Source organism: Demequina sediminis, assembly GCF_039545075.1.
Lineage (GTDB): Bacteria > Actinomycetota > Actinomycetes > Actinomycetales > Demequinaceae > Demequina > Demequina sediminis.
In genome coordinates this window covers 340,285-396,412 of record NZ_BAABRR010000001.1, presented here as the reverse complement: position 1 = coordinate 396,412, position 56,128 = coordinate 340,285, and the positions used below count along the sequence as shown (strand labels likewise).

General features: G+C 70.9%; 53 protein-coding genes (1 of these 53 cut by a window edge). 30 read left to right on the top strand and 23 right to left on the bottom strand.

Going from position 1 to position 56,128, the window contains the following annotated elements; all coding sequences use genetic code 11:
* Positions 1–10 precede the first annotated feature (10 nt).
* Positions 11–1,165 (top strand): hypothetical protein, encoded by a 1,155-nt coding sequence (locus tag ABEA62_RS01920; protein WP_286216046.1) that lies wholly within the window; start codon positions 11–13, stop codon positions 1,163–1,165.
* A 1,047-nt stretch (positions 1,166–2,212) separates the two neighbouring features.
* Here ABEA62_RS01920 and ABEA62_RS01915 read toward each other — a convergent pair.
* From ABEA62_RS01915 to ABEA62_RS01900, 4 genes are read right to left on the bottom strand one after another with little or no spacing between them, the layout of a single operon-like run.
* Positions 2,213–3,331: a class I SAM-dependent methyltransferase gene (locus tag ABEA62_RS01915; protein ID WP_286216044.1), complete on the bottom strand. Its 1,119-nt coding sequence runs from the start codon at positions 3,329–3,331 to the stop codon at positions 2,213–2,215.
* On the bottom strand, positions 3,328–3,567 hold the full coding sequence (locus ABEA62_RS01910) for a putative acetyltransferase (RefSeq protein ID WP_286216042.1): 240 nt from the start codon (positions 3,565–3,567) through the stop codon (positions 3,328–3,330). Before ABEA62_RS01910 ends, ABEA62_RS01915 begins: the two co-directional genes overlap by 4 nt.
* A gap of 4 nt (positions 3,568–3,571) precedes the next feature.
* A complete protein-coding gene (locus tag ABEA62_RS01905; RefSeq protein ID WP_345378260.1) occupies positions 3,572–5,143 on the bottom strand; it encodes an SDR family NAD(P)-dependent oxidoreductase in 1,572 nt (523 codons plus the stop codon).
* Positions 5,140–6,093, bottom strand: a complete 954-nt coding sequence (locus ABEA62_RS01900) for a coiled-coil domain-containing protein (RefSeq protein WP_286216041.1) — start codon at positions 6,091–6,093, stop codon at positions 5,140–5,142. The genes ABEA62_RS01905 and ABEA62_RS01900 overlap by 4 nt, the downstream gene beginning before the upstream one ends.
* Before the next feature lie 363 nt (positions 6,094–6,456).
* On the opposite strand from ABEA62_RS01900, the gene ABEA62_RS01895 reads away from it, so the two are divergent.
* The 4 genes from ABEA62_RS01895 to ABEA62_RS01880 all read left to right on the top strand — a co-directional run bounded on the left by ABEA62_RS01895 (position 6,457) and on the right by ABEA62_RS01880 (position 9,877).
* On the top strand, positions 6,457–6,747 hold the full coding sequence (locus tag ABEA62_RS01895; RefSeq protein ID WP_286216039.1) for a DUF1905 domain-containing protein: 291 nt from the start codon (positions 6,457–6,459) through the stop codon (positions 6,745–6,747).
* Positions 6,744–7,226 carry a GNAT family N-acetyltransferase gene (locus ABEA62_RS01890; RefSeq protein ID WP_286216037.1) on the top strand — a complete coding sequence of 161 codons (483 nt, stop codon included), beginning with the start codon at positions 6,744–6,746 and terminating at the stop codon, positions 7,224–7,226. Before ABEA62_RS01895 ends, ABEA62_RS01890 begins: the two co-directional genes overlap by 4 nt.
* A 101-nt stretch (positions 7,227–7,327) precedes the next feature.
* Positions 7,328–8,509 carry a GGDEF domain-containing protein gene (locus tag ABEA62_RS01885; protein WP_286216036.1) on the top strand — a complete coding sequence of 394 codons (1,182 nt, stop codon included), beginning with the start codon at positions 7,328–7,330 and terminating at the stop codon, positions 8,507–8,509.
* A 150-nt stretch (positions 8,510–8,659) separates the two neighbouring features.
* The gene (locus tag ABEA62_RS01880) at positions 8,660–9,877 is read left to right on the top strand and encodes a cobalamin-independent methionine synthase II family protein (protein WP_286216034.1); all 1,218 of its coding nucleotides are present in this window, start codon (positions 8,660–8,662) and stop codon (positions 9,875–9,877) included.
* 51 nt (positions 9,878–9,928) lie between these two features.
* On the opposite strand, the gene ABEA62_RS01875 is transcribed toward ABEA62_RS01880, so the two are convergent.
* Positions 9,929–11,800, bottom strand: a complete 1,872-nt coding sequence (locus ABEA62_RS01875) for a DEAD/DEAH box helicase (RefSeq protein WP_286216033.1) — start codon at positions 11,798–11,800, stop codon at positions 9,929–9,931.
* A 97-nt stretch (positions 11,801–11,897) separates the two neighbouring features.
* On the opposite strand from ABEA62_RS01875, the gene ABEA62_RS01870 reads away from it, so the two are divergent.
* On the top strand, positions 11,898–12,980 hold the full coding sequence (locus ABEA62_RS01870; RefSeq protein WP_286216031.1) for a tRNA-dihydrouridine synthase: 1,083 nt from the start codon (positions 11,898–11,900) through the stop codon (positions 12,978–12,980).
* Here the strand turns inward: ABEA62_RS01870 and ABEA62_RS01865 are convergent.
* Together ABEA62_RS01865 and ABEA62_RS01860 are read right to left on the bottom strand one after the other, a co-directional pair.
* Complete coding sequence (locus ABEA62_RS01865; protein WP_345378251.1) at positions 12,977–14,647, bottom strand: M15 family metallopeptidase; 1,671 nt, start codon at positions 14,645–14,647, stop codon at positions 12,977–12,979. The genes ABEA62_RS01870 and ABEA62_RS01865 overlap by 4 nt on opposite strands.
* Before the next feature lie 251 nt (positions 14,648–14,898).
* Positions 14,899–15,129 carry a hypothetical protein gene (locus tag ABEA62_RS01860; protein WP_286216026.1) on the bottom strand — a complete coding sequence of 77 codons (231 nt, stop codon included), beginning with the start codon at positions 15,127–15,129 and terminating at the stop codon, positions 14,899–14,901.
* A gap of 211 nt (positions 15,130–15,340) precedes the next feature.
* Between ABEA62_RS01860 and nrdD the strand changes: the two genes are divergently transcribed.
* Both nrdD and nrdG read left to right on the top strand, forming a co-directional pair.
* Positions 15,341–17,590, top strand: a complete 2,250-nt coding sequence (gene nrdD / locus ABEA62_RS01855) for an anaerobic ribonucleoside-triphosphate reductase (RefSeq protein ID WP_286216025.1) — start codon at positions 15,341–15,343, stop codon at positions 17,588–17,590.
* Positions 17,591–17,592: 2 nt separating this feature from the next.
* Positions 17,593–18,159 carry an anaerobic ribonucleoside-triphosphate reductase activating protein gene (nrdG, locus tag ABEA62_RS01850; RefSeq protein WP_286216024.1) on the top strand — a complete coding sequence of 189 codons (567 nt, stop codon included), beginning with the start codon at positions 17,593–17,595 and terminating at the stop codon, positions 18,157–18,159.
* A 425-nt stretch (positions 18,160–18,584) separates the two neighbouring features.
* On the opposite strand, the gene ABEA62_RS01845 is transcribed toward nrdG, so the two are convergent.
* The 5 genes from ABEA62_RS01845 to ABEA62_RS01825 form a co-directional block, all read right to left on the bottom strand.
* Positions 18,585–19,472, bottom strand: a complete 888-nt coding sequence (locus ABEA62_RS01845; RefSeq protein WP_286216023.1) for a glutaminase — start codon at positions 19,470–19,472, stop codon at positions 18,585–18,587.
* Positions 19,473–19,523: 51 nt separating this feature from the next.
* Positions 19,524–21,254 (bottom strand): AMP-binding protein, encoded by a 1,731-nt coding sequence (locus tag ABEA62_RS01840; RefSeq protein ID WP_286216022.1) that lies wholly within the window; start codon positions 21,252–21,254, stop codon positions 19,524–19,526.
* A gap of 74 nt (positions 21,255–21,328) precedes the next feature.
* On the bottom strand, positions 21,329–22,183 hold the full coding sequence (locus ABEA62_RS01835; RefSeq protein ID WP_286216021.1) for a MaoC family dehydratase: 855 nt from the start codon (positions 22,181–22,183) through the stop codon (positions 21,329–21,331).
* Positions 22,183–23,553: a 3-oxoacyl-ACP reductase gene (locus ABEA62_RS01830; RefSeq protein WP_345378243.1), complete on the bottom strand. Its 1,371-nt coding sequence runs from the start codon at positions 23,551–23,553 to the stop codon at positions 22,183–22,185. Before ABEA62_RS01830 ends, ABEA62_RS01835 begins: the two co-directional genes overlap by 1 nt.
* Complete coding sequence (locus tag ABEA62_RS01825) at positions 23,553–24,821, bottom strand: acetyl-CoA C-acetyltransferase (RefSeq protein ID WP_286216018.1); 1,269 nt, start codon at positions 24,819–24,821, stop codon at positions 23,553–23,555. Before ABEA62_RS01825 ends, ABEA62_RS01830 begins: the two co-directional genes overlap by 1 nt.
* A gap of 74 nt (positions 24,822–24,895) precedes the next feature.
* Here ABEA62_RS01825 and ABEA62_RS01820 point away from each other — a divergent pair, with 74 nt between their 5' ends.
* The 6 genes from ABEA62_RS01820 to ABEA62_RS01795 all read left to right on the top strand — a co-directional run bounded on the left by ABEA62_RS01820 (position 24,896) and on the right by ABEA62_RS01795 (position 31,839).
* A complete protein-coding gene (locus ABEA62_RS01820) occupies positions 24,896–25,528 on the top strand; it encodes a TetR/AcrR family transcriptional regulator (protein WP_286216017.1) in 633 nt (210 codons plus the stop codon).
* Between the two features lie 29 nt (positions 25,529–25,557).
* Positions 25,558–27,537 (top strand): acyl-CoA dehydrogenase family protein, encoded by a 1,980-nt coding sequence (locus tag ABEA62_RS01815; protein ID WP_345378240.1) that lies wholly within the window; start codon positions 25,558–25,560, stop codon positions 27,535–27,537.
* Between the two features lie 164 nt (positions 27,538–27,701).
* Positions 27,702–28,985 (top strand): MFS transporter, encoded by a 1,284-nt coding sequence (locus ABEA62_RS01810; RefSeq protein ID WP_286216015.1) that lies wholly within the window; start codon positions 27,702–27,704, stop codon positions 28,983–28,985.
* A 28-nt stretch (positions 28,986–29,013) separates the two neighbouring features.
* Entirely contained in the window at positions 29,014–29,631 is a 618-nt protein-coding gene (locus ABEA62_RS01805; RefSeq protein ID WP_286216014.1) for a YitT family protein, read from the top strand.
* Positions 29,632–29,710: 79 nt separating this feature from the next.
* Entirely contained in the window at positions 29,711–30,967 is a 1,257-nt protein-coding gene (locus ABEA62_RS01800) for a DUF2254 domain-containing protein (RefSeq protein WP_345378235.1), read from the top strand.
* On the top strand, positions 30,964–31,839 hold the full coding sequence (locus ABEA62_RS01795; RefSeq protein WP_345378233.1) for an NUDIX domain-containing protein: 876 nt from the start codon (positions 30,964–30,966) through the stop codon (positions 31,837–31,839). Before ABEA62_RS01800 ends, ABEA62_RS01795 begins: the two co-directional genes overlap by 4 nt.
* On the opposite strand, the gene ABEA62_RS01790 is transcribed toward ABEA62_RS01795, so the two are convergent.
* A complete protein-coding gene (locus tag ABEA62_RS01790) occupies positions 31,827–32,474 on the bottom strand; it encodes an alpha/beta hydrolase (protein ID WP_286216012.1) in 648 nt (215 codons plus the stop codon). The genes ABEA62_RS01795 and ABEA62_RS01790 overlap by 13 nt on opposite strands.
* Positions 32,475–32,546: 72 nt before the next feature.
* Here ABEA62_RS01790 and ABEA62_RS01785 point away from each other — a divergent pair, with 72 nt between their 5' ends.
* Together ABEA62_RS01785 and deoD are read left to right on the top strand one after the other, a co-directional pair.
* The gene (locus tag ABEA62_RS01785; RefSeq protein ID WP_286216011.1) at positions 32,547–32,768 is read left to right on the top strand and encodes a hypothetical protein; all 222 of its coding nucleotides are present in this window, start codon (positions 32,547–32,549) and stop codon (positions 32,766–32,768) included.
* A 9-nt stretch (positions 32,769–32,777) separates the two neighbouring features.
* The gene (gene deoD, locus ABEA62_RS01780) at positions 32,778–33,494 is read left to right on the top strand and encodes a purine-nucleoside phosphorylase (RefSeq protein ID WP_286216010.1); all 717 of its coding nucleotides are present in this window, start codon (positions 32,778–32,780) and stop codon (positions 33,492–33,494) included.
* Positions 33,495–33,560: 66 nt separating this feature from the next.
* On the opposite strand, the gene ABEA62_RS01775 is transcribed toward deoD, so the two are convergent.
* On the bottom strand, positions 33,561–34,298 hold the full coding sequence (locus tag ABEA62_RS01775; protein ID WP_286216009.1) for a gamma-glutamyl-gamma-aminobutyrate hydrolase family protein: 738 nt from the start codon (positions 34,296–34,298) through the stop codon (positions 33,561–33,563).
* Positions 34,299–34,409: 111 nt separating this feature from the next.
* On the opposite strand from ABEA62_RS01775, the gene ABEA62_RS01770 reads away from it, so the two are divergent.
* From ABEA62_RS01770 to ABEA62_RS01760, 3 genes are all read left to right on the top strand, one after another.
* Positions 34,410–35,258 (top strand): HAD family hydrolase, encoded by an 849-nt coding sequence (locus tag ABEA62_RS01770; RefSeq protein ID WP_286216008.1) that lies wholly within the window; start codon positions 34,410–34,412, stop codon positions 35,256–35,258.
* Between the two features lie 24 nt (positions 35,259–35,282).
* Positions 35,283–35,795: a hypothetical protein gene (locus tag ABEA62_RS01765; protein WP_286216006.1), complete on the top strand. Its 513-nt coding sequence runs from the start codon at positions 35,283–35,285 to the stop codon at positions 35,793–35,795.
* A gap of 94 nt (positions 35,796–35,889) precedes the next feature.
* Positions 35,890–36,318 carry an OsmC family peroxiredoxin gene (locus tag ABEA62_RS01760; protein ID WP_286216005.1) on the top strand — a complete coding sequence of 143 codons (429 nt, stop codon included), beginning with the start codon at positions 35,890–35,892 and terminating at the stop codon, positions 36,316–36,318.
* A gap of 50 nt (positions 36,319–36,368) precedes the next feature.
* On the opposite strand, the gene ABEA62_RS01755 is transcribed toward ABEA62_RS01760, so the two are convergent.
* Positions 36,369–37,781, bottom strand: a complete 1,413-nt coding sequence (locus tag ABEA62_RS01755; protein WP_286216004.1) for an amidohydrolase — start codon at positions 37,779–37,781, stop codon at positions 36,369–36,371.
* Between the two features lie 64 nt (positions 37,782–37,845).
* On the opposite strand from ABEA62_RS01755, the gene ABEA62_RS01750 reads away from it, so the two are divergent.
* A complete protein-coding gene (locus ABEA62_RS01750; RefSeq protein ID WP_286216003.1) occupies positions 37,846–38,682 on the top strand; it encodes an EI24 domain-containing protein in 837 nt (278 codons plus the stop codon).
* Here the strand turns inward: ABEA62_RS01750 and ABEA62_RS01745 are convergent.
* The gene (locus ABEA62_RS01745; RefSeq protein ID WP_286216001.1) at positions 38,602–39,504 is read right to left on the bottom strand and encodes a LysR family transcriptional regulator; all 903 of its coding nucleotides are present in this window, start codon (positions 39,502–39,504) and stop codon (positions 38,602–38,604) included. The two genes, ABEA62_RS01750 and ABEA62_RS01745, sit on opposite strands and share 81 nt — an antisense overlap.
* Before the next feature lie 98 nt (positions 39,505–39,602).
* On the opposite strand from ABEA62_RS01745, the gene ABEA62_RS01740 reads away from it, so the two are divergent.
* Positions 39,603–43,040, top strand: a complete 3,438-nt coding sequence (locus tag ABEA62_RS01740; RefSeq protein ID WP_345378225.1) for a proline dehydrogenase family protein — start codon at positions 39,603–39,605, stop codon at positions 43,038–43,040.
* 11 nt (positions 43,041–43,051) lie between these two features.
* On the opposite strand, the gene ABEA62_RS01735 is transcribed toward ABEA62_RS01740, so the two are convergent.
* Entirely contained in the window at positions 43,052–44,152 is a 1,101-nt protein-coding gene (locus ABEA62_RS01735; protein ID WP_286215996.1) for an FAD-dependent oxidoreductase, read from the bottom strand.
* Positions 44,153–44,188: 36 nt separating this feature from the next.
* Complete coding sequence (locus tag ABEA62_RS01730; RefSeq protein WP_286215993.1) at positions 44,189–44,704, bottom strand: MarR family winged helix-turn-helix transcriptional regulator; 516 nt, start codon at positions 44,702–44,704, stop codon at positions 44,189–44,191.
* A gap of 115 nt (positions 44,705–44,819) precedes the next feature.
* On the opposite strand from ABEA62_RS01730, the gene ABEA62_RS01725 reads away from it, so the two are divergent.
* The 7 genes from ABEA62_RS01725 to ABEA62_RS01695 all read left to right on the top strand — a co-directional run bounded on the left by ABEA62_RS01725 (position 44,820) and on the right by ABEA62_RS01695 (position 51,719).
* Positions 44,820–44,969 carry a hypothetical protein gene (locus tag ABEA62_RS01725; RefSeq protein ID WP_345378222.1) on the top strand — a complete coding sequence of 50 codons (150 nt, stop codon included), beginning with the start codon at positions 44,820–44,822 and terminating at the stop codon, positions 44,967–44,969.
* Between the two features lie 21 nt (positions 44,970–44,990).
* Positions 44,991–45,599: a CDP-alcohol phosphatidyltransferase family protein gene (locus tag ABEA62_RS01720; RefSeq protein ID WP_286215990.1), complete on the top strand. Its 609-nt coding sequence runs from the start codon at positions 44,991–44,993 to the stop codon at positions 45,597–45,599.
* Between the two features lie 84 nt (positions 45,600–45,683).
* Positions 45,684–46,106: an FHA domain-containing protein gene (locus tag ABEA62_RS01715; protein WP_425557941.1), complete on the top strand. Its 423-nt coding sequence runs from the start codon at positions 45,684–45,686 to the stop codon at positions 46,104–46,106.
* A 141-nt stretch (positions 46,107–46,247) separates the two neighbouring features.
* Positions 46,248–46,877 (top strand): transcriptional regulator FtsR, encoded by a 630-nt coding sequence (gene ftsR, locus ABEA62_RS01710; RefSeq protein ID WP_286215989.1) that lies wholly within the window; start codon positions 46,248–46,250, stop codon positions 46,875–46,877.
* A gap of 115 nt (positions 46,878–46,992) precedes the next feature.
* Complete coding sequence (locus tag ABEA62_RS01705; protein ID WP_345378218.1) at positions 46,993–47,565, top strand: MerR family transcriptional regulator; 573 nt, start codon at positions 46,993–46,995, stop codon at positions 47,563–47,565.
* A 161-nt stretch (positions 47,566–47,726) separates the two neighbouring features.
* Positions 47,727–51,134: a pyruvate carboxylase gene (locus tag ABEA62_RS01700; protein WP_286215988.1), complete on the top strand. Its 3,408-nt coding sequence runs from the start codon at positions 47,727–47,729 to the stop codon at positions 51,132–51,134.
* Between the two features lie 87 nt (positions 51,135–51,221).
* The gene (locus ABEA62_RS01695; protein WP_286215987.1) at positions 51,222–51,719 is read left to right on the top strand and encodes a flavodoxin domain-containing protein; all 498 of its coding nucleotides are present in this window, start codon (positions 51,222–51,224) and stop codon (positions 51,717–51,719) included.
* Positions 51,720–51,722: 3 nt separating this feature from the next.
* On the opposite strand, the gene arsB is transcribed toward ABEA62_RS01695, so the two are convergent.
* Positions 51,723–52,820 carry an ACR3 family arsenite efflux transporter gene (arsB, locus tag ABEA62_RS01690; RefSeq protein WP_286215986.1) on the bottom strand — a complete coding sequence of 366 codons (1,098 nt, stop codon included), beginning with the start codon at positions 52,818–52,820 and terminating at the stop codon, positions 51,723–51,725.
* A gap of 197 nt (positions 52,821–53,017) precedes the next feature.
* On the opposite strand from arsB, the gene ABEA62_RS01685 reads away from it, so the two are divergent.
* On the top strand, positions 53,018–53,167 hold the full coding sequence (locus tag ABEA62_RS01685; RefSeq protein ID WP_286215985.1) for a hypothetical protein: 150 nt from the start codon (positions 53,018–53,020) through the stop codon (positions 53,165–53,167).
* Position 53,168: 1 nt separating this feature from the next.
* Here the strand turns inward: ABEA62_RS01685 and ABEA62_RS01680 are convergent, their stop codons facing one another.
* Both ABEA62_RS01680 and ABEA62_RS01675 read right to left on the bottom strand, forming a co-directional pair.
* Positions 53,169–53,825: an IMPACT family protein gene (locus tag ABEA62_RS01680; RefSeq protein ID WP_286215983.1), complete on the bottom strand. Its 657-nt coding sequence runs from the start codon at positions 53,823–53,825 to the stop codon at positions 53,169–53,171.
* Between the two features lie 58 nt (positions 53,826–53,883).
* Entirely contained in the window at positions 53,884–54,192 is a 309-nt protein-coding gene (locus ABEA62_RS01675) for a helix-turn-helix transcriptional regulator (protein ID WP_286215981.1), read from the bottom strand.
* A 96-nt stretch (positions 54,193–54,288) separates the two neighbouring features.
* Between ABEA62_RS01675 and ABEA62_RS01670 the strand changes: the two genes are divergently transcribed.
* Entirely contained in the window at positions 54,289–55,248 is a 960-nt protein-coding gene (locus ABEA62_RS01670; RefSeq protein ID WP_345378213.1) for a sodium-dependent bicarbonate transport family permease, read from the top strand.
* Positions 55,249–55,250: 2 nt separating this feature from the next.
* Here the strand turns inward: ABEA62_RS01670 and ABEA62_RS01665 are convergent, their stop codons facing one another.
* Complete coding sequence (locus ABEA62_RS01665; protein ID WP_286215977.1) at positions 55,251–55,931, bottom strand: N-formylglutamate amidohydrolase; 681 nt, start codon at positions 55,929–55,931, stop codon at positions 55,251–55,253.
* Positions 55,932–56,035: 104 nt separating this feature from the next.
* Positions 56,036–56,128, bottom strand: the 3' portion of a protein-coding gene (locus tag ABEA62_RS01660) for a P-loop nucleotide/nucleoside kinase family protein (RefSeq protein ID WP_286215975.1). 399 nt of this gene lie beyond the right edge of the window; only the last 93 of its 492 coding nucleotides appear in the window; its start codon lies off the right edge, out of view — the gene reads right to left on this strand; its stop codon occupies positions 56,036–56,038.

Below are 56,128 nucleotides of genomic sequence, written 5' to 3'. Positions count from 1 at the left end.
GGGTGAGCCCGTGGTCACGTACTTTGGTTCGCGCGAGGAAGCCGAGGCGAGCATCTCCTCCCAGGCTGCACTGAGCCCGGCTGCCGCGGCGGTCGCTGCGACGCTCGCTGCTGTCTTTGGGCGCGACGCTGCGGCGACGTTGAGCCCCGTCAATCAGCCACTCGCGTCGGTCCAGCCTCGCACCGCGATGCACGCCGTCATCGGCGAGTTGCGTTGCACTCTGTATGCCGACCCGACGGTCGTCAACGTGTTGACCCCCGGCTCGGACGCCGAAGGGCATCTACGCGCGCGTGCACTGGACGGCAACGCCATCGTTCCGCACCCGAAGGGGAACCGCTTCTATGCGGGAGTCCGCTACGCCGCGCGGATACCGACTCGCCCGGATGACGATGCGGAGCTGCTGCTGCGGCGGCTCGTCGGGCTTCGCCTTCACACGGTCTCGGGATCGGTGAACAGCGTGCTCCACGTAGGCAGTCGTGATGTGGTGGTCGCGACTACGCGCTCGCCGGAGGGCCAGCGAGTACCGATCGCGGACGTTGCAGCGGGCCTCGAGCTGTTGCACGACCGCGGCATCGTGGAGGTCACCCCGGATGTTCTCGGCTACCGCAGTGCGTTCATTGGAGCTGTGCTCTTGACGATCCCGGGGGCTCGTATTGTCGAGGGCAGCCCGGTGAGGGTGGAACTCGCCGACGAGGGTGAGGCGCCAGGTCCCGAGAGCCGTGCGCCGGAGCTCGTGCCTGGCCCTTTCCAAGGGGATCTCGATCGCCCGGTGACCGCCAAGCAGAGGCGCGAACAGCAACGACTGCGGCAGTTCCTGCTCGCTGGGCGCGCCGATGCGAACTGTGCGCTCTGCGGCGAGGTGTATCCCGCGAGGTTCTTGTGGGCGTCGCACATCAAGCGGCGATCCGCGGCCACGCCTGACGAGATCCGCGATCTGGGCAGGATCGCCATGCTGGCCTGCGTCTTCGGGTGCGACGCGCTGTTCGAGGACGGTTACGTCGCCGTGCAGGCTGGCGTCATCATCGGCACGCCGGCGGTCGCTGGCTCATCGGCGATCGGGCGCCGCATCGCGGAGATCGCAGGCCGGAAGTTCGAGGCCTACGAGGCAAGCGAGCAGTACTTCGAATGGCACTACGAGCACATCTTCCGACGTCAAGACCCGTGAGCTGCGCCGCCCTACCTGCGGCTGCGCCACCATGACGTGGTCGCGATGCAGTGTCGCCAACCGTCGCTCGAGGGCACGAGCGCCATCGAGTTGCGTCGCCTCGTGAAGGAGGCGCTGCGCATGCACCCGGCGGACGGACAGATCCTGAGTAAGGCACCCCGCCCCATCGTGGGGGCCCGCCAATTCACGAGTCACACCCGGACGGGATCGCCGGAACCCACGCTGCCAGCCGAGTGGAGGTCTGCCAGCGGTTGGGTCTGCCGAAGTGGGTGGCGGCGTCCGGGGCGGTCTCGCGACCTCATCGAATTGCCATCAGATTCAACCGGGACCAACCGGAAATCACGGGGCACAGTCGGAATGCGGGAGCCGCCACGTTCCCGATTAATCCGAGGGAACTCGCGAGATTCCAAGACAACCGCAAAGTTTCCGGAAAGTGCCCGGTCCCTGCAAGGGGTCGCAGGTTCAAATCCTGTCAGCCCGACGTGACGAAGGGCCGTTCTTCCTGGTAGATGCCGGGAAGGGCGGCCCTTTCTCGTCGCCCTCTTCGCGGCGGGCAGGGCCGGTTGTGGCCACCCCGAAACTCATGGCCGTTTCGCTGACACACAGGTGCACGAAAGCGTCAAAGAACGAGCACTCGTGTGTCAGCGAGCGCGGCCGCGCAGGATGATGACGCCGACGGTGTCGACGGTGTCGTAGCGGACTCACCAAGACTTGCCGAGCAGGTCGATGCGGGGTGCGCCCATGGGTAGTGCTTCGGGGGCCTCCGCGGGATTCGGCGGTCGTTGGCGCGGTGCGGCCGTTCGTGGTTGTAGACCTGCTGGAACGCGCGCAGCAGGGCCTGCAGGGCGTCCAAGGTGGCGGCGTCGTTTCGCGCGGAGAGTCATCGTTTGGGGATCTGGTGGAAGGTCCGGGGGGCCTCAGGGATACCAGGACCTTCTTGGATGCGGACGCGTGATACGGCGTTCGCACACTTGGGCCCTTGGGTCCTGCTACATGCGGGGATCAAGACGCAGAGTCCCGCACCCGACCGCACGTGCCGGGCGTCTGTCACCGACGCGTCGACACGGTGACAGTGAACTTGGCGTTGCGCGCGACCTGCTCGGTGGGGCCGATCGTTCGCTCGAGCAGCGGGCGGTACCTGAGCCCAGAGTTCCACACGCACCACAGCTGACCTCCGGGGCGCAGGACCCTGGCCACATCGGTGAACATGCGAGGCGCGATGAGGTCAGTCACGGCCGCCGCCGAGTGGAACGGCGGGTTCAGCGCGATGAACGATGCACTGGCGGAAGGCCTCGCGCCCAGCATGTCGTCACGCGCCACCGCAACCCGGTCCTCGATGCCGTTGGCGAGCATCGTCGCTCGCGCAGAGGCTACGGCGATCGCCGACTGATCGGACGCGTACACGTGCGCGCCGGGATACTGCGTCGCCATCCACGCGCCAACGATCCCGGTGCCGCAGGCCAGGTCGATGAGGGGATCGCTTGGCGTCCCGCCGACGGGGACGTAGGGAAGGTTCTCGAGCAGCAACCGCGTGCCGATGTCGAGCCGCGCGCCCGCGAAGGCGCCGCCGTACGCCCGCACCTCAAGTCCTGCGACCCGCACCGCGGCGGGAGCGGGATCGCGGCCATCCCGAGGCGCGCGGGCGGAGAGCACCCGAGACTTCTGCCGCGCATGGCTGACGTCCAGCTGCCCGAAGTGCTCGCCGAGCACCGTGTTCATCGACACCGACATGTGCTTCAGCCGCCCTCCCGCGACGACGACCACGTCGGCGTCGGCGTGTGCGGCGATCAGGCCGGCGATGTCCCGCAGCGCCTCGAGGGAGCGGGGCAGGCGAAGCACGACAACCCGTGCCCCGCTCACCAGGCTCGCGTCCAGGGGGACGATGCGGAAGTGGTCGGCCAGCCCTAAGCGAGAAGCGTTGGCCTCAAGCGCGCGCTCGCCGGTGATGGCGTCGAGGTGCGCGCGAATCCCGTCGGCGCCGGCATGTGCCGCCCCCAGGGTGAGTGCGCCGTAGGCATCGTTGATCACCGCAACGTCCCCCGGCTGCGCGGAAGCGCGCAGTTCCGCCGACTCGTCGAGGATCAGCCGATCCGCAGCGTCGACGGCGACAAGTCCAGGCGCCTCGACATCGGGCCAGCGCCGTAGCGCGTCGAAGATCTCGCTCACGGCGTCACCTCGCCGTCACTGTGAGGAGCGGCACCGGTACGCGGCTCACGCGCCGGGGGCACCTCCTTGGCGGCGATGATGGTGTCGCCGACGATCCGCACGGTGCCCCGCCTGGTCTCGACCACCACCTCCTCGGCGGTCACGCTCACCAGAGCGCCCAGCGCATCGGTCGCCTGGCCATCGGGCAGCAGGTACCGCACCACCACCCGGTGGCCCGGTGCGGGCAGGCGGATCATGCCGTCACCACTTCGACGGCGCGTAGTCCTTGAGGAACACCCCGAAGAGGTCCTCGCCCGCCTCCCCGCGCACCACAGGGTCGTAGACCCGCGCCGCGCCGTCCACCAGGTCCAGCGGCGCGTGGAAACCCTCCTCGGCAAGGCGCACCTTTGTCGGATGGGGGCGCTCATCGGTGATCCACCCGGTGTCCACCGACGTCATGAGGATCCGGTCCGTCTCGAACATCTCGCGGGCGCTTGTGCGGGTGAGCATGTTGAGCGCCGCCTTCGCCATGTTGGTGTGCGGATGGCCCGGGCCCTTGTAGCCGCGCTCGAAGACGCCCTCCATGGCGGAGACATTCACCACGTAGGAACGCCCGCTGGACGATGCTGCGGCCGCCGCCGCGAGCGACGAGCGCAGGCGGTTGATCAGGATGAAGGGCGCGGTCGAGTTGCAGAGCTGCACCTCGAGCAGTTCCAGCGGGGTCACCTCGCCGACCGCCTGCACCCATGAGTTGGTGTCGTGAGTGTCAGGCACCAGCCCGCCGGCGTCGATCGCCGTGCCATCCGCGAGTCGCTCGAGCGACGAGGACCCGGGCGCGAGGGCCAGCTCGGTGAGGCGCTGGGCCGACTGATCGGCCACCTCGCCATGGTGCGCCGAGGCCAGCAGCGGATGCACGGCGATGCTCGCCTCGATGCCGCGCGGATGCGCATCGTTCGAGGGCCCCAGCGTCAGGAGGTGAGGGCCCTTGCCCTCCTCCCACAGCCCGGGCGAGAGCGGCACGGACTCGGCGTCGACCAGGGGCGCGTACGCGCCGGGGGAGCGGCGCACCGTCTGCGCCGCGTTGTTGATCACGATGTCGAGCGGGCCGTCCGCCGCGACCGCATCGGCAAGCGCCACCACCTGCGACGGGTCGCGCAGGTCGATGCCGACGACGGTGAGGCGGGACAGCCACTCCGCCGCGTCGGGCATCGCCGCGAAGCGTCGCACCGCGTCCCGGGGGAAGCGCGTGGTGAGCGTGAGCGCGGCACCGTCGCGCAGGAGTCGCAGCGCGATGTGCATCCCGATCTTCGCGCGGCCGCCGGTGAGCAGGGCGCGACGGCCGCGCAGGTCGGTGCGCGCGTGACGCTTGGCGTGCCCCGTTTCCGCGCAGGCGGGGCACAGCTGGTGATAGAAGGCGTCGACGGTCGTGTAGTCCTGCTTGCAGATGTAGCAGGGACGGGGCTTGAGGTAGGTGCCTGCCGTCGGTGACGCCACGCGCGCCTCGAGGGTCAGCCCCCTGGTCTCATCGTCGATGCGATCCGCCGCGCCCGTCGCGGTCGCGGCCACGACGGCGGAGTCCGCCGCAGCGATGGCGGCACGACGGTCCTTGCGGCGACGCTGCTTCACGGCCTTGATCATCGCTGCCGTGGCGTTGCGCACCGCGGTGAAGTCGGGGTCATCCTCGTCAACGTCGCCCAGCGACGCCAGGACCCGCAGGGTGACCTCGAGGTCCGCAGGATCGATGACGTGCGGGGAGGAGGTGTGGGCGGAAGTGTCAGGCACTTGGACGATGGTACCGGCGACACCGGATGCGCCACCGTCAGGTCGCGTCATGGCCGGCGGAGGATCTCCTCGCGGCGGCCCAGCAACTCGGTGACTCGCGTCGAGATCGCCACGGCTTCGCCGTCAAGCTCGCCGGCGAGTTGAGAGAGCCGCCGACGAAGGTCCTCGGCACGTGCCTTGGCTTCGGAGATGCGTTCCCTCACCATCCAGTCACTGACGATGTTGTCGAACAGCACGTCGAAGACCGCCAGAGTCTCAGACACCTCGACGCCGTCGATCGCAGCGCCCCCGATGTCGGCGAGCTCCACGGAGAGCCGCTCGAGGGCTCGATTGACCTCCCTGAAGGCTTCGGTCGCGTCGTTGATGCTCGAGTGCTTGACCATGTCGGCGACGAGTCCTCCGCCGAAGAACGTGTCATACGTCGACCATCCGCCCGCACTGTCGAGCTTCGCGAGGGCCGTGTCGAGTGCGGTCCTCGCCGCACGCAAGGCATCGACCGCCTCCGCGACCTCCCGATGGCGTGCCTGGGTGACGCCCAGCTGTTCCGCCAGCGCCGTCAGCTCTTCCGCGTCCCGCCCACCGACCGCGAGGACCGCAGTTTCATAGGCCGCAAGGGCATCGGCGTAGGAGCGATCCGCTCCTTGGAGGGCATCGTGCTCGCGGCGAACTCGCGCATCCTCAGCGATGGCACTGTCGAGCCGCGACTGTGCGGAGGCGACCGCGATCGCGGCAACGTCCGCCTCGGCGCGTTCGATGGCGAGGCGATCGGCCGTGTTTCCGCGTAGCGTCGCCCACAGCTTCGTCAGCGATGCCTCCTCCAGCCGGCGCACCTCGGACAGTTCGACCTGCAACGCGCTGTGCAGTTGGGCCAACTCATCGCGCCGGGTCGCCACGAGCGCCTCGGTGGTCTCAAGTTGGACCGCCAACTGCCTCTGGCGGGCACGGTTCTCCGCGGCGGCACGGACGGCTTCAGCAAGCTCAACCAGGGAAGATTCACTCACCCGGCCACTGTGCCATACCGCGTGAGGAGAGGCCGCGAACCGTCGGGCCGGTCATCCGGCCGGCTACTCAAGCGTCGCCGCAGCAGGCTGCCCGTCAGCCTCCCCAGCATCGTCCATGCCCTCCGCGGTCGCCCGCAGCACTGGTGGAGCGCATCGTCGGCGTGACGCACGACGTGATGGGGTTCGCCGCAGAGCGGCGCTCGGGTGGTGTTCCGCTACGGCGATCGCAGTACGCGATGCGTGGAGCTCGATCCGAGCTCGAGAATCGCAAGATCCTATGCGCGAAGCGGCTGCGCACCAACCGCTCTCGCGGTCACGCCCGTAGGCTGACCGCGCAACGAGAATCCCTGGGGAGGCACTTCTATGAGCGACTTTGCTGCCGCGCTCGACCACACGTTCACCGCGCCCATCGGCGTCGAGGTCAAGGGCGAGACCTGGACCTGCGTCGAAGTGCCCGGATCGGCGGAACTGTTCGGCACCAAGAAATCGCTGCGCGTCGATGCGGTGGTCGACGGCGTGCCGATGCCCAACACGGGCCTCATGGTGACCGGCCGGGGCGGGCACATGCTCTCGCTCAACGCCAAACTGCGAAAGCAGCTGGGCAAGGACCTCGGCGACACCGTCACGGTGACGCTCGAGAGGCGGCTGTCGTGACGGACGCGTGGCTGCCCGCGGGCTTCGACCACCCGCGGCGCGTCGACCTGGTGGACGGCGTGCACCTGCGCCCGATCCGCGCGGAGGACGTCGACATCGACATGGTGACCGTGATGGCGAACCGCGACATGCTGTGGGCGATGTACGGCGAGGCGTGGGAATGGCCTCCTGCCGACATGACTCATGAGCAGGACCGCGAGGACCTCGCGCGCCACGCCCGCGAGATGGAGGCGCACGAGTCGTTCAACTACGCGGTCCTGACGAGCGCGGAGGACCGACTCCTGGGATGCGTGTACATCGACCCGCTTCCCGCGGGGAGTGACGGCCAGCCCGCCGCGGAGGTGTCGTGGTGGATTGCGGCCGACGCCCCGAAGCCGTGGCGCGCGGCGCTCGACGCCTTCGTGCCGCGCTGGATCGCCTCCGCGTGGCCCTTCGGCGAGGTCTCCACGCCGTTCCAGCATCCGCGAAGCGGGGCATAGGCCACGAATCGGCACGCTGCGCGATGCCGATGCGCAACACGCGTGAGACGTGCCTCACAGACATGTGGGGGAACGCCTGGTCCACCCCATAGGCTCAAATCATGCTCGACATCGACACGCTGAGGTTCGTGCAGGCGATCACCGCCGTCTGTGCGTTCCTGCTGGTCTATGCGGGCACCTATCGACGCATCCGGGCTCCGTACGCCGGGTGGTGGAGCCTCGCCGTCATCGCATCGAGCACGTCGACCGTGACGTACCTCGCCGCCGACCTCGTGGGCACCCGCGCGGCGAGCGGGATCGGCAACGGCCTCGCTGTCGTCGGGGCAAGCATGATCTGGGCGTCCGCGCGGTCGCTGCGGAACACGCGCACGCAATGGTGGGTATGGGCCGGGCCGGGAGTGCTCACCGCGGCGGTCTCGGCGCTCGAGGTGCCTCAGGGCGAGGCGTGGCCGGGCGGCCTCACGCTCCTGCTCGGCATGGCCGCCATGACGGGTCTCGCCGCCGTCGAGTTGTGGAGCCTCGTGCGCGAACCGCAGCCGCGACGGTCAGTCGGCGAGCCCACCGAGGCGCGAGTCGCCATGGTGGCCATGGCGGTCACCGCCACCACCATCGCCTCGTTCTACCTGGCGCGCGGCATCGTATTCCTGACGCAGGGTCCGGACTCGGCGCTGTACCAGGACTGGTTCGGGCCCCGCATGACGACTCTGCTCGTCACGCTCATGCTGGTCGTGGTGACCTACACGGTCGCGGAGTTGTCGCGCTACGAGATGTCGCATCACTGGCGCTACCGCGCAGACCATGACTCGCTGACCGGGCTGCACAATCGGGCAGCATTCCAGGACCGCGCGGTTCCCGCCCTCAACCACGCGGCCGGGCACGGCGAGACAGTGGCCTGCGTCGTCGCCGACCTCGACCTCTTCAAGGAGATCAACGACTCCCGCGGACACGCGGCGGGAGACGCGGTGCTGGTGGCCTTCGCCGATGCCTGCCGCGCCGCGGTGCGCACCGACGACGTGGTCGCGAGGCTGGGCGGCGACGAGTTCGTGGCGATCCTGCCGCACGCCGATGCGCAGGTGGCCACGCGCGCGATCGAGCGCATCTCGACCGAGTTCGCGCTTGCAGGGGCCGCCGAGCCGCTATGGCCCACCGTGAGCTTCGGAGTCGCCGTGGGCGGGGGTGGATCCCTCGACGAGCTCATGGCACGCGCGGATCAGGCGCTGTACGGCGCCAAGCGGGCCGGACGCGCGCGGACCGTGGTCGCGGCGCCTCCCGAGGCGCGGTAGCGCCGCGTAACGCGAGCCAATAGCCGTGCGTCACCCACCCGCGCAGGGCTAGCGCGAGTCGCGCTTGGCCTGCCGCCGCGCGCGGCGCGAGCGCCCGACGCCACCGGGCAGAATGGGCGCATCCCCGTCACGCGACCGTCAGGAGCGCTCATGTCCGCCGTCACGATCCACACCACCACCGCCGGCTCCCTGCCGCGCTCTCCCGAGTTGGTCGCGGCGACGCGCGCCCTCGAGACGGCAGAGGACGGCTTCACCCTGATTCACACCCCGGAGTACACCGAGCTCGCCGCGACGGCGGTGCGCGAACTTGTCGGCCGGCAGGTCGAGGCGGGCATCACGATCGTCGGCGACGGCGAGTACGGCAAGGCGATGACCACCGCGCACGACTTCGGTGCCTGGTGGTCGTACTCATTCCAGCGAACCGCAGGGCTCGAGCTTCCCGGCCCCGACGCCGCTCCTCCCGCCCCGGTCCGCTCCGAGCCGGGTGCGCCCCGCCTCACCTCGATGACGGACCGCCGCGACTGGGTGGCCTTCGCTGAGGCGTACGGCGACCCCACCTCGGGGGTCCTGCTTGGCGAGCCGCCCTTCTGGCCGCTCACCACCGGGGACCTGGCGTACCGCGGCCACGACCACGTGGCCGCGGACACCGCCAACCTGCGCGCGGCGCTCGACGCTCACGGCCTCGAGCGCGGCTTCATCACGTCGCTTGCGCCCGGCTCCGCGGCGAGAATCGGCAACACGCGCTACGCGAGCGACGAGGAGCACATCTGGGCCTGGGCGGACGTCATGCGCGAGGAGTACCGGGCGATCGTCGACGCGGGTCTCACGCTGCAGATCGACGATCCCTCGCTCGCCGAGAGCTGGGACCAAATCAATCCCGAGCCGTCCGTGGCCGACTACCGCGCCTTCCTGCGCACGCGCATCGACGCACTCAACCATGCGATCGAGGGCCTTCCGCGCGAGCAGGTGCGTCTGCACCTGTGCTGGGGATCGTGGCATGGGCCGCACACCACGGACCTCGAGCTGCGACACATCGTCGACCTGATCCTCGAGGTCAACGCAGGCGAGTTCTCCTTCGAGGCGGGCAACGTGCGCCACGAGCACGAGTGGAAGGTGTGGCGCGACGTCGACCTGCCCGCTGGCACGGTTCTGCAGCCGGGCGTGGTCAGCCACGCAACCAACGTGGTCGAGCACCCCGAGCTGGTCGCGGACCGGATCCTGCGCTTCGCCGAGATCGTGGGCCCCGAGGGCGTCGTGGCGTCGACCGACTGCGGCCTGGGCGGTCGCGTGCACCCTCAGATCGCGTGGGCCAAGCTCCGCGCTCTGGGCGAGGGCGCACGCCTCGCGGCGCAGCGGATCGGCGGATAGTCAGGGGAGCGTGAGGACGATGCGGGCGCCCCGTCGGGCGCCCGCATCGCCTTAGCGCGTGCGCGGCTTGCGGTACGGCTTCGCGTCGTCGTAGCGATCGGAACCCCGGTCGCCGCCGCGGTCAGAACCGCGGTCGCTGCCGTAACGGGAGCCGCCACCGCGCTGGTCGGACGAACGCGGACCGGACGAGCGCGGACCGCCCGATCGCGAGCCGCCGGGCCCGCGATCCACCTGCAGCTCGATGAGCTGGCCGCTGATGCGCGTGCGGCGCAGGCGGTCGAGGACATCGGCGGGCAGATTCGCGGGAAGCTCGACCAGTGAGAAGTCCGGGCGGATGGTGATCTGGCCGAAGTCGGAGCGGTCCAGGCCGCCCTCGTTGGCGATCGCGCCCACGATCTGGCGCGGCTCGACCTTCTGACGCCGCCCCACCGCGATGCGGTAGGTGACGCGGTCACCCGAGCCGCGGTCGCGGCGTGCCGGGCGGTCGTCACGGTCGTCGCGGAAGTCTCCCCGCGCCTTGCGGGGCGCGGCAAACTCGGTGGGCGGGGCATCGTTCTCCGGGTCGAGCAGCAGGGGAGTGTCACCCTGCGCGACCACGGCGAGCGCGGCGGCCACGTCCCCCTCGGGGACGTCGTGGTGCTCGACGTAGTGGGCGACGATGTCCCTGAAGCGATCGATCCTGTCGCGCTGTGCCAGCGCCGCCGTGATCGAGTCATCGAAGCGCGCGAGGCGGGTCGCGTTGACGTCGCCCGCGGTGGGCAACTGCATGAGCGTCAGCGGCTGCCGCGTCGCCTTCTCGATCGCGCCCAGCATGCGGCGCTCGCGCGGGGTGACAAAGCTGATCGCGTCTCCCGTGCGTCCCGCGCGTCCCGTGCGCCCCACGCGGTGCACGTAGGACTCGGTGTCGACGGGAAGGTCGTAGTTCACGACGTGGCTGATGCGCTCGACATCGAGGCCGCGGGCCGCGACGTCGGTGGCGACCAACACGTCCAGCTTGCCGTCCTTGAGCTGGGCGATCGTGCGCTCGCGCTGGGCCTGCACTACGTCGCCGTTAATGGCGGCGGCGGCGTATCCGCGCGCGCGCAGCTTCTCGGCGACCGTCTCGGTCTCGTTCTTGGTGCGCGTGAACACGATCATCGCCTCGAAGTTCTCGACCTCGAGGATGCGCGTGAGGGCATCGAGCTTCTGCTGATACGCCACGACCAGGTAGCGCTGCGTGATGGTCGAGGAGGTCGTCGTCTGGCGCTTGACCGTGATCTCCTGCGGGTCGCGCAGGTAGCGCTGGGACAGGCGACGGATCTGGGCGGGCATGGTCGCGGAGAACAGCGCAACCTGCTTGTCCTCGGGGGTCGAGGCGAGGATGGTCTCGACGTCCTCGGCGAAGCCCATCTTGAGCATCTCGTCGGCCTCGTCGAGCACCAGGTACGTGAGTTCGGACAGGTCGAGCGTGCCCTTGTCGAGGTGGTCCATGATGCGACCGGGGGTGCCCACCACGACGTCGACGCCGCGGCGCAGTGCCGACAGCTGGACGCCATAGCCCTGACCGCCGTAGACCGGCAGGATGTGGACTCCGGTGCTGTGGCCGGCGTACTGCTCGAAGGCCTCACAGACCTGGAGCGCGAGCTCGCGAGTGGGCGCGAGGACCAGCGCCTGGGGCTTCTTGCGGCCGCGCTCGAGGCGGTCGAGGATCGGCAGCGCGAACGCCGCCGTCTTTCCGGTACCGGTCTGCGCGAGCCCGACCACGTCGCGGCCCGCGAGCAGCGGGGGAATGGTGGCGGCCTGGATCGCGGACGGCGTCTCGTAGCCGACCGCGCGAATCGCCTTGAGCACGTGCTCGCCGAGCCCCAGCTCCGCGAAGGTCGGGCCGGACGCTGCCGCGTCGGGGTCCGAGGGGGTGGAAGAGGGCGTGCTGGGAGAAGACATGGTCCAACAGTAGGCCCCCCGGCACGGGCGCGTCTCGCAGGCGTGGGGCCCAAAGGTCCCCATGCACGTCGGATTTCGCGGTCTAGCCTCACTCATCATGCCCTGGTTCTACGACCCGCGCCGCACGTACGAGGACAACTATGCCCTCGGGCCTTTCGGCGGCTTCGGCGATGTCGCCGCGGCGCGGCCTGACGGTCCACCCCGCGAGTCCTTTGCCGGTGAGGCCGTCTACTCGGCGTTTGGGATCCCGGCGGGGCCGCTCGTCAACGCGGCCTTCTGCGCCGCCGCCTTCCGCGCGGGCTTCGACGTCAACGTCTACAAGACGGTCCGCACGCGGACGCACCCCGTGCATCCCTTTCCCCACACGCTCGCGGTGCACGTCGACGGCGACCTCACGCCGGAGCGCGCCGCGCGGCCCCTACTCGCCGACGACGCCCTCGACGAGGCGACGAGCATCTCCAACTCGTTCGGCGTGCCATCACGCGATCCCGACGCCTGGCAGGCGGACATGGCCGCCGCGGTCGCCGCGGCCGGGCCAGGCCAGCTGCTCGTCGGTTCGTTTCAAGGCACCCGCCCCGATGCGGACGCGGGCGATCGCGACGGCGCCTACCTCGCCGATCACGTGGCGGCCGCGCGGCTCGTGCGCGAGACCGGTGCGCGTGCGCTCGAGCTCAACCTCAGTTGCCCCAACGAGGGCACCGGGGCGCTGCTGTGCTTCGACACGCCCGCCGTGACGCGCATCGTCGCGGCGGTCAAGGAGGAGATCGGGGACCTGCCGCTGTACGTCAAGCTCGCGCATTTCAGGGACGATGCCGCGCTCGCCGGGCTCGTGCGGGCGACGGCTCCGTACGTGGCCGGCTATGCGGCGATCAACACGATTCCCGCCCGGCTGGTCGACGCCGACGGCCGCCAGGCCCTGCCGGGCGAGGGCCGCGCCGTCGCGGGAGTGTGCGGCGACGCGATCCGGTGGGCGGGACTCGACATGGTCGAGCGGCTGGCGCGACTGCGGGAGGACGTGTCCTCTGCCTTCGAGATCGTGGGGGTCGGCGGGGTGCTGACGGCCGACCACGCTCGCGCGTATCGCGCGGTGGGTGCCGATGCAGTGATGAGCGCGACCGGAGCCATGCTGGATCCCGGATTGGGTGCCGCGGTGCGCGGCTCGACCGCCCCGGTGGCCTAGCCGGCGAGCATGCTCGCGACGTGGTCGAGCAGGTCCGGCTTGCGGGGAGCGTCCAGCTCGACGCCCGGCGCGACGTACTCGAGGTGCCACGATTCGGGCTTGGCGCCGCCCACACGGGCCCAGCGGGGGTGCACCCACCCGTAGGCCTCGCCATGCGTGCGTAGCCACGCGGCCGATGCGGGCTCGAAGTCCGCCGCGAGGCCCCAGCCATGGTTCGAGGTGCCCGGGCGGGCAGCCAGTCCGCCCTTCGTGTAGCGCGTCGCAACCTGGGCGCCATACGAGCGGTACGAGCTCGACACCTCAAGGTGGGTGCCGGTCTGCGCGAAGTAGGCGGAGTCGGCCCGCTCGAGCGCGGCCGCGGCATCGCAGTGCAGCACCTCGCCCGGCGCGAAGGAGAGGTCGCACAGCGCGCTCGAGGGGAGGAGGCCGTTGGCGTAGGACATGCCGGCGGGCCGCCCCTCCCAGCCGTCCTGGTGACGGGCCGATGCCGCGAGGTAGTCGGCGCGCAGGCTCGCCTCCGCGGCGGCGAGAGTGTCGCGGTACGACGCTATCCGCGACGCATTGACCGCGTCGCGCCGTGAGTTCTCGCGCTCGTTCCAGGCCTCGTGGGAGGCAGCGAAGCGCACCTGTGCGGCCGAGAGGGACTGCTCCGCCACGTCGAGCGCCTCCGTCGCCGTCGCGACCGCGTCGGGGTCGGCACGGTCGATCTCGCTCTGCGGCACGAGGGCGAGGTCGTCACGCGCCTGGGCGAGCTCGTGGGCGGCCGAGTTGTCGACAAGCCGCCCGCCTACTGCTGCGATCATCGCGTCGGTGGCGTCGACCGCGACCGCGACCGCCGCGAGCCGCGCGTCGAGACTGAGATTGGCCTCCTCGAGCGCGGCCGCCGCCGTGGTGGCCTCGAGCACCGCGGTGGTGCCGTCCACGCGCCGTGCGGAGGCCGCGAGCTCCACGCTCGCCTCCTCGAGCCGTGCGACGGCGCGCTCGACCGACTCGAGGTCCTCGACCTCGCCCTCGAGCACACGGATCACGGACGGGTCCTCGACGACGGTGGTGACGTCCACGGCGCCCGGGTCGAGGGTGGACGCCGCGTCCTCCGAGGGCGCCGCGGTGGGGGAGGGCGGGGGAGTCCCAGGTCGTGTGGAGGCCGCGGTCGGGGCCACGGTGGGCACCATGACGAGCTCCTGAGCGGAGACGGGGCGCTGAGAGGACACCGCTATTGCGCCTGCCGCCGCGTCGCCCGCGGCCGGCCCGACGGGTGCGAACGGACCGGGGGGCGGCTCGCTTTCCAGCGGGGCCATCGCCCAGGTCGGCGGGAGGATGCTCGCACCCGTCACGGCAACGTCGTTCGCGAGTGCCGTGTGTGCGGCCGAGGCCGCGGCGCGAGAGACGCCCGCGGCGGCGCTGGAAACCTCGGGGTCCCTCAGCGACAGCGCGACATCGGCGGCGTCGCTCGCGCGCTCGAGGGACGCCTCAAGTGCCGCCTTGCTCTCCGCGAGGGCGAGCGCCTGCACGCGCGCCTCCTCCACAGCGGAGTCGACGCGGTGCTCGTGCGCGCCCATCGCGACGGCGAGGCCGCCCATGAAACACGTGACGGCGACGGCCGTGGCCGTTTGCCACCGCGCGGGGCCCCGCGTGGGACGGCGGGTGGGCGTGGCGGCAGGGGGCATGGGGGTACTCATGTGGAACGCAGACCTCCGACGGGGACAAGGGGCGCACGATGCGCGGCGGCACCGCCCAGGGGCGGAGCCTGCGACACGCGGCGGCGCAAGACGTCCACCATAACTGTGCTATGCCGGCGCGGTCCCGTACGGGGGCGCTCGCCGCGGTGGGGTCCGAGCGGCCCTCGGGGGCCGCCGCGGATACCACCAGGGGTTTCCTTGTCAACGCGCAATAGGCCCCGCGCGTCGTGTGACATGCGTCACACTCCGGGCTCAGAGGCCGTGCGCGTCGGCTCGAGAGGCGCGCGGTTGAGCAGCAGGGCCGCGAGGACCGTCGGGTGACGCTCGCTCGCGATCGCCTCGACGGGCGCGTCCATGTTCGCCGCCTGGAGCAGCCTGCTCACGCCCTGCGCGCCCTTGGCGATTCCGGTTGCCACGTTGTCGAGCGCGGTAGCGACCTCGGACTGAGAGTCGCGGTACTGCGCAGACACGCCGCAAGAGTCGAGAATCGCCGCGGGAATCCGGCGCAACGAGGGTGCTGCTTCGTGCGGGGTGAGGCCCGGAGTGTGGTGCGTTGGGCCCGCGCGGCCGTCCGCCTGGGACCAAAGGCCCATCCCGAGTCAAACACGAGATCTAGTGTGCTCGTACGACTTCGGCCACCACATCTAGTGGTTGGAGGCCTAGGCGAGGAAGGGACCGACCATGAGCATCACGGACATCGAGCCGGCACAGATCAACGACGACCACGCGCCGCGACCCCGCCTCGAGGTGGTCAAGCGCGACGGACGCCGCCTTCACTTTGACGACCGACGCATCGGCGTGGCCATCGCCAAGGCGTACGCGGCGGTCCACGGTGACGTGACGGCCGCGCATCAGCGTGCGATCGACGCCGTGGTGGCCCGCGTGGACGCGGAGCTTGCCGAGCGCTTCGCGGGCCAGGTGAAGATCTACGAGATTCAGAGCGTGGTCGAGCACGAGCTTCTCGAGGCGGGGGAGTACGAGGTCGCCCGCGCTTACATCGACTACCGCGTCGAGCGCGACGTCGCCCGTGCACGTTCCACCGACCTCAACCACTCGATCACGCGACTCCTCGACAAGGACTCGGCCGTGGTCAACGAGAACGCCAACAAGGACGCCGACGTCTACAACACCCAGCGTGACCTCACCGCGGGCATGGTCGGCAAGGCGATCGGGCTGCGCATGCTGCCCCCGCACGTGGCGAATGCCCACCAAAAGGGCGACATTCACTACCACGACCTCGACTACCACCCGTATGCGCCGATGACCAACTGCTGCCTCATCGACTTCAAGACGATGCTGTCGGCCGGCTTCCGTATCGGCAACGCGCAGGTCGAGCCGCCCCGGTCGATCCAGACCGCGACGGCGCAGATCTCGCAGATCATCGCCAACGTGTCGTCGAGCCAGTACGGCGGATGCACCGTCAACCGGATCGACGAGCTCCTCGCGCCCTACGCCGAGCGCAACCACGCGAAGCACCTCGCGGACGCTGCGGAGTGGATCGAGGACGCCGACAAGCAGGCCGAGTACGCGAAGTCGAAGACCCGCAAGGACATCTACGACGCGATGCAGAGCCTCGAGTACGAGATCAACACGCTGTTCACGTCCAACGGTCAGACGCCCTTCACGTCGGTGGGCTTCGGCCTCGGCACCGGGTGGTACGAGCGCGAGATTCAGCGCGCGATCCTCGAGATCCGGGTGCGAGGTCTTGGCCGCGAGGGTCGCACGGCGATCTTCCCGAAGCTGCTGTTCACGCTCAAGCGCGGGCTCAACCTCTCTCCGGGGGACCCGAACTACGACATCAAGCAGCTTGCCGTCGAGTGCTCGACCAAGCGCATGTACCCCGACATGCTCAGCTACGACAAGATCGTCGAGATCACCGGGTCGTTCAAGGCGCCGATGGGCTGCCGTTCCTTCCTCCAGGGCTGGGAGGACGAGGACGGGGTCGACTCCGTCGAGGGGCGCATGAACCTGGGTGTGGTGACGCTCAATCTGCCGCGCATCGCGCTCGAGGCGGCCGGCGACCAGGAGGTGTTCTGGCGGCTGCTCGACGAGCGGCTCGAGACCATGCACGACGCACTGCTCTACCGTGTCGAGCGCTGCAAGGAGGCCAAGCCAGGCAACGCGCCGATCCTCTACGTGCACGGCGCATTCGGCAAGCGCTTGGACCCGACGGACGACGTCGACACCCTGTTCCGGGGCGGCCGCGCGACGGTGTCGCTCGGGTACATCGGGCTCTACGAGGTCGCGACCGCGTTCTACGGCGGCGCGTGGGAGTCCAACCCCGAGGCCAAGGACCTGACGCTACGGGTGCTCGCGACGCTGCGCGACCGCGCCGCCGCGTGGAAGGCCGAGTCGGGGTACCACGTCAGCGTCTACTCGACGCCGTCGGAGAGCCTCACGGATCGCTTCTGCCGCATGGACAAGGAGCGCTTCGGGTCCGTGCCGGACATCACGGACAAGGACTACTACACCAACAGCTTCCACTACGACGTGCGCAAGAACCCCACGCCGTTCGAGAAGCTCGACTTCGAGGCCGAGTACGCGCCCTACACGTCGGGCGGCTTCATCCACTACTGCGAGTACCCCGTGCTGCAGCAGAACCCCAAGGCGCTCGAGGCGGTGTGGGACTACGCCTACGACCGCATCGGCTACTTGGGCACTAACACGCCGATCGACCGCTGCTACGAGTGCGGCTTCGCCGGGGACTTCGATCCGACAGCGCGCGGCTTCGCATGCCCCGCGTGTGGCAATGCGGATCCCCGCACGTGCGACGTGGTCAAGCGGACGTGCGGCTACCTGGGCAACCCGCAGCAGCGCCCCATGGTGCACGGCCGCCACATGGAGATCTCCGCTCGGGTCAAGCACCTGTCGGACGATGTCCGGATTCCGTTGAGCGCGCTCGACCCGGTGGCGCCCGCGTCCCAGGAGTGACGATGCCCCGCACGCCCGCGCCCGAGTGGCTTGCCGACCGCGTGAGCCAGGGCTTTGTCGCGGACTACAAGCCGTTTGTCATGGTCGATGGCGAGGGCGTGCGGTGCAGTGTCTACGTGGCCGGATGCCTCTTCGCCTGCGAGGGCTGCTTCAACGAGGACACGTGGAGCTTTCGCATGGGGGAGCGGTTCACGCCAGCGCTGGAGGACAGGATCCTCGCGGACCTCGCCCATCCGGCGGTGCAGGGCTTGTCGTTGCTCGGAGGAGAGCCCTTTCTCAACACGGGGACGTGCCTCGCGCTCGTGCGCCGCCTGCGGGAGGAGCTCCCGACCAAGGACGTGTGGTGCTGGACCGGCTACACCCTCGAGGAGTTGCTCGAGGGCTCTCCCGACAAGCTCGAGCTGCTGGAGAACGTGGACGTGCTGGTCGACGGGCGGTTCGAGCTGAGCCAGCGGGACCTGAGGCTCGCCTTCCGCGGCAGCACGAACCAGCGCGTGCTCGACGTCGAAGCTTCTCTGGAAGCCGGAGTCGCAGTCGAGTGGGCAGGGCTGGTGCGCGAGAGGACGTAGCGCGAGCGCTGGCCCCGGCCCCGGCGCCAGTCGCAGCCCCAATCCCAGTCCCAGCCCCAGCCGAGTGGGTCCCCGTCGCTTGCGCATTTCACGCACGAAGCAACACTGCACTGCCTCGCCGAGGTCATGCACGAGGCGACGTTCTGCCTGCTCGCCGCCATCACGCACGATGCGACGTCGTGCTGCTTCGTGCATGAAATGCGCAAGGGCGCGGGAGAGAGGTGTCGCATGCCGCGTCCGGCTCGAGGAGCGACACGCGCGGGCCCCTCATCGAGCCCCTCATCGAACGACTCAGCGCACCGGCGCCCATGAGTCGCCCGGCCACAATTGGGACCCGTGCGAATGCTCGGCAGTGAGCGCCCATACGACCTCCAGCACCGTGCGCCGCCCGCGTGGTCCCGCGAGGAGGGCGCCCGGAACCGCACTCATGCGGCGGCCCCCGCGAAGGCCCGTGCCGCCGCCAAGGCCCGCAATGGGTTGCCGGACTCGTCGAGCGGAGGAGAGTAGGCGGCGAAGCTACCGCGCCCCGGAAGCACCATCACGATCCCACCCGCGATCCCGCTCTTCGCGGGCGGCCCGCCGGCTTCGTGCCACGCTCCCGAGGCCTCGTACAGACCCGCGAGCGCCATCGCGTCGAGCGCCACCCGCGCGGCGGCCTCCGACACCACCAGACCCCCCGAGATGGGGTCGCGCCCCTCGCCGGCGAGCACCGCACCCATGCGCGCCAGCGTCGCCGCGTCGACCTCGAGACACGACTGGTACGTGTAGAGGTGCAGCGCGGTCTGGACGTCCGTCGCGAGCAATCCCCGCTCGGCCAGCAGCTCCGCGAGCATCCGATTGCGCTGGTTGCTCGACCGAATCGCCTCCACCATGACGGGGTCCGCGGCCAGGTTCCGACCCGCGAAGCGTGACAACCCGTCGCGGATCGCCGCCTCGTCGCCCACCAGACTCGCGACCGTGAGTGCCCCGGGGTTGACCATGGGATTGGTGCGGCCGTGAGAGGTCCGCGTGATCGCGGCGGGGTCGTTGAACGCGAGCCCGGTCGCCTCCATCCCGGTGAGCGCGAGCACGCGATCCTCGCCGGCCATGTCCACGGCAAGCGCGAGCGTGAACGCCTTCGCGACGCTCATGAGGATGAACGATGCGCCGCTGCCCTGGGCCAGCGTCTCACCGGAGAGTCGGTGGCAGGCGACGTCGAACACGTCAGGGGAGACCGCGGCGAGCGCGGGGTAGACCTGCGTCACCGCGCCGCCGGCGGCGGCGCGTCCCGCCTCGTATGCCGCGTCGAGCGGCGACTCCCACGAAGAACTCACCCCGGCATCGTCCCGTATCGGGACGGGTCCGGAGTGAAGGCTCGCGGCCTCCTACGCCTGGGCGTTGCCGGCAGCCGCCTCGCGCTCGCGCAGGGCACGGCGCAGAACCTTGCCCACGTTGGTCTTGGGCAGCTCGTCGATGAACTCGATCTGCCGGGGACGCTTGTATCCCGTGAGCCGCTCCTTGAGGAAGGCGGCGAGCTCGGCCTCGGTGAGCGACGCGTCGCGACGCACCACGAAGAGCTTGGGAACCTCTCCCGCACGCTCGTCGGGGATCGGGATCGCGCCGGCCTCCGCGACCTTGGGGTGGAGCATCGCGGCGTCCTCGATCTCCCCCGGGTACACGTTGAAGCCCGACGCGACGATGATCTCCTTCTTGCGGTCGACAATCGTGAGGAAGCCGTCCGTGTCGAACACCGCGATGTCGCCGGTGAGGAGCCAGCCGTCCTTGATGACGCGCGCGGACTCCTCGGGCTGGTTCCAGTACCCCTTCATCACCTGCGGCCCACGCACCGCGAGCTCGCCGCGCTCGCCCACGGGAAGGTCGTTGCCTTCATCGTCGAGGATACGCACGTCGGTCGAGGGCAGCGGGATGCCGATGGTACCGATCCGCGGCGCCATGTGTGTGGGGTTGACACTGACCACGGGAGACGCCTCCGTGAGGCCATAGCCCTCGATGATGTCTTGGCCCGTCGTGGACCGCCAGCGATCCGCAACGGCAGTGCGGACGGCCATGCCCCCCGCGACGGTGAGACGCAGGCTGCCGAAGTCAAGCTTCGCGAAGCCTGGATTGTCGAGCAGGGCTCCCGCGAGCGTGCTCACGAGCACGAGGCCATCGGGCTTTGACGCGCCGATCTCCTTAACGAACGCGGGGATGTCCCGGGGGTTGGTGATGAGCACGTTGTGTGAGCCGAACCGGAAGAAGCCGATGCAATTCACGGTGAGGGCGAACACGTGATAGAGCGGCAGTGCGGCCACGATCACCGACTGCTTGTCCTCGCCCAGCGTGTTGCGGATCTGCGCCATGAACTGCTCTTGGTTGGCCAGCAGGTTGCCGTGCGTGAGAATCGCGGCCTTCGCGCCGCCGGTGGTGCCACCCGTGTACTGCAGGAAGGCGATGTCGTCCTGAGTGAGACCGGGATCCGTGACCGCGCGTCCCGCTCCCTGCGCGAGAGCGTCGCGGAAGGCGATCGCCTGGGGAAGGTGGAAGTCGGGGACCATCTTCTTGACCTTGGCGGCCACGAAGTTGACGATGCTGCGCTTGGGTTGCGGCAGCAGGTCACCCACCTGGGTGATGATGACGTGCTCGATCGTGGTCGCGGGCAGGACCTGCTCGACGCGGTCCGCGAAGTTCGCGAGCACCACGATCGCCTTGGGGGCCGCGTCCCTGAACACGCCCTCCATTTCGCGCGCTGTGTAGAGAGGGTTCGCGTTGACCACGATGAGCCCCGCGCGCAGCGCGCCGAACAGCGCCACTGGGTACTGCATGAGGTTGGGCATCTGGATGACGATCCTGTCGCCCTTGTGGAGGCCCAGTCCGTGCTGAAGGAACGCGGCGAACTGCGTCGCTAGGCGGTCGACCTCGGTGAAGGTGAGCGTGCCGCCCAGGTTCGAGAACGCGACCTTGTCGCCGTGACGCGCGGCGGCGTGCTCGACCATCTCACCCAGCGAGGACTCCGCGAGCGGCGCGATGGCGCGCGGCACCTGAGGCGGATAGAACGCGAACCACGGACGGTCTGCGCCGCCGACGGGATCGATGGCGGAGGGGGACTCGGGGGACATGTCGGCTCTCATCCTCGTTGATGGGTCGGAACGGGTTGGGGACGATTGTGGCGCGTGGGGCGGCCGTGCCGCCACTACGACGCGCGTTGCACCCCCATGAGCAGGAAGGGCTTGGCACCGTCGCTGCTGGTCACGGCCGCCTCGTGGCCGTCTGCAGTGGGCGTCGCGCGGAACCCCACGGTCGCGGGCAGCAGGATGGGCTTCACGAACGATGCCGTGGCGGTGTACGCGGGCGGCAGGCGGCCCTCGAGGGCCGCGAGCGCGCGGGCATGGGTCCACATGCCATGGATGATCGGGCGCGCGAAGCCGAAGGCCTTCGCCGCGAGGCGGCTCGTGTGGATGAGGTTGGGGTCCTGCGACACCCGCCGGTACTGACGACCGAGGTCCTGGGGGAGTCGCCACAGCGCGTGCGGGTCCGCGGGGGCGAACGACGCCCGGGGAACGGGAACCGGCTCGCCCGGAGCGTGCGCGCCGGGGGACAGGTAGGTGCTCACCCCGTCCCACACGCGCTCGTCGCCCACGCGCGCCTCGCCCACCAGGTCGATCAGCGCGCCCTTCGCGTGGGGGCGCAGGTTCTCGACCCTCACCGCGAGCGTCAGCGGCTCGGCGGCATCGACCGGGCGGTGAAGGGTCATCGTGTTGCTCACATGAACCGCGCCCACGAGCCGAATCGACGAGCGCGGATCGCCCAGCAGGTGCACGTGCAGGGGAAACGTGAGCACGTGGATCCACGTCGCCGGCACGCGGTCGCGCAGGGTGAAGTGACACACGCGCGAGTAGTCCGCGAGCCGGGCGGGGTCGAGTCGCTGGGGCGCCAGCTCGACGGTGTGGTCGGGAATGCGACCCTCGCCGCGCGTGCCGGGCAGCAACGCGCGGGCGAAGGCCTTGCCCATGCCGGGGGCCGTCGCGAGCCGTTCGACGCCGCTCATCACGCACCCACGAGGTTCTGCCCGCACACGCGGATGACCTGACCGGTGACGCCCTGCGACGACGGGTCGAGCAGGTAGCCGATGGTCTCGGCCACGTCGACCGGGCTGCCGCCCTGGTTGAGGCTGTTGCTGCGGCGAAACACCTCGCGCTGCACGAAGGGGATGCGCGCCGTCATGTCCGTCTCGATGAAGCCGGGAGCGACCGCGTTGACCGTGATGGCGCGCGCGGCGAGGTCGGGCGCCATCGCGATCACGAGGCCAGCGACGCCGGCCTTCGAGGCCGCGTAGTTGCTCTGCCCCTTGTTGCCCGCGAGCCCCGACGTGGACGCGACGCCGACGATCCTGCCGCCATCGGCGAGTCCGCCCTCGGTGGTGGGATCGAGCAGCACGGCGTTGATGCGCATCTGGGCACGCAGGTTGACCTCGAGCACGGAGGCCCACCGCTCGGCATCGGTGTTGACCAGCATCTTGTCCCGCGTGATGCCCGCGTTGTGCACGATCCCGTGGATACTCTCGCCCCGGGCGGCGACGTGGGCCGCGATCCGCGCCCCCGCATCGTCCGCCGTGATGTCGAGCTGCAGCGCGGTGCCGCCTATCTCGTTCGCGACGTCCGCGAGCGCCTCGCCCGCGGCGGGAATGTCCACGGCAACGATGCTCGCGCCGTCTCGCGCGAGCGTGCGCGCGATCGCCGCTCCGATTCCCCTCGCGGCGCCGGTCACCACCACGATCCTGCCGTCGTGCGGAGCGGCGGCCAACGGCGCCGCGGCCACCTGAGCCGGAGCCACGCGCCAGGACTGGCCGTCGATAAAGGCCGATCGCCCCTCGAGCAGGAAGCCCAGGGTCGAGGCGAGGTCGCCCGGCGTCACGCCAGGCTCGACGTAGACGAGGTTCGCCGTCGCGCCCCCGCGCAGTTCCTTGCCCACCGTGCGCACCACGCCGTCGAGGGCACGCGCGACGGCATCGGCCTCCCAGCCGGCACCCACGCCGCCGGGACGGGCCACCACGACGATCCTGCCCGAGGGCTCGATTCCCCTCACCGCCGGCCGCAGCGCGGCACGCACCTGTTCGAGATCGGGAATCGTGCTCAGTCGCGTCGCGTCCACGATGAGGGCGCCGATCCGGGAGCCGTAGCCCGGCGCGCCCGTGGCGCCCCCCGCCGCGCTCTCGACATCGACGACCGGCTGCTCGTAGGCGCGGCCGATCAGCCGCAGGGTCTCCTCGACCAGGGTCGCCCCGGACGGCGCGGCGAGCACGACGGCACCCTGCGGATAGGTGCGCCCTCGGCGCAGTCGTGGGGGCTCGGCGAGCCCCGCCTTGGCGGCCACCTTGCGGCCCAGCGGCGACGTGTAGGCCTTCTCGACGATGCTCATCACACCGCCTCCAGCAGGGCGACCACGCCCTGCCCGCCTGCCGCGCACACCGAGATGAGCCCGCGGGTCCCCGGCCCGCGCTCGTGGAGCAGCTTCGCGAGCGTGGGGACGATGCGCGCGCCGGTGGCGGCGAACGGATGGCCCGCGGCCAGCGACGAGCCCGCGACATTGATGCGAGAGCGGTCGGCACGACCGATCGCGCCGTCGAGACCGAGGCCGCGGCAGTAGTCCTCGTCCTCCCACGCCTTGAGGGTCGCGAGCACGGTCGCCGCGAAGGCCTCGTGGATTTCGAGCAGGTCGATGTCGTCGAGCGTGAGTCCCTGGCGCGCAAGCAGCCTGCCGGTCGCACCCACGGGGGCGAGCAGCAGGTCCGCGCCGCCCGGGTGGTCGACGGCCGCGACCTGGGCGTCCACAACGCGGGCCCACGGCGTGAGGTGATGCTCGCGCGCCCACTCCTCGGTGCCCAACAGCACGGCGGCCGCGCCGTCGGACAGCGCGGTCGAGTTGCCGGCCGTCATCGTGCCCTCGGGGCCGCCGAAGACGGGCTTGAGGGTCGCGAGGCGCTCGAGGCTCGTGTCGGGGCGCAGGATCGCGTCGCGCGTCACGCCTCGGTACGGCGTCACGAGGTCGTCGAAGAAGCCGCGTTCCCATGCGGCGGCAAGGGCGTGATGGCTCGCGACGGCGAGGCGATCCTGGTCCTCGCGAGCGATCTCCCACCGGGCGGTGGTGCGGGCCTGGTGCTCGCCCATCGACAGTCCGGTGCGTGGCTCGACCACGCGCGGCGCGTCCGGCGCCAGGTGGGCGGGGCGGATGCGGCTGAGAGCGGCGACGCGGCCCTTGAGGTCGCGCGCCGCGTTCGCGCGCAGCAGGATGCGCCGGAGGGGGTCGCTCACGGTGATGGGCGCATCAGACGCCGAGTCAACGCCGCCCGCGATCCCGCTGTCGAGTTGACCGAGCGCGATCTTGTTGGCGATGTACATCGTGGTCTCGAGGCCTGTCGCGCAGGCCTGTTGCAGGTCACATGCGGGAGTCTCGGGGGCGAGTGCCGAGCTCAGCACGGCCTCTCGCGTGAGGTTGAAGTCGTTGGGGTGCTTGAGGACGGCTCCGGCCGCCACCTCGCCGACGCGCGTCCCGCTCAGGCCGGTGCGCGCGATGAGACCATCGAGGGCCGCGGTGAGCATGTCATGGGCGGATGCCTGGGTGTAGGGACCGCCGGCCTTGGCGAAGGGAATGCGGTTCCCTCCGACGACCACGACGTTGTGGTGCATGGTTCCTCCGGGGATTGAGTAACTAACCGATACCGACGGTAGCAGATACCGACGGTACTCGTTACTATGGCGACATGACCACCGATGGCAGGGACACCCGCTGGGCGCAGCACCGGGCGGACAGGAGGCGCGAGCTCGTCTCCGAGGCGCTCCGCGCCATCCGGGTCCACGGGCCCGGCGTGGGGATGGACGAGATCGCGGCGCGCGCCGGTACGTCGAAGACCGTCATCTACCGCCACTTTGGCGATCGCGCCGGGCTGTACGCCGCCGTGGTCGAGTCCGTCCACGACTACATTCACGAGGGGCTCAGGGTCGCGCTCGAGCTCTCGGATCCGGCCGACCTCGGCCGCATGGCGGGGGACCTGGCCGATGCCTACCTCGGCCTGGTCGAGAAGGACCCCCACATCTACCGCTTCGTGATGGCGGCTCCCGTGGTCGGGCCGACCGGGGTTCCCGACCCCGCGGGACACCTGCCGGCGGTCGTGGGTCGCCACGTGTCCGAGGCGATCGCCGGTCATCTCGAGCGAGCTGGGCTCGACCCGGCATCGGCCCCCATCTGGGGCCACGGGCTCGTGGGCTTCGTGCGCGCGGCGGCCGACCAGTGGATGGCCGCCGATCCTCGCCCGCCGCGCGCCGACGTGGTCGCCCACATCACCGCCCTGTTCACCCCGGGCTTCGCCGGCGCCTTCACGCCCCACGACACCTAGTTCCCGCCCACCCCATACGAGGAGCAACAATGACGTTGACCCACGACACCCCTACGACACCAGCCGCCGGCCGCGGCCTCGACGCCGATGTCGACGGCGAGTCGCTGACGACGCTCGGAGCGTCCCTGCGAGCGGCGCTGGACGGACCCTTCGCCGTCGAGCGCGCCGCCGCGCGCAGGGCGTTTCCCGCAGAAGGCATGCTGCGCCCGGTGCACTACGGCGTCGACGAGTCCCGCGAATGGACGCTCGCGCGGCTGCGCGAGCTCTCCGCGCGCGGCTTCGGCTCATCTGGAGTGCCCGAACGCGCCGGGGCGCACGCCGACCCCCTGGCGGCCGTGGTGACGTTCGAGACCCTCGCGCACGGCGACCTGTCGGTGACGATCAAGTCTGGAGTCCAATTCGGACTGTTCGGGGGCGCGGTGACCAACCTCGGGACCGCATGGCACCACGACACGTTCCTGCCCAGCATCACCAGCATGGAACTCCTCGGGGGCTTCGCGATGACCGAACTCGGGCACGGGTCCGACGTCGCGAGCCTCGAGACCACGCTCACCTACCTCCCGGAGACCGACGAGATCGAGGTGCACACCCCGAACAGCGCGGCGACCAAGGCGTACATCGGCAACGCGGCGCGCGACGGGCACATGGCGGCCGTGTTCGGCCAGCTCATCGTGGACGGCAAGAGTCACGGCGTGCACACGGTCCTGGTGCCCCTGCGCGACGAGCATGGCAAGGACCTCCCCGGCATCACGACGGGCGACCACGGACACAAGGGCGGCCTGCTGGGTGTCGACAACGGGACGATCGCCTTCGATCACGTCCGCGTCCCGCGGCGCATGCTGCTCGATCGCTACGGCGGCATCGACGACACGGGTGCGTACCGCTCCGAGATCGCGGATCCCAACCGGCGCTTCTTCACGATGCTCGGCACGCTCGTGCGCGGCCGCGTGTGTGTGGGAGGGGCGGGCGCCGTGGCGGCGCGGCGCGCGCTGTCGATCGCGACGCGTCACGCGCTGCGGCGGCGACAGTTCCCCGCTCCGGGGCGACCCGAGGGCGTCCTGCTTCTCGACTATGTGGTGCACCAGCGGCGGCTGCTGCCCCTGCTGGCTCGCTCCTATGCGCTGGGCTACGCGCAGAACGAGCTGGTCGCCGCGCTGGTCGCGGTGCAGGGCGATGCGCCCAGCACCGAGCGCGATCAGCGCGAGCTCGAGACGCTCGCTGCAGGCATGAAGGCCATGCAGACGTGGTTTGCCAACCATGCCGTGGAGGAGGCGCGCGAGGCTTGCGGTGGCGCGGGATACATGAGCGACAACGTCCTCACCGGGCTGCGCGGCGACGTCGACATCTTCGCCACGTTCGAGGGCGACAACACGGTGCTCATGCAGCTGGTCACGAAGGGACTGCTCACGGACTACCGTCAGGCGTGGAGCGCGCTCGACCGCGGAGGCGTGGTCGCGGCCACCACGCGCGCGGTGGGCGAGATGGTCATGGAGCGGACCGCGGCCGGTCTCATGCTCGACCGCCTCGCGGCGACCGCGCGCCGCCGCCCCGAGGAGACCACCCTCGTCGACCGCGGATGGCACGCCCTCATGTTCGAGGAGAGGGAGCGCCACTCGCTCGAGTCGCTCGCGCGGCGGATGCGGGCGGCGGGCAAGGCGGAGGGCGATGCCTTCGAGTCCTTCAACCGCCTGGGGCCGCACGTGCAGTTCGTCGCGCGTGCGCACCTCGAGCGCGTCATGCTGGCGGCGACCGTTGACGCGATCTCTCGCGTCGAGGACGCCGAGACCCGGGACGTCCTTGAGCGCGTCTGCAGCCTCTACGCGCTCACCTCGATCGCGGCCGACCGCGCGTGGTACCTCGAGCACCACCGCATCAGCGGGGGCCGCTCGAAGGCGATCGGCGATCAGATCGACGCGCTGTGTCGCGAGCTACGCCCGCACGCGCTCGCGCTCGTCGAGGGACTTGGCGTCCCCGCGCAGTGGTTGGGGGCCGCGATCCTCGAGGACTGAGCCGGCCGCGGGAGGGGTGGCGCCGGGGCGGCAAGGAGAGGGCGGCCAGGGCCGGGACGGGAATCCGCGCCGCCCCGCCGTGGTTCACTGGTGCGGGCACGATGCCTGCTCGATGCCTGCTCGATGGCGAGCGACCACCCACCCTCGTCCTCGAAGGCCGCACCATGTCTGCCACCGCTACGTCTCTTGGCCCCGCGCGCACGCGACTCGCACTCCTCGCCCTCGCGTTGGGCGGATTCGGAATCGGCGCCACCGAGTTCGTCGCCATGGGGCTGCTGCCCGACATCGCCCGCGACCTGCTGCCGTCCCTGTACGCCGAGGACCCCGAGGCGGCCATCGGCCGGGCGGGGGCCATCATCTCCGCGTACGCGATCGGCGTCGTGGTGGGCGCACCCACGATCGCGGCCGTGGCCGCCCGTTTTCCCCGCAAGGCGCTGCTCACGGTGCTCGCGGTCGCCTTCACGCTCGGCACCGTCGCCTCGGCTCTTGCACCCACCTTCGAGCTCGTGGTGGCGGCGCGCGTCGCGGCCGGCCTCCCGCACGGCGCGTACTTCGGCGTCGCCGCGCTCGCCGCCGCGGATCTCATGGGACCGGGCAGGCGCGGCCGCGCGGTCGCGTTCGTGCTCTCGGGACTGACGATCGCCAACGTCGTAGGCGTCCCCCTCATCACCGCGCTTGGCCAGCAGTCCGGCTGGCGCGTCGCGTACCTGGCCGTGGCGGCGATCTTCGCGCTCACCGCGGTGTCCATCGCGGTGCTGGTCCCCGCGACGCCCGGGGATCCCCACGCGACCGTGCGGCGCGAGCTCGCCGCGTTCCGCGTTCCCGCCGTGTGGCTCGCCCTGGCCACCGGCGCGCTGGGCTTCGGCGGCTTCTTCGCCGTCTACTCGTATGTCGCGCCGCTGGCGACCGAGGTGACCGGCGTCTCGGCGGGGTTCGTCCCCGTCGCCTTGGTGGTGCTCGGGCTGGGCATGACCGCCGGGAACCTCGTGGGCGGGCGGCTCGCGGACAGGGGAGCCATGCGCGCCGTCTTCCGTCTCTTCGCGGTATTCGCCGCGTCGCTGATCGTGCTCGCGCTGACCGCGACCAGCGTTGTCGGCCTGCTGGCGGGGCTGTTCCTCGTGGGTGCCGCGGCCGCCGCGCTGTCGCCCGCGATCCAGACCCGCCTCATGGACGTCGCGGGGGAGAGCCAGACCATCGCCGCCGCCGTCAACCATTCCTCGCTCAACATCGGCAACAGCCTGGGCGCCATCCTGGGCGGAGCCGTGATCGCGGCGGGGTGGGGCTACCTCGCGCCCACGTGGGTGGGGCTCGCGCTCTGCGTGCCCGGCGTGCTCGCCGCCGTGGCCGGCTGGCGCCTGACGCGACCGCGCGGGGACGATGCGGGGGACGATGCGATAGCCTCCTTCGCGGCCGACGACGACCGGGTGGCGGTGTCGCCCGGCGCGTGAGCGCCCCCACCGCCCGCGAGGAGCACCCGTGACCGTCATCGAGCCGCCCGTCGAGATCAGGCCCCACTCGCTTCTCGAGGATGCGCTCGCGATCCCCACCGGCGCGTTTCTGTTGTCGTGGGGCATGTACCTCCTGCACGCGATCGACGGCGTCACGGGAGGCATCGCGGGCGTCGCGTTCCTCGCGAGCTACCTCGGCCACTGGTCGGTCGGCGCGGTGTTCTTCGTGCTCAACGTGCCGTTCTACTTCCTCGCGCTGCGCCGCATGGGCTGGCGATTCACTCTCAAGACCCTCGTGTCGGTCGCGCTGATCTCGGTCGGGGTGAGCCTGCACCCGCTCTACATCGACGTGTCCTCGCTGTCGCCCCTGTACGCCGCGATCTTCGCCGGCCTCGCCGTCGGGACCGGCATGCTCGTGCTGTTCCGCCACGGGGCCAGCGCGGGCGGCTTCGGCATCCTCGCGCAGTACCTGCAGTCGTCCCGCGGGTGGCGCGCCGGCTACGTCCAGGGCGCGATCGACCTCGTGATCGTCGTGGGTTCGGTCGCGCTCGTCGACCCGTGGATCCTGGTGTGCTCGATCATCGGCGCGGTGGTCCTCAACCTCGTGGTCGCGATCAACCACCGCCCGGGACGCTACTTCGGCTGAGCCATGTCGTGTCCGCGCGGCGAGTCGCGGAGGCCGCGGTCGCGCGGGCAGGATGGTCGGCAGACACCGGGGGTGAGGCATGAGGGCATGGTGGACGATGCTCATCGCGAGGAGCACACGCAGGATTGGCCTGCGCCTGGTCGCGTTCGCGCTGGGGGCCGTCGCGCTCGCGTTGCTTGCGGGAGCCGCGAGCTCGTGGGTGCCGTCCTCGGTCGAGGTCGACCTCGGCCAAGACTCGGTGCAGACGCTGCTCGAGATCCTCGCGACGTCGATGCTCGCGGTGACCACGTTCTCTCTCACGGCCATGATCTCGGCATACGCCTCGGCCGCGGCCGCCTCGACCCCGCGCGCGACGCAGCTGCTTGTCGAGGACCAGACCTCACAGCGCGCGCTGTCGACCTTCCTCGGCGCCTTCGTGTTCTCGGTCGTGGGCATCGCGGCGCTGTCGACCGAGTACTACGGCGAGCAGGGGCGCGTGCTGATGTACGCGGGCACCCTGCTCGTCATCGGCATCGTCGTGGTCACGCTGCTGCGGTGGATTCATCACCTCGTCACCTTCGGCCGCATGGCGGACGTGCTCGACCGGGTGGAGGACGCCGCGCGCGACGCGGCCTGCGCGGCGATGCGCGACCCTCACCTCGGGGCGGCGGCACCCGTGACCGTGCCGCACTCTGCCTGGACCGTGCACGCGGCCGCCACCGGAATCGTGACGGCACTCGATGTGGCCGCGCTCGAGCGCGCCGCCGCGTCTCATGACGCCGTGATCCACCTCCTGCTCAGGCCCGGCGCGGCCGTCGGTCGGGGCGAACCGCTCGCGCGCGTCGAGGGCGCCGACCAGGACGCACTCGCGGACGCGATCAGGAGCGCGGTGCTGATCGAGCGCCACCGGACCTACGAGCAGGACCCCCGACTCGGACTCGTCGCCCTCGCCGAGATCGGAAGTCGCGCACTGTCGCCCGCGGTCAACGATCCCGGCACGGCGATCGAGGCGCTTAATGCGATCCACCGGACGGTGGCGGCCATTCTCGAGACCGCCCCCGACGCGGCCCCGCCCACGGAGTGCCGCGTACACGTGCCCGCCGTCCTGTTCGCGGACCTCCTCGAGGACGCGCTGCGCCCCCTGGCGCGCGACGGCGCGGGGACCATCGAGGTAGGACTGCGCCTGCAGAAGGTCGTCGGCGCACTGGCGGCGAATGCGGACGAGCCGGAGGCCTCCGACCTCAGGGAGGCCTCGCGGCGTGCGGAGCGCCGTGCGCTCGACGCTCTCACCGACCCGCGCGATCGGGCCGTGATCGAGTCCGCCGCACGCGCGGCGCGCGGGGAGGCACCGGCGTGAGCGTGCCGCCGCCCCTTCCTGCGGACCGCAACCCCGGCGACGCCTGGGTGGTCGCTTCCGACGGGGCGCGCTACTGGGGCGCCTTCGGCGCCGCGGGGCTGCTCGCGATCGACGACCGCCGCGGCGTGCTGCTCCAGCACCGCGCGCAGTGGAGCCACCACGGAGGGACGTGGGGGATTCCGGGTGGCGCGCTCCACGCCGACGAAGGCCCCTTGGCCGGCGCGCTGCGGGAGTCGAGCGAGGAGGCCGGTGTTCCCCCCGGGGCGATCGCCCCCCGGGCGCTGCATGTCTCCGATCGCGAGGTGTGGACGTACACGACCGTGATGGCCGACGTCATCGCCGAGTTCGATCCCGTCGCGGCCGATGCCGAGAGCATCGCGCTCGCGTGGGTGCCGACGGACGAGGTCTCCGGGCTCGCGCTGCACCCCGGCTTCGCCGCGGCCTGGCCCGCGCTGCGCGAGGCGCTCGGGGTGCGCCCCGTGATCGTGGTCGACGTCGCGAACGTCGTGGGAGCCGTTCCCGATGGGTGGTGGCAGGATCGCGCCGGGGCGGCGCTGCGTCACCTCGAGCGGCTCGCGAACCTCGCGGCGTCGCCGGTCCCTGCGGGGGCGCTGTCGCTACCCCTTCACGGGTGGTTCCCGCGCATCGTCGCGGTGATCGAGGGGGACGCCCGCGACATCGCCGCCCCGACCGCGCTCGACGTGCGCCGCGCGCAGGGCAGTGGCGACGACACCCTGGCCGCGGTGGCGAGCGAGCTCGCCGGCTCGGGACACCAGGTCACGGTGGTGACGAGCGACCGCGGGCTGCGCGCGCGCGTCGAGGCGGACGCCAGCGTGGTCGGCGCGCGCTGGCTCCTCGATCAGTTCGGCTGAGTGCCCGCGACCGTCCGGGGGAGGTGCGCGTCGAGGAAGTCGCGGACGTCGGCGATCTCCTCCTCGGTGATCGTGTGCCCCATCCCGGGATAGATACGAGCTGTCACTGTCGCGTGGCCGTCGAGGAACGCGCGCGTGCGCGCGATGGCCTCCGGCCAGATGACCGGGTCGGCGTCACCCCTGCCCCAGAAGACCGGCGGGCGCAACCGAGCAAGGTCCTCGTCGGCGGGCTGCGCATGGTCGGGAACGAACCCCGCGAGCACGACGGGAGCGAGCACGCGCTCGGGCCGCGTGCGCAGCAGCTGAAGAGCCATCATGCCGCCCTGCGAGAAGCCCACCGGCACGATTGGCGCGTCGGTGCCCACAGCATCGTCCACCCACGCCCATACTGCCCGCGTCGCCGCGGTGATCGACGCGGCATCCATGCCACCGTCGGGGGACAGGGGAAACCATGCCGCCCCGCCATAGCCGGTCTCGAGCGGAGCGCGCAGCGACGCCCACGGAAGCGTGGGCGGGAGCCAGCGGGCGAGACCGGGGAGGTCACGCTCGTGCGAGCCGTAGCCGTGGAGGAGGACCGCGACGGGGGAGTCGCCCGAGGGAGACCAGCCGGGGCCGTAGAGTGCGCGCAGGGTCATGCGCCCAGTATCGCGGGCGCTCGAGCCACAACCGCGCGGCTCGCATACGATTCACCCTCGAAGGAGGCTCCCATGACCGACACCCCGGCACCCGACGCCGCAGCCACCGAGCAGAGGCGCGTCGAGCGCGAGCGGATCGTCGCCTACCTCGCGCATCACGAGAGTGGCGCACGCGCGAAGGCGGAGGTCGCGACCACCGAGGAATCTCGCACGTACCAGACCACGATCGCCAACGCGATGAAGGCCATGGGCGAGGCGATCGGCGGCGAGTTCCACTGGAAGGCGCGGCTCTAGGCTGGGGTGATGCCCACTCCTCACATCCGTGCCGCTCGCGGAGAGATCGCACCCATCGTCGTCATGCCGGGAGACCCTCGCCGGGCTGCCCGCATCGCCTCCGACTACCTCGAGGATGCCGTGCTCGTCACGGATGTGCGGGGCATCCTGGGCTTCACCGGCACCTGGCAGGGGCGCCGCGTCACCGCGATGGCCTCCGGCATGGGCGGGCCGTCGATGACCATCTACGCGACGGAACTGGCGCGCGAGTACGGCGTCGAGCAGATCGTGCGCGTGGGCACCGCGGGCGCGATGAGCGCGGGCGTGGCGGTGAGCGACGTCATCATCGCGACCGGCGCGCACACCGACTCGGGCATGACCGCGAGCCGGATCCCCGGGGTGCACTTCAGCCACCTGGCCGACTTTGGGCTCGCGCGCGCCGCCGTCGACGCCGCGGCCACGCTCGGTGAAGACCTCGAGACTCCCGTGCGGGTGCATGCGGGTGCGGTGTTCACGAGCGATCACTTCTATCTCGAACGCCCCGCGCTCACGGCCGCGCTCACCGCTCACGGCACCCTCGCGGTGGAGATGGAGGCGGCCGCGCTCTACGCCGTCGGCGCCGCGGAGGGCGTGCGCACGCTCGCGATCGTGACGGTCTCGGACCACCTCGTCACGGGGGAGAGCATGACGGCCGAGGAACGCGAGACGCGCTTCGACACCGCCGTGAGGATCGCGCTCTCCGTGTAGGTAGGCGGTCGCGTCGTCGGGCTCACGGTGGAGCCGCATCGTCGCGCGGCGCCACCAGCCGTGTCGCTACCGGCCGACCCTCATGCGTGCGGCGGCCACGAAGCCCTCCCACAGGGACGTGAGGTCGTCGTGCTCGGGATGCCACTGCACCGCGAGGCAGAAGACCTGCTCAGGATCCTCGATCGCCTCGATGAGTCCGTGCACGCTGCGCGCCGACACCACCAGTCCCTCCCCGAGACGGTCGATCGCCTGATGGTGGTACATCGGCACGTCGCGTTCGAGAGGGTGGACGGTCGCGAGCAGCGTGTCGGGCAGGACGCTCACACCCAGGTGTCGGAACACCGCGTCTCCGCGCTGGTAGTCGTCGTGTCCCACGACATCGGGCACGTGCTGGTGGAGCGTGCCTCCGCGGGCGACGTTGAGGAGTTGCGCACCCCTGCACACGCCGAGGACGGGGATACCGAGGGCGGAGGCCTCCTTGACGAGCGCGATCTCCCACGCGTCACGTGCGGGTCGCGGCTCGTCGCAGCGCTCGTGGGGCGCGGCCCCGTATGCGGCCGGATCGACGTCGTAGCCGCCCGTCAGGTAGAGCCCATCGACACGCGACAGCGCCGCGGCCGCGAGGCTCGGGTCCTGCTCGGGCAGCACCACGGTCACGGCACCCGCCGCGCGCACGGGCGCGACGTAGGCGTCGGGAAGCCACACTGCCTCCTGATCCCAGATGCCCGTGCGCGACCGCTCGACGTAGGACGTCACGCCGATCACCGGAGTGTCGACGCTCGCCGTCTCGGAAAATGCCACCATTGGCCGTCACCCCCATCCCAGGGGCGCCGAGCCCCTGCGGCGAATCTAGCGTGTCGGCCGGGCGGGTTCCGCCACGGCTAGGCTGGTGCGAGCCACGACCCTGGAGGGCAGATGCTCCACCCCGACTCGTTCCACGTGCCCGAGGGCCCCCACGACATCCGCCTCGTGGTGTGCGACATGGACGGCACGCTGCTCGATGCGGCGAAGCGGATCCCGGATGCCCTGTGGCCGCTGGTCGATCACATGCGCGAGCGCGGAATCGTGTTCGCCCCGGCCTCGGGGCGCCAGCATGCGACGCTCGCGCGACAGTTCGACAGGCTCGGCGAGGACCTCGTGGTGATCGCGGAGAACGGTTCCTACGTGACCCGCGGGGGAGTCGAGGTGTCGTCGTCGACGCTGCCGGCCGATGCCGTGCGCGAGGTGGTCGCGGCGGTGCGCCGCCACGCCGGCGCGGGATACGACGTGGGCGCGGTCGTGTGCGGCAAGCGCGCGGCCTACGTCGAGCGCACCGATGAGGCCTTCGTGTCCCGCTGCACGCCCTACTACGCGGCGCTCGAGATCGTCGAGGACCTCACGGCGGTCGACGACGACTTCCTCAAGGTCGCGGTGTACGACTTCGGGGATGCCGCGCACGACACGGCGCCCGTGCTGGCGCGCTTCGACGGCGACCTCAAGATGGTCGTGTCCGACCGCCACTGGATCGACATCATGGGCGCGGGCGTCGACAAGGGGGTCGCGGTGAGGCGGCTGCAGGAGGCGCTCGGCGTGACGCCGGCGCAGACGGTCGTCTTTGGTGACTACCTCAACGACCTCGAGATGCTGGACGCCTCGGAGCTGTCCTTCGCGATGGCCAACGCCCATCCGGAAGTGGCCGACCGCGCGCGCTATCTCGCGCCGTCGAACGACCAGTCGGGCGTGATCGTGACGCTGCGCAGACTGCTCGACCACCCACTCTTGTAATACCCCTCCGGGTATAGTGGCGCGATGGACGCTCCCTCCTCTGTCGCCGCCTCCCTCCGCGCGTGGCCGGTGCGCCGATGGATCGTGGCCGCCGCCACCGCCGTAGCCACCTACCTCGCGATCGCGATCCCGACGGCGCTGATCCCCACGCCGGTCTTCGGTCGTGAGATCCCGCCGACCGCGTGGTCCTACTGGGCCCTTGCGCTCTCCGCCGTGCTCTCGGGGCTGCTCACGGCCACGTACGTCGCGACCCCCGAGGAGGCGCGCGTGCGCAGGGACGGGCGACTGGGCATGGCCGGCGCATTCGTCACGTTCTTCGCGGTGGGATGCCCCGTGTGCAACAAGCTCGTGCTGCTCGCCCTGGGCTACACCGGTGCGATCCAGTTCTTCGAGCCCCTCCAGCCCTATCTCGCGGGCGGCGCCGTCGTGCTGCTCGCGTGGGCATTCGTGGCCCGCGTGCGCCGCGAGAACTCCTGCGTGATGCCCGCGCGGACGCGCGTGGACGCCACGGCGAGTTCCGGCGTGACACAAGGCTGAGCCATGGTTGAGCATGCCTGAAACGCGGCGGTCGGGTGGTGCGACGCGGTCGGGGATGCTAGAGAGGAGGGACCAACGAGTGCGGGGAGGCACCATGGCAGTCACGAGCGAGGCACAGGCCACGTGGAACGGCGGGCTTTCGGACGGATCGGGTCGCGTGGCGCTTGCCTCGGGCACCGGCGAGTTCGCGGTCAACTGGAAGGCGCGCTCCGAGGGCTCGGAGTCCACGACCACGCCGGAGGAGTTGCTCGCTGCCGCTCACTCGGCGTGCTTCTCGATGGCGCTCTCGCACGCGCTCGAGGGCAACGGCACGCCGCCGGCGGAGCTGTTCGTCGACGCGCGCGTCTCGTTCGTGCCGGGGACCGGCGTCACGGAGAGCGAGCTCCACGTGCGGGGCAAGGTCCCTGGCCTCGACCAGGATGCCTTCGCGCGGTTCGCGCACGAGGCCAAGGAGGGCTGCCCCGTGTCGCAGGCGTTGGCGGGAATCACGATCACGCTGGCCGGGGCGACCCTGGTCGAGTAGGGCCCTCCCGCCGCGGGTGCGGCGCGCGAGGGGCCGCGCGTTCGCGCGGCCTATCGCGCGTCGTGAGTCACACGCCCGCCCACCATGGTCAACGCGACCGCCTGCGTGCGCAGCGCCAGCGGATCCGTGTCCCCAAGGGACGCGTCCAGCGCGACGATGTCGGCGGGCTGGCCGGGAACGAGAGACGTTCGCGTGCTCATCCCGAGGGCCTCGTCGACGCCGATGCGCTGCTCGGGATGCCACGCGGCGCGACCGTCCCGTGCGCGCGACACGGCCGCCGAGATCGCGATCCACGGATCGAGCGGCGCGACGGGGGCGTCCGACCCGAGCACGATGCGGGCCCCGGCGTCACGTAGCGACCGCAACGCGAAGGCCCGATGGGTGCGGTCGGGCCACAGGTCATCGGCGACGTCGCGGTCGTCGAGGGCGTGTTCAGGCTGCACGCTCGCCGTGACGCCCAGCCGTGCAAATCGCGCGACGTCCGCGTCCTCGAGCAGCTGAGCGTGCTCGATGCTGCCGCGTGCCCCCGTGAACTCGAAGGCGTCCAGCGCGATGGAGTTGGCGCGGTCGCCAATGGCGTGGATCGCCGACTCGATGCCGGCCGCGTGGGCGCGCGCCATGAGCGCGCGGAGGCGGGTGGCGTCGACGTTCTGCACCCCGACCCCGCCGCCGCCGTAGGGCCGCACGCAGTGCGCGGTGCGGGTATTGAGCGAGCCGTCCGTGATGACCTTGAGGGGGCCGTGGCGGAGCAGGCCGCGACAGCCCTCGACCGCATCGCCCGTGCGAGCGGCCGCCTCGACGCGGGCGTCGAGCAGGTCCTCGTAGAAGCCGGCGATGACCCGCAGACCGTCGACGCCGGACGCGATGCGAGCCGCCCACGACTCGACGTTGTCGGCGAGCTCGAGGTCGACGATTCCCACGACGCCTCGCGCGGAGGCCGCGCGGACGGCATCGGCGATCACGGGAGGCGGCACCGGCGAGGTGTCGAGCGCACGCTGCGCCGCGAAGGCCTCGTCCTCGCGCAGGAGTCCCGGACGGCTCCCCAACTCGCGCGCCGCTGCGGTGTTGACCCACGTCGTGTGAAGGTCGCCGCTCACCAGCACCGTGGGGGCGGCCCGCGCCGCATCCAGCGCCTTGGCCGTGGGCGGCTCCGGCCACGTCGCCCACCGAAAGCCGAAACCGACCACGAGGCCGTCGTGCGGCACGGCGCGCACGAGCGCCGCCGCATGCGCCACGGACTCCGCCGCGGACACGTCGAGGCGCGTGCGCGTGCGCGCCCATTGCGAGAAGTGCACGTGGGCGTCCCACAGCCCGGGGATGACCGCGCGCCCGTCGAGATCGATCTGTTCACGGCCGGGTCCCACGTTCTCGCCGACCGCAACGATCACCCCGTCGGCGATCGCAATCTCGACCGGCCCCGCGTCCGCGTGCACGCGCGCGTGGCGCAGGATCAGATCATGCATGAGGGCTCCCGTCGGTGAGGGCAACGCGCGCCACTGTAGTGCCGCGAGAGCTAGAGTCTGCGCCATGGCCGCACGTGTCCTGACCGAGACCCGCGCGGGCATCACTCTCGCCTTTTCCGGCGCCAGGGCGTGGGTGCGCACGCCGCGCCTGCTCGTGATGGGTGCGGTGCCGTCGATCGTCACGGCCGTGATCGTCGGGGTGCTGTTGGGCGTGCTGCTCATCAACGTGGGGGAGATCGGCCGCGCGATCGCGTCGGGCGTGGGCGTGGACGGCGGCACGCTTGCGGACGTCGTCGCGGCGACGGCGGCGATCGCGGTCCTCGCGGCCTCCACGCTCGTGTCAGTCGCACTCTTCGCGACGGTCACGCTCGCGATCGGTCAGCCGTTCTTCGAGGCGATCTCCCGCCGCGTCGACGACAGCCTGGGAGGTCTCGAGCACCCCGCGCCCGAGGAGCCGTGGCACCGCGCGCTCGTGAGGGGAGCGGGGGAGTCGGTGGTGACGGTCGCGATCTCGATCGGCGTGTCTCTCGGACTTCTCGCGGTGGGGCTGGTGCCCGTCGTCGGCTCGCCGACCGCGTTCGTGCTCGGAGCGCTCGTAGGAGGGCGCCTGCTCGCGATCGAGCTCACCGCGTATCCCTTGGCGCGGCGCGGGATCGTGTCGCGGCACGAGCGCATCGCGGCGCTGCGTCCCCTCAGGACCCGGACCGTGGTGTTCGGAGCCTGCGTTTTCCTGACCTTCCTGCTGCCGTTGGGCGCCGTGGTGGCGATGCCCGCGGCGATGGTGGGGGCGACGATGCTCGCGCGGCAGGTCACCTCACCCTCAGCCTCGGCCGGGTCCGGACTCCCTGGCCTCCGCCTCGAGGGCGGCACGCACGGCGTCGACCGCGGGGTCGACGAGTGACGACGCGCGCATCGCGCTGAACACCGTGCGGCGGGGGCGGCCCTGAAGCGGGACCAACCGCACTGCGGGTGACGCGCGACCCGCCATGAGTCCGGGCAGGATCGCGACCGCCAGTCCACGTTCGACGAGCATGAGGTGAGCCTGCAGGTCCGACGTCGAGAACCGCACCTCGGGCTCGAAGCCCGCGAGCCGACACGTCTGCTCGGCGAAGTGACGCGTGGCGGTCCCCGGCGGCTCCATGACCCACGGCGCGGCGGCGAGCTGCGCGATCGCGTCAATGTCGACCCACTCGCCGCCCACCGCGAGGCGGAGCTCGTCGCTCACGAGCGGCCGCCTCACCACCCCCGGGTAGTGCGGCGCCGCGTGGTGGGGATACTCCTCCGCGACCACCAGGTCGAACTCGCGGGCCCACACGTCCGCGAGGGCCGCGCCGGGCTCCGTTTGGGTGACCGTCACCCGCAGGGCGGGGTGCGAGGCCCTCAGCCGGAGCATCGTCCCTGCGACCAGCGTGAGCGCCGCCGACTGGAAGACCGCGAGCCGCACGGTGCCCGTCGGTTCGGGTCCTGCGTCGCGCAGCTCGGACTCGGCCGCCTCGATGGCGTCGAGGAGCGCGTGGGTTCGCGTGACGAGCCGCTGTCCCGCCGGTGTCAGCACCAGCCGCCGCCCCGACCGAGACGTGAGCGCCACGCCCGCGTCGCGTTCGAGAGCCGCGATCTGCTGGGACACCGCGGACGGCGTATAGCCCATGGCCTCGGCGGCGGCCGCGATCGTGCCGCGCAGCGCAAGCTCCCGCAGCGCCACGAGCCTCGCGAGATCCAGCATCGTCCCATCGTAAGCACCACTAATGGTTGAGCGTGAGAACTGCTTGCTGGTGCTTCATCAAACGCCGACTCAGACTGGGCCCAGGGGAGAGGAGCACCATGACGACCGCACGCCGTACGCCCCCGTCCACGCATACCGCGGAGGACGTCTCCGCGCTGGTGAGGACGTGGCTCGAGGCCGCGTCCTCCGCGCGCGTGAGTGGTCCTTCGCGCCTCCTCGAGAGAATGCTGCGCGACCCGAGCGGGTTGCCCTTCCTCACCGCCTTCGTCGACACCGTGGTGCGCCCCGAGGACGCCGTCGCCGCCGCGCGGTCCCTGCGCGCGCTCGCGACGCGCACGCCGGGCGCGGTGCCGTGGCCGCTGCGATGGGGGATGCGGGTCGGAGCCCCCGTGTCGAGGCTCGCACCGCGCACGGTGATCCGCGCGTGCAGGCGCGTGGTGCGCGCCCTGGTCGGTCACCTCGTGATCGACGCGACGGATGCCCGACTGGGACGCGCGATCGGGCGGCTGCGCGCGGACGGCACGCGGCTCAACCTCAACCTGCTCGGCGAGGCGGTCATGGGCGCTCGTGAGGCGGACAGGCGCCTCGAGCGCACGAGGGCACTGCTCGCGCGCGAGGACGTCGACTACGTCTCGATCAAGGTGTCCGCCGCGGTCGCGCCGCACTCGCCGTGGGCGTTCGACGCGACCGTCGATGCGGTCACGGAGCGGCTCGCGCCCCTCTTCGAGGACGCCGCACTCAAGGGCGACGCTTTCGTCAATCTCGATATGGAGGAGTACCGCGACCTCGACGTGACGCTCGCGGTCTTCATGCGCCTCCTCGACCGGCCGGGCCTGGAGCGACTCACCGCGGGCGTCGTGGTGCAGGCGTATCTGCCGGACGCGCTCGGGGCCATGGTTCGACTGCAGGAGTGGGCCGCGCGACGCGTCTCACGGGGAGGCGCCCCGATCAAGGTCCGCGTGGTCAAGGGCGCCAACCTGTCCATGGAGCGGGTCGACGCCGAGCTCCACGGCTGGCCGCTCGCGACGTGGCACTCCAAGGAGGAGACGGACGCGCACTACCTGCGCGTGCTCGACTATGCCCTCACACCCGAACGCACCGCCGCGGTGCGGATCGGGATTGCGGGGCACAACCTGTTCGACCTCGCGCACGCCGTGCTCACCGCGCGCGAGCGGGGCGTGAGCGACCTGTGCGACGTCGAGATGCTGCTCGGTATGGGCGATGCCGTGGCGCCCGCGGTGGCCAGGGACGCCGGTCCGGTGCGCCTCTACACGCCTGTGGTGCATCCCGCCGAGTTCGACGTGGCCCTCGCCTACCTGGTGCGTCGGCTCGAGGAGGTCGCGAGTCCGCAGAACTTCGTCGCCTCCCTCGCGCGCCTCAACCCGGACGAGGCATTCCGCCTTGAAGAGGAGCGATTCACGCGCTCGCTCGCCGCGGCGGCCGTGCCCACTGTCGCGTCTCACCGCGCTCGTGGGAACGATGCCGGGGCCGGGGCACCGCCCGCGTCGCCCGGAGGGACGGGCGGCTTTCGCAACGCCGCCGACACCGACCCCTCGGTGCCCGCGGGGCGCGAGTGGGCCGGGCGCGTCGTCGCGCTCGCGCGCGACTCCCATGCGGGAGAGGCCACGCTGGCCACCGCACGCGTCACCACCGCCGCCGAGGCACGAGCGGCCGTCGCCGCCACGCGGCGAGGCGCAGCGTGGTGGTGGTCGAGGGATCCCGGCGAGCGTGCAGCGGTGCTGCACGCCGTGGGACGTGCACTCGAGACCCGCAGGGCCGACCTGTGCGCCGTCATGATGGCCGAGTCCGGCAAGACGCTCGACCAGGCGGATCCGGAGGTGTCGGAGGCGGTCGACTTCGCGCACTACTACGCGATCAGGGGAGAGGCACTTTCGCGCATGCGCGGCGCGCGACCGGTACCGCGCGAGGTGACCGTGGTGACCCCGCCATGGAACTTCCCCGTCGCGATTCCCGCGGGGTCGACGCTCGCCGCGCTCGCGGCCGGATCGGCCGTCGTCCTCAAGCCCGCGGAGCAATCCGCCCGCTGCGCCGCAGTGTTGGCGGAGACCCTATGGGACGCGGGCGTGCCCTCGGACGCGTTGCGGCTCGCCCACGTCGACGCCTCGGGTCTCGAGCGGGGCGTGGGTGCGGCGCTACTGACCGCCCCGGGCGTCGATCAGGTGATTCTCACGGGTGCGCACGAGACCGCCGCGCTCTTCCACCGGCTCCGTCCGGGAGTGCGCCTCTTCGCCGAGACCTCCGGCAAGAACGCGATCGTCATCACGCCGAGCGCCGACCTCGACCTGGCCGTGCGGGACGTCGTGCAGTCGGCCTTCGGACACGCGGGACAGAAGTGCTCCGCGGCCTCGCTCGCCATTGTGGTGGGCTCCGTGGCCCGTTCGCGGCGCTTCCTGGCCCAGCTCGAGGACGCGGTGAGGTCGCTCACGGTGGGCACCGCACACGACCCGTCGACCCAGGTGGGTCCCCTCATCGAGCGGGCGCACGGCAAGCTCGCACGCGCGCTGACCTCTCTCGAGCCGGGCGAGCGCTGGCTCGTCGAGCCGCGGCGGCTCGATGCGGACGGCCTGCAGTGGACCCCCGGCGTGCGCGTGGGGGTCGCGCCGGGGTCGTGGTTCCATCGGACCGAGTGCTTTGGTCCGGTGCTGGGCCTGATGACCGCGGACACCCTCGACGACGCTATCGCGTTGCAGAACGGCGTCGACTATGGGCTCACCGCCGGCCTGCACAGCCTCGACGCGCACGAGATCGCGCGGTGGCTGTCGCGCGTCGAGGCGGGCAACCTCTACGTCAATCGCGGGATCACCGGGGCGATCGTGCAGCGCCAGCCCTTCGGAGGATGGAAGGCCTCGGTCGTCGGTCCCTCCGCCAAGGCGGGCGGGCCGTCCTACGTCGCGGCACTCACGGGTTGGGAGCGCGACGAGTCCCCGCTGGCGGGGTTCTCACACATGGACCGGCCATCACTCGAGCCCACCGTCGAGCGACTCCTCGAGGGCGCCGCGCCCTGGGTCGTGTCCGCGGCGGCCGCTGACGCCCACGCTTGGGGCGATCGCTTCGGTTGCGCCACCGATCTCTCCGGGCTGGCCGCGGAGCGCAACCTGCTGCGCTACGTGCCCGCCGCGACGGAGATTCGCTGGGACTGCGGTGACACGGATGACCTCCTCCGCGTGTGTGCCGCGCGCCTGCGCGCGGGCGGCGCGGGCGGGGTGTCGTGCGTGGCGGAGCCTCCCGCCGGGCTCTCCACGCGGCTCGCGACGGCGGGACTCACGGTGACCGTCGAGAGCGACGATGCCCTGGTCGCCCGCCTTCGTGCCGGGGGGCTTGAGTCCAGGGTGAGGACGGTGGGCGCCGCGTGCGCCCAGCGCGTCGACCTCGCCGTGTACGACGCGCCGGTGACGGGTGCACCGGAACTCGAACTGCTGCCGTTCCTCAAGGAGCAGGCCGTGGCGGTCACGGCGCACCGCTTCGGCACGCCGTGGGCGGGTGCCGATTCCGCGCTCGCCGGCGCCGACCGCTAGGCGATTGCCTGCTAGGAGATCGTCGCGAGGTGGTCGACCACCTTGCGGGCCGTCACGCGTGCCGCGCGATTGGAGGACAGGGTGCTCGCCTGCGGCCCGTAGCCGGCGAGGAACAGCCCCGGCTCGCCGACCACGCCGCCGTCCTCGACAGCGATCCCACCCGTCTCGCCAACCACCCCGAGCGGGCGAAGGTGAGAGATCTCCGGCCGGAACCCCGTGGCCCAGATCACGGCGTCGACCGCGAGCTCCGTCCCGTTGCGCATCACGAGGCCGGTCTCGGTCATCGCGGTGAACATGGGGTGGCGCACGAGCCGGCCGGCGGACTCGAGCCGACGCACCAGGGCGGAGCGGGGGAGACCCGTGACGGACACGATCGAGGGGAGGGGACGGCCCGCACGCGCGGCCTCGTCCTGGATCGCGACCGCGACGCGGCCGCGCTCGGGGGACAGCTCGACCTCCTCGTCGTGGAAAGTCGGGACCCGGCGGGTAAACCACAGGGTTGATGCCCCCACGGCGGCGAGCTCGTCGAGGAACGTGAGCGCGGACGTCCCGCCGCCCACCACCGCGACCCGGCGACCCTCAAACTCCCTGGCGCTCGCGTAGTCCGCGGTGGTGACCTGGCGTCCACGGAAGCGCTCCCGGCCCCACACGAGCGGGATGCGAGGGCTGGTCCAGGTGCCCGTGGCCGAGACGACGGTGCGGGCGCGCACGGCGGCGACCGCGCTGCCCGGAGCGCACGTGACGAGGTAGCCCTCGGGATCCCTGTCGAGGTGCGCCACCGTCACCGGACGCACCACGTCGATGCCGTGAGTGCGCTCGTAGGCGGCGTAATACTCCGCGACCACCTCTCGCGCTGGTCGATCAGCTGGCGCGTTCGCAAAGGTCAGGCCGGTGTCGGCCATGCCGGGCAGGTCGTGGAGGCGGTGCGTGCCACCCAGCGTGAGCGAGGGCCACCGGTGCTGCCACGCGCCGCCGGGACCGGGCCCGCGATCGAGCACCATGAGCCGGTCGGGTTGCACCCCGCGCCTCAGCAGGTGATAGGCGACGGCGAGGCCGGCCTGTCCGGCCCCGATCACGACCACGTCGACGAGTCGGGCAGAGGTGTCGGGCATGCTCTCCAGCCTAGGCGTGGACGCGAGGGCCGCGGTTCACGACGCGGCGGGCTCCCGCACGCCCAACTCGACGCCGAGACGGTCGATCTCGGCCTGGCAACTCGTGGCGGGGGACGCGTCGAGCACGCGCAGCGCGACGCGCGCGACGACATCCGCCTCGTCCTGCGGGACCACGTCCACGAGTCCCTCGCGCAGGTGGGCCGCGAAGATCGGCAGGGCCGCGTCGAGGGCGAGCCGACCGGCGTCTCCGATCTCGACCCAGGTCCCGCGGTGGTCCTCATCGCACGACACGCGCTGGACCAGGCCGCGCGCCTCCATGCGCGACACGTGATGAGAGATCCGCGACTTCTCCCAGCCCAGCATCTCGCCCAGGGATCCCGCGCGCAGGCGGCCCGGTGACGCGTCGAGCGCCATGAGGATGTCGAGGTCGGGCACCGAGATTCCGACTCCCGCCTGGAGGCGCTGCTCGAGACCGGCGACCAGACGCCTGCCCATGAGCGCCAACGCGCGCCACAACGCGAGGTCGCGCGCATCGGGACCGAGAGTTTCCACGCGCCCATCGTAGAGGCGCGCACCGTGCGTGTCACGGAACGGGCCCGCCCACTCGCGCGGGGCATCGTCCCGTCCTAGGGTGGAAGGGCCAGGTATCCAGCTCTGGAGGTGCACGATGAACGATGACTCCGTGACGAGCACGCGTCACTACCGCTTCGAGCAGATCAAGGCGAGGGAGTTGGCACGGGGCGCGAGCGAGGACGAGGCCACTCGCATTGCCGCCGAGACCGTGGACAAGGTCATGGAGCAGGACCAACCTTCCTGAGCCACCCCTAGACTGGCGGGCGTGACCGCCGCCGAGGAGCCCCGCCAAGACGTGTCGCCGTCGGCGATGCGGTCGCCCGACTCGGTGTGGACCGTGCCCAACATCATCTCGATGGTGCGCATCGTGCTCATCGTGGTGTTCGGCGCGCTCCTCGCCGCCGAGTCCGATGGATGGGCAATCGCCGCGCTCGCCGCGGCGGGAGTGAGCGACTTCCTGGACGGCTTCCTGGCGCGGCGATGGGGCCAGGTGACGCGGTTGGGCAGGCTCCTCGATCCCGCCGCCGACCGCCTCCTGACGATCGTCGTGGTCGTGGGCCTCGCCATCAGGGACATCGTGCCGTGGTGGCTCGTGGCGGTGCTGCTTGCGCGGGACGTCGTGGTCGCGGGCGCACTCGTGATCGCGCGGCGCCACCGGCTCGATCCCCCTCAAGTCACGTTCGCGGGCAAGTGTGCGACCGCCGGCCTCTATGTCGCACTCCCTCTCGCGTACCTCGCTCGCGTGGCGTGGCCCGAGACTCCGGTGCTGCACGGCATCGCGATCGCGCTCGCCATCGCCGCCGCGGGCCTGTACTGGTACTCCGGACTCGGCTACGTGCGCGACATTCGCGCTCGCATCGAGGCCCGGGCCTGACCCCGGCTTTTCGCGCGCCGACGTTCCCCGGCGGGGCGGCGCGGGCCTAGGATGAAGAGGACCCATCGAGCCGAAGGAGGCGCCATGACGTACGACGAGAGCCCCGTCGAGCGCACGATGTCGCTCGACTCCGCGACCCACGTGGACGAGGGCGCGCCTCACCGCCTCGGCCCGCAGGATCAGGCCGCCGTCGAGTCGCTCGGACCCGACCATGCCCTGTTGATCGTCCACCACGGACCCAATATGGGTGCGCGCTTCCTGCTCGACGTCGATGTCACCACGGTGGGCAGGTCCGTGAAGTCGGACATCTTCCTCGACGACGTCACCGTGAGCCGCGAGCACGCGCAGTTCCTGCGTCGCGGCCACGAGTTCGCGGTGCGCGACCAGGGCTCGCTCAACGGGACGTACGTGAACAGGGAGAACATCACGGAGCGCGTGCTCGCCGCGGGCGACGAGGTTCAGATCGGCAAGTACCGGCTGACGTTCCACCCCGGCTCCCAGGCCTGACGCATGGCTCAGGCCGCCCCTCGCGCCCGAGACGACGTCACCCCTGCAGAGGACGAGGCCCACTCTCGCTCCGGTGCACCCGCATCACGCGAGGTGACGTCACCGACAGGCACCTGGCCGCACTCGCTGTCCCACGAGCCGATGCTGCGCGTAAGCGACGTGTTGGGACTCGTCCAGCGACAATTCCCGACACTCACGCCGTCCAAGCTGCGATTCCTCGACTCGAGCGGCCTCGTGACCCCCGAACGCACGCCGTCGGGATACCGCCAGTACTCGCCGGCCGATGTCGAGCGGCTGCGGTTCGTGTTGCGCCAGCAGCGCGACCATTACCGCCCGCTCACCGTGATCAGGGAGCAGCTCGACGCGCTCGATGCGGGACGTCTCCACGAGCCCGTGACCCTCACCGAGATCTCCGAGGCTCCGGACGACTACCTCACCGCAGCCGCCGTCGCCGAGCGGGGCGGCATCACGCGCGACACGCTCGCCGAGCTCGAGGCACTGGGGATCGTCGCGCCCACCGTGCCCGACGGCTATGAGCCCGCTGTGCTCGACGTGGTCGTCGCCTCGGCGGCGTACCTGCGCGCGGGTGGCGATGCGCGCGCGCTGCGCACGCTCGTGCTCGCGGCGCGTCGCGAGGCCGACCGCGCGGAGGCTCATGCCGCGCCGCTTCGGCGCCGCGACCGGGGACAGGCCGAGGCCGCCGCGGCCGAATTCGGCGAGGCGGCGATCGCCGCATTTTCCGCCGTCGTGCGTCAACGAGTGGGAGGATAGGTGCCGTGCGCGCGACACGGCGTCGCGGTCGTTGACCCGGCACCGCGCCACCCCTAACGTTGAAGTCAAGGTTGAAGTTGCGGGTGAATCCGCGAGACAGCGATCCGGAGGACAGATGAGCGACGAGCCCGGCCACCGGCTCCCCCCGCGGATCGACCAGGGCATCCTGTTCGATGATGGCCTGCGCACGCTCGACGAAAACACCGGCTATCGCGGCCCGACCGCGTGCAAGGCGGCGGGCATCACCTACCGTCAGCTCGACTACTGGGCACGGACTGGGCTGGTCGAGCCCACGGTGCGCGGCGCGACGGGCTCGGGAACCCAGCGGCTGTACGGCTTCCGCGACATCCTGGTGCTGCGCGTGGTGAAGCGACTGCTCGATTCCGGCGTCTCCCTCCAGCAGATTCGCACCGCAGTCCTGCACCTGCGGGAGCGCGGCGTCGAGGACCTGTCACGGATCACGCTCATGTCCGACGGCGCCTCCGTGTACGAGTGCACGTCGGACGATGAGGTCATCGACCTCGTCCAGGGCGGCCAGGGCGTCTTCGGCATCGCGCTGGGCAAGGTGTGGCGCGAGCTCGAGGGGTCGCTGTCGGCCCTTCCCGCTGACCGCGCCGACGACTCGGCGCGAACGGTCGGGACCGACGAGCTCGCCGCGCGCAGGGCGCGCCGCACCCAGGCGGGCTGACCACACCACCCGCACGGGGCATCGTCCCCTCCCACCCACCTCCTCGGCATCGTCCTCGCCACGCGCCTGCGCGTGCGTGGACCGCGCCGCAACCCCAGCATGGGCGGCTGACTGGTCCATCGAAACCTGGCAGGATGTCCCCCAACGTCGAAGGGAAGCCAATGTTCGCCAAAGTCCTCGTGGCAAACCGTGCAGAGATTGCCGTCAGGGCCTTCAGGGCCTCGGTCGAGAACGGAGCAAAGACGGTCGCCGTCTTCCCGTATGAAGACCGCATGTCCGAGCACCGGGTGAAGGCCGATGAGGCCTATCAGATCGGCGAGGAGGGCCACCCCGTCAAGGCCTACCTCGACATCGAGGCGATCCTCGACGTCGCGAAGCAGGCGGGGGCGGACGCGGTCTATCCGGGATACGGCTTCCTGTCGGAGAACGTCGAGTTCGCTCGCCGCTGCGCCGAGGAAGGCGTGACCTTCGTGGGACCGCCGCCGGAGGTGCTCGCCAAGGCGGGCGACAAGGTCGCCGCGCTCAAGGCAGCGCGCGAGGCCGGCGTGCCCGTGCTCGAGTCCTCGGAGCCCTCGCAGGACCCAGACTTCATCATCGCGGAGGCCGATCGGATCGGCTTCCCCGTGTTCGTCAAGGCCGTCGCGGGCGGAGGCGGGCGCGGCATGCGCCGCGTTGAGCGCCGCGAGGACCTCCCCGAGCTGCTGGCCGCCGCGATGCGCGAGGCAGAGAACGCGTTCGGCGACCCGACCGTGTTTCTCGAGCAGGCCGTGTTGGGGCCGCGCCACATCGAGGTGCAGATCCTCGCCGACGCCGAGGGCAACGTCGTGCACCTGTTCGAGCGTGACTGCTCGGTGCAGCGCCGCCACCAGAAGGTCATCGAGATCGCTCCGGCGCCCGCGCTCGACCCCGCGATCCGCGACGCGCTGTGCGCCGATGCGGTGAAGTTTGCGACCAGCCTGGGCTACGTCAACGCCGGCACCGTGGAGTTCCTGGTCGCGACCGAGGGCGAGCGGGCCGGACAGCACGTGTTCATCGAGATGAACCCGCGCATCCAGGTCGAGCACACCGTGACTGAGGAGGTCACCGGGATCGACCTCGTGAGCTCGCAGCTGCGCATCGCGGCGGGCGAGACGCTCGAGGACATGGGCATCCGCCAGGAGGACATCCAGGTCACCGGCTTTGCGATCCAGACCCGCATCACGACCGAGGACCCCGCGAACGGCTTCCTGCCCGACACCGGGCGCATCGTCGCCTACCGTTCACCCGGCGGCGCCGGCGTGCGCCTCGACGGCGCGACCGGCATGGCGGGCAACGTCATCACGGGTCACTTCGACTCGATGCTCGTCAAGCTCACGTGCCGCGGTCGCGACTTCACGACCGCCGTCCGCCGCGCCCAGCGCGCGCTCGCCGAGTTCCGCATCCGCGGCGTGACCTCCAACATCCAGTTCCTGCGCGCGGTGCTGTCCGACGAGGCCTTCCTCGCGGGCGGCGTCACCACCGCGTTCATCGACCAGCGCCCCGAGCTTCTCGAGGTGGGGGAGAGCCAGGACCGCTCGACCAAGCTGCTCGCGTTCCTGGGACACACGACCGTGAACCGTCCGCTGGGCGAGCACGTCGAGGACGTGGTGCGTCCCGTCGACAAGCTGCCCACGATCGACCTCGCCGCCGAGCCGCGTCCCGGTTCGCGCCAGCGGCTGCTCGAGTTGGGTCCCGAGGGCTTCGCGAAGGCGTTGCGCGATCAGCAGGCGCTCGGTGTCACCGAGACCACGATGCGCGACGCGCATCAGTCGCTCCTCGCGACGCGCGTGCGCACGTACGATCTCCTCGCCGTCGCTGGCCACACCGCGCGGATGACCCCCGAGCTGCTTTCGGTCGAGTGCTGGGGCGGCGCGACCTACGACGTTGCGATGCGCTTCCTGTCCGAGGACCCGTGGCTGCGCCTCGCGGACCTGCGCGAGAAGATGCCGAACATCGCGCTGCAAATGCTGCTGCGCGGACGCAACACCGTGGGCTACACGCCGTACCCCGATGAGGTCGCGGTGGCCTTCGTCGAGGAGGCCGCGGCCACCGGAATCGACATCTTCCGCATCTTCGACGCCCTCAACGACGTCGAGCAGATGCGCCCCGCGATCGAGGCCGTCCGGCGCACCGGCACCGCGGTCGCCGAGGCGACGCTGTGCTACACGGGCAACATGATCTCCCCCGAGGAGAAGCTCTACACGCTTGACTACTACCTGCGCCTCGCGGACCAGCTGGTCGACGCAGGCGCACACATGCTCGCGATCAAAGACATGGCCGGGCTGCTGCGTCCCGCGGCGGCCTACATGCTCGTGTCGGCCCTGCGTGCGCGCTTCGACCTGCCGGTGCACCTGCACACGCACGACACGGCGGGCGGGCAGATCGGCACGCTGCTGGCCGCCGCGGAGGCCGGCGTCGACGCGGTCGACGTCGCGAACGCCGCGATGGCGGGCACCACGTCGCAGCCGTCGATGTCGGCACTTCTCGCGGCGCTCGAGCACACCACGCGCGACACCGGCATCTCTCTGGCCGCCGCGCAGGACCTCGAGCCCTATTGGGAGTCCGTGCGCAAGCTCTACTCGCCGTTCGAGTCGGGTCTTCCGGGACCCACGGGTCGCGTCTACCACCACGAGATCCCCGGTGGTCAGCTGTCGAACCTGCGCCAGCAGGCGATCTCGCTGGGGCTCGCAGACAAGTTCGAGGCCATCGAGGACATGTACGCGGCCGCGAACCGCATCCTCGGCAACCTGGTCAAGGTGACGCCGTCGTCGAAGGTCGTGGGCGATCTCGCGCTGCACCTCGTGGCGAACAACGCGGATCCGGTCGACTTCGAGGAGAACCCCGACAAGTACGACCTTCCCGACTCCGTCATCGGCTTCCTTGCCGGCGAGCTGGGCGACCCGCCGGGCGGCTGGCCCGAGCCGTTCCGCACTAAGGCGCTTCAGGGTCGCGACGTGTCCCGCACGCTGCCGGAGCTCACGGCGGACGACCACGCGGTGCTCGCACAGCCTGGTCCCGAGCGCCAGCGCAGGCTCAACCACCTGCTGTTCCCCGGTCCGGCCAAGGAGTTCGACCAGGCGATCGAGAAGTACGGCGACATCTCGGTGATCGACACGTTCCACTACCTGTACGGCCTCACGGTCGGCTCGGGCGAGGAGGCGGTGATCGAGCTTCACCGCGGCGTGCGCATCATTGCGACCATCGAGGCCGTGGGCGAGCCCGACTCGCACGGCGAGCGCACGGTGATGTTCAACTTCAACGGCTCGATCCGCCCCATTCAGGTGAGGGATCTGTCCGCGAAGGTCGACGTCGTGCAGCGGGAGAAGGCCGACACCGGTCGGCCCGGTCACATCGCGTCGCCGTTCACGGGACTCGTGACGCCGCGTGTCGCCGAGGGCGACGAGGTCGAGGCGGGACAGACGGTCGCGGTGATCGAGGCCATGAAGATGGAGTCCTCGATCACCACTCCGGTGGCCGGTGTCGTGACCCGCGTGGTCATCAACGCCGCGCAGTCACTCGCGGGCGGCGACCTGGTGCTCGTGGTCGAATAGTCGGAGGGCTGGCTGGGCCCTATGTCCCGTCGCACGGCGCGAGCCGGACGGGACGATGGTGGGGTCGAGTCCCCCGAGGAGGTCACCATGAAGGTCCTGGTTGCTGTTGGTTCGAAGTACGGCGCGACGCGCGAGGTGGCGAGGAAGATCGCCGAGGTGATCGGCGAGCACGGCTTCGAGGTGGACTGCGAGGACGCGTGTGACGTCCAGGGCATCCACTACTACGAGGCCGTGATCCTCGGCTCCGCCGTGTATGGCGGGCTGTGGCGCCGTGACGCGTCGGGGCTCGTCAAGGAGCACAGGGACGAGCTGCGGGCCAAGGACGTGTGGATCTTCTCCGTGGGCATGGAGACCGTGGTGAAGCCCGGTCAGCCCCTCGACGAGGCCGACGGCTTCGCGCGTGAGATCTCGGCCCACGAGCACGCGCGCTTCGCCGGCGCGATCGACTGGGACCGGCTCAACGTGGGGGAGAAGGCGCTCATCAAGGCCCTCAACCCTCCGCTCGGAGACTTCCGCGACCTCACCGCCGTGCGGGACTGGGCCGAGGGCGTCGCGACGCAACTCGAGCAGATCGCGGCGGCCTGAAACCTACGGCGCAGAGACGGCCACCGCATAGGGCTCGACTCTGAACCAGCGGCGTGCGAGCCACAGGGACACGTACACGAGTCCCACGAGCACCGGAACCTCAATGAGCGGTCCCACGACGCCCGCGAGAGCCTGACCGGACTGTGCTCCAAAGGTGCCGATCGCAACCGCGATGGCGAGCTCGAAGTTGTTGCCTGCGGCGGTGAAGGCGAGTGTGGTCGACCGCGCGTAGCCGAGCCCCAGCGCCTTGCCCCACGCGATTCCCACGAACCACATCACGGCGAAGTAGACCAGCAGGGGAAGCGCGATGCGGGCGACATCCCAGGGGTTCTGGGTAATCGCCTCTCCCTGGAGCGCGAAGAGCAACACGATCGTGAATAGCAGACCGTAGAGCGCCCACGGCCCGATCACGGGGATGAAGCGCTCCTCGTACCACTCACGGCCCTTGCGCCGTTCGCCGATCCATCGCGACGCGAAGCCCGCAACGAGGGGCACGCCGAGGAACACGAGCACGTTGATCGCGATCTGGCCGATCGAGACGTCAAGCCCTTGCGAATCGAGGCCCAGCCATCCCGGCAGCACGGTGAGGTAGAACCACCCCAGGAGCGAGAAGGCGATGACTTGGAAGACCGAGTTGATGGCGACGAGCACGGCTGTCGCCTCGCGGTCACCGCAGGCGAGGTCGTTCCAGATCACCACCATCGCGATGCACCGCGCGAGACCCACGATGATGAGTCCCGTGCGGTACTCGGGCAGATCGGGCAGAAAGATCCATGCCAAGGCGAACATGACCGCCGGGCCCACGATCCAGTTGAGAATCAGCGATGACGTGAGGAGTCGCTTGTCACCCGTGACAGCCGCCACCTTGTCATATCTGACCTTGGCGAGCACCGGGTACATCATGACAAGGAGACCAAGGCCAATCGGAATCGAGACGCCGCCCACCTCGAGATGACTGAGCCACGCCGAGACCTGCGGGATCAGCCTTCCCAGGAGCACTCCTGCCAGCATCGCGACCGCGATCCAGGCCGGGAGCCAACGGTCCAGCGTCGACAGGCGGTGGGGGGTGACGTGTCCCGTCACGGTGGTCTCGCTCGACATGGTGTCCTCCTGCGCATGTGATCGTCGGCTCTCACCTTATATCGATACTCGTCTATGTACGGACACTCGGGCGCGAGACACGCGTCATACCCGGCCAGGGCATCGTCCCCGCGGGGATATCCTGAGGGTGGGTCCCCACCCGGCAGCGAGGCCGGTGCGATCCATCGCGCCTCGCAGAACAGCTCAACGGAGAGTTCATGTTCACTGTCACCGCAGTCCACGCCGGCGCCACCGCGGCCACCGCCGCCTCGTGGCAGCCCGGCTTCTTCCTCATGGTGCTGGTCCTCGCGGCCGGTGCGGTCGGCTCGGTCGTGGTGGCCGTCCAGAACCGCCACCGCAGGCAATGAGCTAGGTGGCCCTGGGAAGGTCCACCACGCGTGTCTCGCCTGGTACGGGGACGATGCCCCCGCCCGTGAGGGCGGCAAGGTCGGCCTCGAGGTCGGCGATCCTGTCGGGCGCGACCCACACGGCCAGGGTGGCCGTCGCACCATAGGCCGGAGCGTCGAGCACCGCCTGGTGCGTCCCGGCCCACTGGTGGAGCCACGCCGTGACGCGGCCGGCATCGGCGTGCGGCACGTCGATCGTGACACGCGTGCGCAGCCCGCGATCCACGAGGACCGCGCGGTCGATCGTCTCGGAGACCGCGCTTCCGTACGCCCGCACGAGTCCGCCCGCGCCCAGCAGGACGCCGCCGAACCATCGGCTCACGACGGCGACAACGTCGGTGACGCCGCGATGGCGAAGCACCTCGAGCATGGGCACACCGGCGGTGCCCGCGGGTTCGCCGTCGTCGCTTGAGCGTTGCCTGTCGGCGTGGGTCCCGACCACCATGGCGGTGCAGTGGTGGCGCGCGTCCCAGCGGTCCTTGCGGATGCGCGCGATCACCGCGTCAGCCTCCTCGACGGATCCGACCGGCGACAGGTGCGTGAGGAAGACGGACTTCTTGATGACCAGCTCGTGCTCGACCGGCGCCGCGATCGTCGACGGCAGCGAGGGAAGGGTCACTGTGGCAGGGTAGCGGCCAGGGCGGGTCGGGCCGCGTCGCGCGTGTCGGGTGCGCAGGCTACTCGGCGGTGCCGCCCTCGCCACGCAGGTGTCGAATGTCACCCATGGCCGCAATGAGATCTCCCACCGAGTGGTGGGAGTTGCCATGGTGTCGCATCGGCCGATCGGGGTGGAGCACGTAGTGGTTGCGGCGGCCCCGCCGGACGCGCTCAAGGTAGCCGTCTGCCTCGAGGTCATTGAGGATGTTCACCGCTTGGCGGTCGGAGATGCCGACCGCCAGTGCGACCTCGTGAACGGTGAGGTCCGGCTGAGCCGCCACCGTGAGCAGCACGTGCGCGTGGTGCGTAAGGAAGGTCCACGAGGTCACGCCTCCATTGTGCCCACCCGCGTCCTCACGTGCAACAGAGTTCATGTATTGTGACCGATCGATGCACTGCACTTCATGTTTCCATCGGAGGTCCTGATGCTCGAGTCGTTCGTCACCAACTTCTTCTCGGCGCCCGTGCTGGCGTTCGCGCTCGGCATCCTCGCCGCCGCGATCCGTTCCGACCTCAAGGTCCCTGAGCCGGTCACTCAGGCGATCTCGATCTACCTGCTCCTCGCGATTGGCCTCAAGGGGGGAGTGGCCCTGCGGGGTGTGCCGCTGGTCGACGTCGCGGCGCCAGCCGCACTCGCAGTGCTGCTCGGCATCCTCGTCCCCGCGGCCGCGTACGGGCTTCTCCGGCTGATCACGCGGCTCAACCGGGATGATCGCGGCTCGATGGCGGCGCACTACGGCTCGACATCCCTCGTGACCTTTACCGCGGCACTCGTGTTCCTCGCCGACTCCGGCATCGAGGTGCCCGCCTACGCGGCGACCATGCTCGCGATCCTCGAGGTCCCCGGCATCCTCGTCGGCATCGTCCTCGCGCGCCGCCACCTCGCCCGCACCGCGGGCTGGGGCGCAACCTTCCACGAGGTGCTCGCGGGCAAGTCGGTCGTGCTGCTGCTCGGCGGGCTCGGGATCGGCGCCGTGCTGGGGGAGGAGGGCTTCGCACCGATCTCGGTCGTCTTCGCCGACGGATTCCGAGGCGTGCTCGTCCTGTTCCTGCTCGCCCTCGGAACCGAGGTCGGCCAGCGCCTGCGCACCTTCCATCACGCGGGTCCGGGCATCTACGCGTTCGCGCTCGGGTTCCCGCCGCTCGTGGGCCTGATCGGCGTCGCTGCCGGCACGCTCGGGGGGCTTGGGGTCGGCGGTAGTGCGATCCTCGGCGTCCTGGTCGCATCGGCGTCCTACATCGCCGCGCCGGCCGCCGTCCGCATCGCGCTTCCTCAGGCAAACCTGTCACTCGCGCTCACCGCGAGCATCGGCCTGACCTTCCCGCTCAACCTCACACTCGGCATCCCGCTGCTCACATGGTTCGCCCAGACCCTGGGCGCGTGAGATCAGGCCGCGTCGCGGATGCCCTCCTCGACCGCGGTGAGGGCGAGCGAGAGCGCCGATGCCGCGGGCGCAGCGCTGTCGTCGTGCGGACTGCGCCAGCGCGCGGCCACCTCGATCTGCAGCCCCGCAAGCCCCAGGTGGCGCTGGGCAAGGCTGGTCACGGTGTAGTGAGGGCGCGCGGTGAAGGGGGCGTCGACCACGACCTCGAAGGCGTCGAGCTCGGAACGCAGGATCTCCACCGCGAGGTTCTCCAAAGCGCCGGGGCGCGGTCCGGTGCCCAGGCAGAAGTCCGGGCCGTGGTGGTCGCCCATGCCGTGGATGTCGATGAGCATGCGCGCGGAGTCGCTGAGATCGCGCAGGTGGCGCGAGAACTCATCGTCGCGCTCGTCCCATGTGTCCCACTCGGTGCGCGCGCCGGCCGAGACCACGGCGGAGACGTTCGCGACCTCGCCGGCCAGGAGCGTGAGCGACCCGGTGTGGAGATCGGCCGCCTTCATCGCGCCCGCGCGGTAGTGACGAGTCGCGTGCGGGGCGGTCAGGACGACGGCGCTGGAGCGATCAACGAGCAGCGCGGGGTCGTCGTCCCCGGCGCGCCTGCGCGCGGTCCCAAAGTGCTCGTCGAGCTCTCGCCAGCGAGTGGCGATGTCGGTCACCTCGGTCGCGGCGGTCATCTCAATGGTCATCGTTCCTCCAGCCTTCTCAGGGTGGTCTGCACGCGTGCGCCAGGGTATCGACGCTACCAGGCATGTTGTTCCGAGCCCGGGGGGCGCGCCGGGGCTGGGGGTCGTCAGGCGTGGTCCACGACGCGCAGCGGCCCCTCGGCCGGGGTCGGCACCTCGAAGCCATCGAGGTAGGACGCGGCCCGGTCGGGGGGCACCAC

Coding starts and splice junctions, on each gene's coding strand:
- ABEA62_RS01745 (WP_286216001.1), bottom strand. CDS start 39,504: ATGCTGGATCTCGCGAGGCTCGTGGCGCTGCGGGAGCTTGCGCTGCGC.
- arsB (WP_286215986.1), bottom strand. CDS start 52,820: ATGTCGAGCGAGACCACCGTGACGGGACACGTCACCCCCCACCGCCTG.
- ABEA62_RS01875 (WP_286216033.1), bottom strand. CDS start 11,800: ATGTCTTCTCCCAGCACGCCCTCTTCCACCCCCTCGGACCCCGACGCG.
- ABEA62_RS01895 (WP_286216039.1), top strand. CDS start 6,457: ATGAGCGACTTTGCTGCCGCGCTCGACCACACGTTCACCGCGCCCATC.
- ftsR (WP_286215989.1), top strand. CDS start 46,248: ATGCTGCGCGTAAGCGACGTGTTGGGACTCGTCCAGCGACAATTCCCG.
- ABEA62_RS01750 (WP_286216003.1), top strand. CDS start 37,846: ATGGCCGCACGTGTCCTGACCGAGACCCGCGCGGGCATCACTCTCGCC.
- ABEA62_RS01725 (WP_345378222.1), top strand. CDS start 44,820: ATGAACGATGACTCCGTGACGAGCACGCGTCACTACCGCTTCGAGCAG.
- deoD (WP_286216010.1), top strand. CDS start 32,778: ATGCCCACTCCTCACATCCGTGCCGCTCGCGGAGAGATCGCACCCATC.
- ABEA62_RS01800 (WP_345378235.1), top strand. CDS start 29,711: ATGAGGGCATGGTGGACGATGCTCATCGCGAGGAGCACACGCAGGATT.
- ABEA62_RS01815 (WP_345378240.1), top strand. CDS start 25,558: ATGACGTTGACCCACGACACCCCTACGACACCAGCCGCCGGCCGCGGC.
- ABEA62_RS01670 (WP_345378213.1), top strand. CDS start 54,289: ATGCTCGAGTCGTTCGTCACCAACTTCTTCTCGGCGCCCGTGCTGGCG.
- ABEA62_RS01760 (WP_286216005.1), top strand. CDS start 35,890: ATGGCAGTCACGAGCGAGGCACAGGCCACGTGGAACGGCGGGCTTTCG.
- ABEA62_RS01705 (WP_345378218.1), top strand. CDS start 46,993: ATGAGCGACGAGCCCGGCCACCGGCTCCCCCCGCGGATCGACCAGGGC.
- ABEA62_RS01700 (WP_286215988.1), top strand. CDS start 47,727: ATGTTCGCCAAAGTCCTCGTGGCAAACCGTGCAGAGATTGCCGTCAGG.
- ABEA62_RS01665 (WP_286215977.1), bottom strand. CDS start 55,931: ATGACCATTGAGATGACCGCCGCGACCGAGGTGACCGACATCGCCACT.
- ABEA62_RS01885 (WP_286216036.1), top strand. CDS start 7,328: ATGCTCGACATCGACACGCTGAGGTTCGTGCAGGCGATCACCGCCGTC.
- ABEA62_RS01870 (WP_286216031.1), top strand. CDS start 11,898: ATGCCCTGGTTCTACGACCCGCGCCGCACGTACGAGGACAACTATGCC.
- ABEA62_RS01865 (WP_345378251.1), bottom strand. CDS start 14,647: ATGCCCCCTGCCGCCACGCCCACCCGCCGTCCCACGCGGGGCCCCGCG.
- nrdD (WP_286216025.1), top strand. CDS start 15,341: ATGAGCATCACGGACATCGAGCCGGCACAGATCAACGACGACCACGCG.
- ABEA62_RS01770 (WP_286216008.1), top strand. CDS start 34,410: ATGCTCCACCCCGACTCGTTCCACGTGCCCGAGGGCCCCCACGACATC.
- ABEA62_RS01880 (WP_286216034.1), top strand. CDS start 8,660: ATGTCCGCCGTCACGATCCACACCACCACCGCCGGCTCCCTGCCGCGC.
- ABEA62_RS01905 (WP_345378260.1), bottom strand. CDS start 5,143: ATGACGCGACCTGACGGTGGCGCATCCGGTGTCGCCGGTACCATCGTC.
- ABEA62_RS01715 (WP_425557941.1), top strand. CDS start 45,684: ATGACGTACGACGAGAGCCCCGTCGAGCGCACGATGTCGCTCGACTCC.
- ABEA62_RS01810 (WP_286216015.1), top strand. CDS start 27,702: ATGTCTGCCACCGCTACGTCTCTTGGCCCCGCGCGCACGCGACTCGCA.
- ABEA62_RS01790 (WP_286216012.1), bottom strand. CDS start 32,474: ATGACCCTGCGCGCACTCTACGGCCCCGGCTGGTCTCCCTCGGGCGAC.
- ABEA62_RS01785 (WP_286216011.1), top strand. CDS start 32,547: ATGACCGACACCCCGGCACCCGACGCCGCAGCCACCGAGCAGAGGCGC.
- ABEA62_RS01755 (WP_286216004.1), bottom strand. CDS start 37,781: ATGCATGATCTGATCCTGCGCCACGCGCGCGTGCACGCGGACGCGGGG.
- ABEA62_RS01820 (WP_286216017.1), top strand. CDS start 24,896: ATGACCACCGATGGCAGGGACACCCGCTGGGCGCAGCACCGGGCGGAC.
- ABEA62_RS01835 (WP_286216021.1), bottom strand. CDS start 22,183: ATGAGCGGCGTCGAACGGCTCGCGACGGCCCCCGGCATGGGCAAGGCC.
- ABEA62_RS01825 (WP_286216018.1), bottom strand. CDS start 24,821: ATGCACCACAACGTCGTGGTCGTCGGAGGGAACCGCATTCCCTTCGCC.
- ABEA62_RS01775 (WP_286216009.1), bottom strand. CDS start 34,298: ATGGTGGCATTTTCCGAGACGGCGAGCGTCGACACTCCGGTGATCGGC.
- ABEA62_RS01910 (WP_286216042.1), bottom strand. CDS start 3,567: ATGATCCGCCTGCCCGCACCGGGCCACCGGGTGGTGGTGCGGTACCTG.
- ABEA62_RS01685 (WP_286215985.1), top strand. CDS start 53,018: ATGTTCACTGTCACCGCAGTCCACGCCGGCGCCACCGCGGCCACCGCC.
- ABEA62_RS01740 (WP_345378225.1), top strand. CDS start 39,603: ATGACGACCGCACGCCGTACGCCCCCGTCCACGCATACCGCGGAGGAC.
- nrdG (WP_286216024.1), top strand. CDS start 17,593: ATGCCCCGCACGCCCGCGCCCGAGTGGCTTGCCGACCGCGTGAGCCAG.
- ABEA62_RS01830 (WP_345378243.1), bottom strand. CDS start 23,553: ATGAGCATCGTCGAGAAGGCCTACACGTCGCCGCTGGGCCGCAAGGTG.
- ABEA62_RS01735 (WP_286215996.1), bottom strand. CDS start 44,152: ATGCCCGACACCTCTGCCCGACTCGTCGACGTGGTCGTGATCGGGGCC.
- ABEA62_RS01840 (WP_286216022.1), bottom strand. CDS start 21,254: ATGTCCCCCGAGTCCCCCTCCGCCATCGATCCCGTCGGCGGCGCAGAC.
- ABEA62_RS01695 (WP_286215987.1), top strand. CDS start 51,222: ATGAAGGTCCTGGTTGCTGTTGGTTCGAAGTACGGCGCGACGCGCGAG.
- ABEA62_RS01765 (WP_286216006.1), top strand. CDS start 35,283: ATGGACGCTCCCTCCTCTGTCGCCGCCTCCCTCCGCGCGTGGCCGGTG.